Origin of the sequence: Haloarcula amylovorans, from assembly GCF_004681185.1 — an archaeon.
Lineage (GTDB): Archaea > Halobacteriota > Halobacteria > Halobacteriales > Haloarculaceae > Haloarcula > Haloarcula amylovorans.
Genome location: NZ_SRIF01000002.1, coordinates 760,723 through 814,677, shown reverse-complemented (window position 1 = coordinate 814,677; position 53,955 = coordinate 760,723). Strand labels below are relative to the sequence as shown.

At 66.0% G+C, this 53,955-nt stretch carries 56 protein-coding genes (2 of these 56 cut by a window edge); 28 read left to right on the top strand and 28 right to left on the bottom strand.

Going from position 1 to position 53,955, the window contains the following annotated elements:
- The 3 genes from E4S61_RS11330 to E4S61_RS11320 form a co-directional block, all read right to left on the bottom strand.
- Positions 1 to 115, bottom strand: the 5' portion of a protein-coding gene (locus E4S61_RS11330) for a hypothetical protein (protein ID WP_135304045.1). Its footprint begins 68 nt before the window's first position; 115 of the gene's 183 nt are visible here — the first part of the coding sequence; the start codon lies at positions 113 to 115; its stop codon lies beyond the left edge, outside the window.
- A gap of 66 nt (positions 116 to 181) precedes the next feature.
- Entirely contained in the window at positions 182 to 403 is a 222-nt protein-coding gene (locus tag E4S61_RS11325; RefSeq protein WP_135304044.1) for a hypothetical protein, read from the bottom strand.
- A gap of 102 nt (positions 404 to 505) precedes the next feature.
- Positions 506 to 1,897 carry a hypothetical protein gene (locus E4S61_RS11320; protein WP_135304043.1) on the bottom strand — a complete coding sequence of 464 codons (1,392 nt, stop codon included), beginning with the start codon at positions 1,895 to 1,897 and terminating at the stop codon, positions 506 to 508.
- Between the two features lie 93 nt (positions 1,898 to 1,990).
- On the opposite strand from E4S61_RS11320, the gene E4S61_RS11315 reads away from it, so the two are divergent.
- Positions 1,991 to 3,250, top strand: coding sequence for an outer membrane protein assembly factor BamB family protein (locus E4S61_RS11315; RefSeq protein ID WP_167768480.1), 1,260 nt, complete (start codon positions 1,991 to 1,993; stop codon positions 3,248 to 3,250).
- On the opposite strand, the gene E4S61_RS11310 is transcribed toward E4S61_RS11315, so the two are convergent.
- Positions 3,234 to 3,827, bottom strand: coding sequence for an alpha/beta hydrolase (locus E4S61_RS11310; protein ID WP_135304041.1), 594 nt, complete (start codon positions 3,825 to 3,827; stop codon positions 3,234 to 3,236). The genes E4S61_RS11315 and E4S61_RS11310 overlap by 17 nt on opposite strands.
- A gap of 115 nt (positions 3,828 to 3,942) precedes the next feature.
- Here E4S61_RS11310 and E4S61_RS11305 point away from each other — a divergent pair, with 115 nt between their 5' ends.
- On the top strand, positions 3,943 to 4,890 hold the full coding sequence (locus E4S61_RS11305; protein WP_135304040.1) for a PspA/IM30 family protein: 948 nt from the start codon (positions 3,943 to 3,945) through the stop codon (positions 4,888 to 4,890).
- A 22-nt stretch (positions 4,891 to 4,912) separates the two neighbouring features.
- Here E4S61_RS11305 and E4S61_RS11300 read toward each other — a convergent pair whose 3' ends face one another.
- The 4 genes from E4S61_RS11300 to E4S61_RS11285 form a co-directional block, all read right to left on the bottom strand.
- Positions 4,913 to 6,829: an SLC13 family permease gene (locus E4S61_RS11300; RefSeq protein WP_135304039.1), complete on the bottom strand. Its 1,917-nt coding sequence runs from the start codon at positions 6,827 to 6,829 to the stop codon at positions 4,913 to 4,915.
- Between the two features lie 70 nt (positions 6,830 to 6,899).
- Positions 6,900 to 7,946, bottom strand: a complete 1,047-nt coding sequence (locus E4S61_RS11295; protein WP_135304038.1) for a hypothetical protein — start codon at positions 7,944 to 7,946, stop codon at positions 6,900 to 6,902.
- 78 nt (positions 7,947 to 8,024) lie between these two features.
- The gene (gene thrS / locus E4S61_RS11290; protein WP_135304037.1) at positions 8,025 to 9,953 is read right to left on the bottom strand and encodes a threonine--tRNA ligase; all 1,929 of its coding nucleotides are present in this window, start codon (positions 9,951 to 9,953) and stop codon (positions 8,025 to 8,027) included.
- A 58-nt stretch (positions 9,954 to 10,011) separates the two neighbouring features.
- Entirely contained in the window at positions 10,012 to 10,572 is a 561-nt protein-coding gene (locus tag E4S61_RS11285) for an HTH domain-containing protein (protein ID WP_135304036.1), read from the bottom strand.
- Between the two features lie 179 nt (positions 10,573 to 10,751).
- Here E4S61_RS11285 and E4S61_RS11280 point away from each other — a divergent pair, with 179 nt between their 5' ends.
- From E4S61_RS11280 to E4S61_RS11265, 4 genes are all read left to right on the top strand, one after another.
- The gene (locus E4S61_RS11280; RefSeq protein WP_135304035.1) at positions 10,752 to 11,183 is read left to right on the top strand and encodes a universal stress protein; all 432 of its coding nucleotides are present in this window, start codon (positions 10,752 to 10,754) and stop codon (positions 11,181 to 11,183) included.
- 169 nt (positions 11,184 to 11,352) lie between these two features.
- Complete coding sequence (locus tag E4S61_RS11275) at positions 11,353 to 11,865, top strand: gamma carbonic anhydrase family protein (RefSeq protein WP_135304034.1); 513 nt, start codon at positions 11,353 to 11,355, stop codon at positions 11,863 to 11,865.
- A 196-nt stretch (positions 11,866 to 12,061) separates the two neighbouring features.
- Complete coding sequence (locus E4S61_RS11270; RefSeq protein WP_135304033.1) at positions 12,062 to 13,954, top strand: ICP22 family protein; 1,893 nt, start codon at positions 12,062 to 12,064, stop codon at positions 13,952 to 13,954.
- 108 nt (positions 13,955 to 14,062) lie between these two features.
- On the top strand, positions 14,063 to 14,536 hold the full coding sequence (locus E4S61_RS11265) for a redoxin domain-containing protein (protein ID WP_135304032.1): 474 nt from the start codon (positions 14,063 to 14,065) through the stop codon (positions 14,534 to 14,536).
- Between the two features lie 26 nt (positions 14,537 to 14,562).
- Here E4S61_RS11265 and E4S61_RS25400 read toward each other — a convergent pair whose 3' ends face one another.
- The 5 genes from E4S61_RS25400 to E4S61_RS11245 form a co-directional block, all read right to left on the bottom strand.
- Positions 14,563 to 14,724, bottom strand: coding sequence for a hypothetical protein (locus tag E4S61_RS25400; protein ID WP_167768479.1), 162 nt, complete (start codon positions 14,722 to 14,724; stop codon positions 14,563 to 14,565).
- 81 nt (positions 14,725 to 14,805) lie between these two features.
- Positions 14,806 to 15,855 carry a dipeptide epimerase gene (locus tag E4S61_RS11260; RefSeq protein WP_135304031.1) on the bottom strand — a complete coding sequence of 350 codons (1,050 nt, stop codon included), beginning with the start codon at positions 15,853 to 15,855 and terminating at the stop codon, positions 14,806 to 14,808.
- Positions 15,852 to 16,862 (bottom strand): DUF1611 domain-containing protein, encoded by a 1,011-nt coding sequence (locus tag E4S61_RS11255; RefSeq protein WP_135304030.1) that lies wholly within the window; start codon positions 16,860 to 16,862, stop codon positions 15,852 to 15,854. Before E4S61_RS11255 ends, E4S61_RS11260 begins: the two co-directional genes overlap by 4 nt.
- Positions 16,863 to 16,913: 51 nt before the next feature.
- Complete coding sequence (locus tag E4S61_RS11250) at positions 16,914 to 17,618, bottom strand: Bax inhibitor-1 family protein (RefSeq protein ID WP_135304029.1); 705 nt, start codon at positions 17,616 to 17,618, stop codon at positions 16,914 to 16,916.
- 111 nt (positions 17,619 to 17,729) lie between these two features.
- Positions 17,730 to 19,601 (bottom strand): ATP-binding protein, encoded by a 1,872-nt coding sequence (locus tag E4S61_RS11245; protein ID WP_135304028.1) that lies wholly within the window; start codon positions 19,599 to 19,601, stop codon positions 17,730 to 17,732.
- Positions 19,602 to 19,887: 286 nt separating this feature from the next.
- Between E4S61_RS11245 and E4S61_RS11240 the strand changes: the two genes are divergently transcribed.
- Both E4S61_RS11240 and E4S61_RS11235 read left to right on the top strand, forming a co-directional pair.
- The gene (locus E4S61_RS11240; RefSeq protein ID WP_135304027.1) at positions 19,888 to 20,679 is read left to right on the top strand and encodes an endonuclease/exonuclease/phosphatase family protein; all 792 of its coding nucleotides are present in this window, start codon (positions 19,888 to 19,890) and stop codon (positions 20,677 to 20,679) included.
- A 118-nt stretch (positions 20,680 to 20,797) separates the two neighbouring features.
- Positions 20,798 to 21,142 carry a DUF7113 family protein gene (locus E4S61_RS11235; protein ID WP_135304026.1) on the top strand — a complete coding sequence of 115 codons (345 nt, stop codon included), beginning with the start codon at positions 20,798 to 20,800 and terminating at the stop codon, positions 21,140 to 21,142.
- Between the two features lies 1 nt (position 21,143).
- Here the strand turns inward: E4S61_RS11235 and E4S61_RS11230 are convergent, their stop codons facing one another.
- The gene (locus E4S61_RS11230) at positions 21,144 to 22,394 is read right to left on the bottom strand and encodes a DNA double-strand break repair nuclease NurA (protein WP_135304025.1); all 1,251 of its coding nucleotides are present in this window, start codon (positions 22,392 to 22,394) and stop codon (positions 21,144 to 21,146) included.
- A gap of 129 nt (positions 22,395 to 22,523) precedes the next feature.
- Here E4S61_RS11230 and E4S61_RS11225 point away from each other — a divergent pair, with 129 nt between their 5' ends.
- A complete protein-coding gene (locus E4S61_RS11225; protein WP_135304024.1) occupies positions 22,524 to 23,441 on the top strand; it encodes a calcium/sodium antiporter in 918 nt (305 codons plus the stop codon).
- Here the strand turns inward: E4S61_RS11225 and E4S61_RS11220 are convergent, their stop codons facing one another.
- Positions 23,442 to 23,834, bottom strand: coding sequence for a DUF7522 family protein (locus E4S61_RS11220; RefSeq protein ID WP_135304023.1), 393 nt, complete (start codon positions 23,832 to 23,834; stop codon positions 23,442 to 23,444).
- A gap of 275 nt (positions 23,835 to 24,109) precedes the next feature.
- Between E4S61_RS11220 and gpmI the strand changes: the two genes are divergently transcribed.
- Positions 24,110 to 25,675: a 2,3-bisphosphoglycerate-independent phosphoglycerate mutase gene (gene gpmI, locus E4S61_RS11215; protein WP_135304022.1), complete on the top strand. Its 1,566-nt coding sequence runs from the start codon at positions 24,110 to 24,112 to the stop codon at positions 25,673 to 25,675.
- Here the strand turns inward: gpmI and E4S61_RS11210 are convergent, their stop codons facing one another.
- The 5 genes from E4S61_RS11210 to nadA all read right to left on the bottom strand — a co-directional run bounded on the left by E4S61_RS11210 (position 25,676) and on the right by nadA (position 31,290).
- A complete protein-coding gene (locus E4S61_RS11210; protein WP_135304021.1) occupies positions 25,676 to 26,968 on the bottom strand; it encodes a cysteine--tRNA ligase in 1,293 nt (430 codons plus the stop codon). It lies immediately after the preceding gene.
- Positions 26,969 to 27,074: 106 nt separating this feature from the next.
- Positions 27,075 to 27,764 carry an RNA 2'-phosphotransferase gene (locus tag E4S61_RS11205; protein ID WP_135304020.1) on the bottom strand — a complete coding sequence of 230 codons (690 nt, stop codon included), beginning with the start codon at positions 27,762 to 27,764 and terminating at the stop codon, positions 27,075 to 27,077.
- A gap of 39 nt (positions 27,765 to 27,803) precedes the next feature.
- On the bottom strand, positions 27,804 to 28,619 hold the full coding sequence (nadC, locus tag E4S61_RS11200; RefSeq protein ID WP_135304019.1) for a carboxylating nicotinate-nucleotide diphosphorylase: 816 nt from the start codon (positions 28,617 to 28,619) through the stop codon (positions 27,804 to 27,806).
- Entirely contained in the window at positions 28,619 to 30,166 is a 1,548-nt protein-coding gene (locus E4S61_RS11195) for an L-aspartate oxidase (RefSeq protein WP_135304018.1), read from the bottom strand. The genes nadC and E4S61_RS11195 overlap by 1 nt, the downstream gene beginning before the upstream one ends.
- Positions 30,167 to 30,168: 2 nt before the next feature.
- On the bottom strand, positions 30,169 to 31,290 hold the full coding sequence (gene nadA, locus E4S61_RS11190; protein ID WP_209309499.1) for a quinolinate synthase NadA: 1,122 nt from the start codon (positions 31,288 to 31,290) through the stop codon (positions 30,169 to 30,171).
- Between the two features lie 254 nt (positions 31,291 to 31,544).
- Between nadA and E4S61_RS11185 the strand changes: the two genes are divergently transcribed.
- The 3 genes from E4S61_RS11185 (at position 31,545) to E4S61_RS26510 (ending at position 34,772) form a co-directional block, all read left to right on the top strand.
- Positions 31,545 to 33,197 (top strand): alkaline phosphatase D family protein, encoded by a 1,653-nt coding sequence (locus E4S61_RS11185; protein WP_135304016.1) that lies wholly within the window; start codon positions 31,545 to 31,547, stop codon positions 33,195 to 33,197.
- A gap of 108 nt (positions 33,198 to 33,305) precedes the next feature.
- Positions 33,306 to 34,523 carry a hydroxymethylglutaryl-CoA reductase (NADPH) gene (gene hmgA, locus E4S61_RS11180; protein WP_135304015.1) on the top strand — a complete coding sequence of 406 codons (1,218 nt, stop codon included), beginning with the start codon at positions 33,306 to 33,308 and terminating at the stop codon, positions 34,521 to 34,523.
- Positions 34,524 to 34,643: 120 nt separating this feature from the next.
- The gene (locus E4S61_RS26510) at positions 34,644 to 34,772 is read left to right on the top strand and encodes a hypothetical protein (protein ID WP_280663803.1); all 129 of its coding nucleotides are present in this window, start codon (positions 34,644 to 34,646) and stop codon (positions 34,770 to 34,772) included.
- 29 nt (positions 34,773 to 34,801) lie between these two features.
- Here the strand turns inward: E4S61_RS26510 and E4S61_RS11175 are convergent, their stop codons facing one another.
- Positions 34,802 to 35,917 carry a YihY/virulence factor BrkB family protein gene (locus tag E4S61_RS11175; RefSeq protein ID WP_135304014.1) on the bottom strand — a complete coding sequence of 372 codons (1,116 nt, stop codon included), beginning with the start codon at positions 35,915 to 35,917 and terminating at the stop codon, positions 34,802 to 34,804.
- 56 nt (positions 35,918 to 35,973) lie between these two features.
- Complete coding sequence (locus E4S61_RS11170; RefSeq protein WP_135304013.1) at positions 35,974 to 36,498, bottom strand: DUF5817 domain-containing protein; 525 nt, start codon at positions 36,496 to 36,498, stop codon at positions 35,974 to 35,976.
- A gap of 80 nt (positions 36,499 to 36,578) precedes the next feature.
- On the opposite strand from E4S61_RS11170, the gene E4S61_RS11165 reads away from it, so the two are divergent.
- From E4S61_RS11165 to E4S61_RS11155, 3 genes are all read left to right on the top strand, one after another.
- Positions 36,579 to 36,917 (top strand): cupin domain-containing protein, encoded by a 339-nt coding sequence (locus tag E4S61_RS11165; RefSeq protein WP_135304012.1) that lies wholly within the window; start codon positions 36,579 to 36,581, stop codon positions 36,915 to 36,917.
- Between the two features lie 73 nt (positions 36,918 to 36,990).
- Positions 36,991 to 37,785, top strand: coding sequence for a hypothetical protein (locus tag E4S61_RS11160; RefSeq protein ID WP_135304011.1), 795 nt, complete (start codon positions 36,991 to 36,993; stop codon positions 37,783 to 37,785).
- 80 nt (positions 37,786 to 37,865) lie between these two features.
- Positions 37,866 to 38,663: a hypothetical protein gene (locus E4S61_RS11155; protein ID WP_135304010.1), complete on the top strand. Its 798-nt coding sequence runs from the start codon at positions 37,866 to 37,868 to the stop codon at positions 38,661 to 38,663.
- A gap of 107 nt (positions 38,664 to 38,770) precedes the next feature.
- On the opposite strand, the gene icd is transcribed toward E4S61_RS11155, so the two are convergent.
- A complete protein-coding gene (icd, locus tag E4S61_RS11150) occupies positions 38,771 to 40,033 on the bottom strand; it encodes an isocitrate dehydrogenase (NADP(+)) (RefSeq protein ID WP_135304009.1) in 1,263 nt (420 codons plus the stop codon).
- Positions 40,034 to 40,135: 102 nt separating this feature from the next.
- Complete coding sequence (locus E4S61_RS11145) at positions 40,136 to 40,825, bottom strand: hypothetical protein (RefSeq protein ID WP_135304008.1); 690 nt, start codon at positions 40,823 to 40,825, stop codon at positions 40,136 to 40,138.
- A gap of 59 nt (positions 40,826 to 40,884) precedes the next feature.
- Between E4S61_RS11145 and E4S61_RS11140 the strand changes: the two genes are divergently transcribed.
- From E4S61_RS11140 to map, 3 genes are read left to right on the top strand one after another with little or no spacing between them, the layout of a single operon-like run.
- Positions 40,885 to 41,736, top strand: a complete 852-nt coding sequence (locus E4S61_RS11140; protein ID WP_135304007.1) for an isoaspartyl peptidase/L-asparaginase — start codon at positions 40,885 to 40,887, stop codon at positions 41,734 to 41,736.
- Positions 41,737 to 41,769: 33 nt separating this feature from the next.
- On the top strand, positions 41,770 to 42,087 hold the full coding sequence (locus tag E4S61_RS11135) for a hypothetical protein (protein WP_135304006.1): 318 nt from the start codon (positions 41,770 to 41,772) through the stop codon (positions 42,085 to 42,087).
- A gap of 45 nt (positions 42,088 to 42,132) precedes the next feature.
- Positions 42,133 to 43,029 (top strand): type II methionyl aminopeptidase, encoded by an 897-nt coding sequence (map, locus tag E4S61_RS11130; protein WP_135304005.1) that lies wholly within the window; start codon positions 42,133 to 42,135, stop codon positions 43,027 to 43,029.
- Positions 43,030 to 43,258: 229 nt separating this feature from the next.
- Here map and E4S61_RS11125 read toward each other — a convergent pair whose 3' ends face one another.
- Positions 43,259 to 43,456: a DUF7835 family putative zinc beta-ribbon protein gene (locus E4S61_RS11125; protein WP_135304004.1), complete on the bottom strand. Its 198-nt coding sequence runs from the start codon at positions 43,454 to 43,456 to the stop codon at positions 43,259 to 43,261.
- A gap of 237 nt (positions 43,457 to 43,693) precedes the next feature.
- Here E4S61_RS11125 and E4S61_RS11120 point away from each other — a divergent pair, with 237 nt between their 5' ends.
- Together E4S61_RS11120 and E4S61_RS11115 are read left to right on the top strand one after the other, a co-directional pair.
- Positions 43,694 to 44,251 (top strand): HIT family protein, encoded by a 558-nt coding sequence (locus E4S61_RS11120; protein WP_135304003.1) that lies wholly within the window; start codon positions 43,694 to 43,696, stop codon positions 44,249 to 44,251.
- A gap of 24 nt (positions 44,252 to 44,275) precedes the next feature.
- Positions 44,276 to 45,190 carry a cation diffusion facilitator family transporter gene (locus E4S61_RS11115; protein ID WP_135304002.1) on the top strand — a complete coding sequence of 305 codons (915 nt, stop codon included), beginning with the start codon at positions 44,276 to 44,278 and terminating at the stop codon, positions 45,188 to 45,190.
- Positions 45,191 to 45,246: 56 nt separating this feature from the next.
- Here E4S61_RS11115 and E4S61_RS11110 read toward each other — a convergent pair whose 3' ends face one another.
- Positions 45,247 to 46,530, bottom strand: a complete 1,284-nt coding sequence (locus E4S61_RS11110; protein ID WP_135304001.1) for a tRNA (N(6)-L-threonylcarbamoyladenosine(37)-C(2))-methylthiotransferase — start codon at positions 46,528 to 46,530, stop codon at positions 45,247 to 45,249.
- Between the two features lie 205 nt (positions 46,531 to 46,735).
- Here E4S61_RS11110 and E4S61_RS11105 point away from each other — a divergent pair, with 205 nt between their 5' ends.
- The 4 genes from E4S61_RS11105 to E4S61_RS25395 all read left to right on the top strand — a co-directional run bounded on the left by E4S61_RS11105 (position 46,736) and on the right by E4S61_RS25395 (position 50,939).
- On the top strand, positions 46,736 to 49,996 hold the full coding sequence (locus E4S61_RS11105; protein WP_167768478.1) for a PAS domain S-box protein: 3,261 nt from the start codon (positions 46,736 to 46,738) through the stop codon (positions 49,994 to 49,996).
- Between the two features lie 139 nt (positions 49,997 to 50,135).
- Positions 50,136 to 50,321, top strand: a complete 186-nt coding sequence (locus E4S61_RS11100) for a DUF7576 family protein (protein ID WP_135303999.1) — start codon at positions 50,136 to 50,138, stop codon at positions 50,319 to 50,321.
- A 139-nt stretch (positions 50,322 to 50,460) separates the two neighbouring features.
- Entirely contained in the window at positions 50,461 to 50,778 is a 318-nt protein-coding gene (locus E4S61_RS11095) for a HalOD1 output domain-containing protein (protein ID WP_135303998.1), read from the top strand.
- 5 nt (positions 50,779 to 50,783) lie between these two features.
- Positions 50,784 to 50,939, top strand: a complete 156-nt coding sequence (locus E4S61_RS25395; protein WP_167768477.1) for a DUF7331 family protein — start codon at positions 50,784 to 50,786, stop codon at positions 50,937 to 50,939.
- A gap of 5 nt (positions 50,940 to 50,944) precedes the next feature.
- On the opposite strand, the gene deoC is transcribed toward E4S61_RS25395, so the two are convergent.
- Positions 50,945 to 51,583, bottom strand: coding sequence for a deoxyribose-phosphate aldolase (deoC, locus tag E4S61_RS11090; protein ID WP_135303997.1), 639 nt, complete (start codon positions 51,581 to 51,583; stop codon positions 50,945 to 50,947).
- A gap of 146 nt (positions 51,584 to 51,729) precedes the next feature.
- On the opposite strand from deoC, the gene E4S61_RS11085 reads away from it, so the two are divergent.
- Positions 51,730 to 52,566, top strand: a complete 837-nt coding sequence (locus E4S61_RS11085; protein ID WP_135303996.1) for a DUF63 family protein — start codon at positions 51,730 to 51,732, stop codon at positions 52,564 to 52,566.
- A gap of 27 nt (positions 52,567 to 52,593) precedes the next feature.
- Here E4S61_RS11085 and E4S61_RS11080 read toward each other — a convergent pair whose 3' ends face one another.
- Complete coding sequence (locus tag E4S61_RS11080) at positions 52,594 to 52,806, bottom strand: hypothetical protein (protein WP_135303995.1); 213 nt, start codon at positions 52,804 to 52,806, stop codon at positions 52,594 to 52,596.
- 80 nt (positions 52,807 to 52,886) lie between these two features.
- On the opposite strand from E4S61_RS11080, the gene E4S61_RS11075 reads away from it, so the two are divergent.
- A complete protein-coding gene (locus tag E4S61_RS11075) occupies positions 52,887 to 53,612 on the top strand; it encodes a nucleoside phosphorylase (protein ID WP_135303994.1) in 726 nt (241 codons plus the stop codon).
- A gap of 57 nt (positions 53,613 to 53,669) precedes the next feature.
- On the top strand, positions 53,670 to 53,955 hold the 5' end (the start) of the coding sequence (locus E4S61_RS11070; protein ID WP_135303993.1) for an HPP family protein. It continues 1,172 nt past the right edge of the window; only the first 286 of its 1,458 coding nucleotides appear in the window; the start codon lies at positions 53,670 to 53,672; its stop codon lies off the right edge, out of view.

Genomic DNA, 53,955 nt, shown 5'->3' with positions numbered 1-53,955 from the left:
TCGGCGCGGCCCCGATCGTGAGAAAGAGCGCGAACCCGGTGAGAAATCCCGCGACCAGCGAGACGACCCCGTGACTGGCGCGCCGCGTGACTGAGAGCGGTTCGGCCGTCGCCATGTATAACTATAGAACGTTATATAATATAAGAATACGGTCGGTCGTCGCAGGGTCAGCGATATCGGACTATCTCGCTCGGTAGCCGTCGACGAAGAGATAACCGAGCCACACCGCCGCTCCGAAGGCGACGAGGATGCCGACTGCGCCCGCGATAACGAACATCGGATCTTGGCGTTGAATCGCCGTGAGACTGTAGGTGCCGACGAAGAGTGCGACCGCGGCGAGGAACGCGCCGAGGACCGCCCGTTGGAGGGCGGCCGCCAGTCCGTCGAGACCGGTCTCTGCCATATCACTTGGATACAGCCCCGGTGGGGATGTACCTTCTGCCCGTATCAGCCACTGTAATCGACTCCCGTCCGCCGAATTCGAGCGAGTAAGCCGGCCAACGGCTCAGTTCACGACCGGTTGCGAGATGATCCACAGCGAGAGCACGGTGTAGCCGACCATGACGACCACGAGCGGGACGTGTGCGCGACGCCCTCCGCGCCGTCCGTAGGACTCGATCGCGACTGTGTGGGCAGCGACGACAGCGACGAGGTGGCCGGCGACGACGAGAAGGACCTGCGACCCCCAGAACACGGAGAGCGGTACGCCGGCGACCGGGTTCGGCGCGAGGACGCCCCCGGTCGCCAACTCCGTGAGTACGCCGAGATTCCGCAGGACGAACGGGTAGGTATGGGCCACCTCGTAGGCCGCGGCGATGGGCAACAGCGAGGCGGCGAAGACGATTGCCGTCCCGCGCGTTGCCGTATGCGTCGTCGTTTCTCCGTCGCCGAGTCGGTCGACCAGCGCGACTGCGACCCAGTAGCTCCCAAGAAACAGCGCGAACCCGACGAGATAGAGGGCGACGCCAGCCGGCGTCGGCCCGAGGTCGGTCGGCATCGAAGCCAGCACCTCACGGAATGCCCGCGTGTTCGTCAGGCCGTCGAAACTGACGGTGTACAGCACGAGAACGACGAACGCCGCCGTGGACGTGTCGGCGACCGGTCGCGTACAGGCCTGCCACGGGGCGCGGAGTGAGAGTCGATAGCCGTGGTCCTCGGCCGAGACCGACAGCGGCGCGACCCGACCGAGTAGGCGATAGAGGACCGACAGGGCGTCGGCCCGGTAGAGCCACGTCGGTCCGCACGCGAGCGCACCGACGATCATGACGAGCGCGTAGGCAGCGACCAGCGCGGCGGTGAGCCGCGGTGAGCGCGGGAGCAACGTGAGGTTCTCGGTAATACCGACCAGGAGCGCGAACCCGACGACGGCGGGCCACTCTCCGAGTCGCTCGGGATACGCACCGAAGACGGCGGGCGGTTCGCCCTCTAAGCGCGCAAGCCCCAGATAGACGGTCCGCCACGGCGAGAGGAGACGCCACGGACTCCCGGCGACGGCGGCGACGAGACCGAGTCCCTTCAGCCACACCGGCCAGAACAGCACGGTGGCGACGTTCTCGGACTGAATCTGTTGACCGACGACGCCCCAGAGGAGGACGGCGACGAATGCGCACAGACCGAGTGTCCTGCCGACGTTTCTGAGCGCCTGCGCGAACCAGAACGGGATTCGGAACGACGGCGCACCGGCCTCGGTTTTCCCCGTCCGCTCGCCGACGGCCAGCCAGCCGGCGGTGACCGCGACGGTGCCGCCGGCCCCGGCGTACAGCAACCGGAGCGGAATCGGGGCCTCAATGCCGCCGCCGACGGCTCCGTGGGCGCTGGCGACGCCCGAAAAAGCGAGCACCGTGAGGAGTGCCGCTGTCAGGGCGACGAGCGGCGAACGCCGCGAACGGCCGCGCATGTCCAGCACTCGCAGGCGGGCGGAGAAGTACGTACCGCTCTCGCCTGCCGGACGATAGCGGGGCTTATGTCCGTCGGCAGCCGAGTTCCGGCGATGCGACCGCGGACACTCCTCGCCGCGCTGCTCTGCTGTGGCGCGCTGGTCGGCGTCGTCGCCGCGGGCGTGACCGCCGACGGCGGCGCGCTCACGCAGACGTGGAGTAGCGACACCGTCCGCGACAACGAGGTGAACCACCACGCCGTCGGCGTCGGCCCGCGCGGGGACGTGATCGCCGCACCTATCGCGGCAGTCCCCAACGCCGAGACCATCGGTCCCCATTCCTGTTCGCTGGTCCGCTTACGCCCCAGTGACGGCGCGACGCGCTGGCGCTGGAGCGTCCCCGCCGAGGACTGTTTCACCCACGCACTCACCCAGCCGGCGGTCGCCGACGTGGACGGCGACGGCGGGATGGAAGTCGCCGTCGGCACGACACAGCGCGCGCTGGTCGTCCTCGACGCGGCCAGCGGCACCGAACAGTGGCGCGTCCCCCTCTCGACCTACGGCTACGGCCAGCCAGCAGTGGGGAACGTCACGGGTGACGCTGGCCCGGAACTCGTCACGAGCGACATCGAGGGAACGCTCGTCGTCGCTCGCTCGAACGGGACGGTCACGTGGCGCAGACAGACGGACATGGCCGTGTGGGCGGCCCCCAAAATAGTAGACGTCGACACAGACGGCGCGACGGAAATCGTCCTCGGCGGGGACGAAGGCGTCGTCGGCTACGAGCCTAACGGGACGCGGCGGTGGCGAAGCGACGTCCGGGCGTCGACGCTCGCTGTCGACGCCGAGGGGCGAGTGCTCGCGGGCAACACCGCCCGACTGGTCGCGCTCGACGGCGCGACGGGCGAGCGCCTGTGGACGAGGGACCTCGCGGGCGCGTCGCGGGTCCACGACACGGGTGACGCAGACGGTGACGGCGAGAGCGAGGTGTACGTCGGCATCCCCGGGAATACGATACTGGCGGTCGATACCCAAACAGGAACGACGGAGTGGCGGACCTCGCTGGGCAGCGGCGAGCGGCGCACCACGTTCGCGCCGAGACTGGCCGACGTAGACGGCGACGGCACCGACGACGTGGTGGCGGTCACGAACGGCGGCACCGTCGTCGTGCTGGACGGGACGACCGGCGAGGAACGGGCGGCCTACGAGCGGAACGTGCCCATCTGGACGTTCGCCACGCCAGCCGACCTCGACGGGGACGACGACGCGGAGGTTCTGGTCCGCTACGGCGACGGGCGCGTCGTTGCCCTTGACTGGACCACCGCCGGCGGCGGTACGCTAGTGGTCCGACCGCCCGCTACAGGCGCTCGCTGAAGAACTGCGAGACGACTTCCGCCACGCGGTCGGCCTGCCCGATGACGTGGTGGTCCGCCGGCAACGATTCGACGGCGTGACCCAGTTCGCGGGCGCGCTCGACGACCGGTCGCCACTCGACCGTTTCGTCGCGTTCGCCGTAGACGACCTGCACCGGACAGTCGATGGCAGAAATCGCCTCGACGGCGGCCCCGTCGGAGAGTTCGGCGGGCGGTGCGAGCACCGAGAGCGCCGCCGGTTCGTCTCCGTCGGCGACGGCGGCAGCCGCCCGAAGCGCCACGTCGGCCCCGAAACTGTAGCCGAACAAGCCAACGGCGTCGAACTCGCGGCGTGCCCACGCCAGTGCGTTCTCGGCGTCGGTTCGTTCGCCTCGGCCCTCGTCCCACTTCCCGTAGTCGAACCGCAGACACGCAATCTCGGGAGCGAGCGCGTCGCTCACCGCTCGAAGTCGCTGGTCCGACCGATTGCCGCCGTATCGCGGATGGGGCGGGCAGGCGACGACGGCGCGGTCGGCGTCGGGCGAATCGAGCGTGCCGACCACCTCGCGGCCGCCGGGGACGTAGACAGGGTGGCCCATGTCGGCGGAGTCGGGACGTGCGTTCCTGTATCTGTCGCCACTTTTGTCGCCGCTCGGGTCGGCAGCGTTTTTCCCTATGGAAGAAATTTAAGTCAGGAGCAATGAACTCAGAGGTATGGGAATCCTCTCGCGCGCCTCGTACATCATCCGCTCGAAGGTGAACGCGGCACTCAACCGCTCTGAAGACCCCTCCGAGACGCTCGACTACAGCTACGAGCAGTTGCGCAACGAACTGCAGGACGTCAAGCAGGGCATCGCGGATCTGACGACCCAGAAGAAGCGACTGGAGATACAGAAGCGCCGCCTCGAAGAGAACGTCGAGAAGCACAACGACCAGGCGCGACAGGCGGTCAAACAGGACCGAGAGGACCTCGCACGGCAAGCCTTAGAGAAGAAAAAACAGAAGATGTCCCAGATCGAGGAACTGGAGACGCAGGTCTCGCAACTCCAGACCCAGCAGGACCAGCTCGTCGAGCAGAAAGACGAACTTCAGCGCCAGATAGAGCAGTTCCGCACGAAGAAAGAGACGATGAAGGCCCGCCACGAGGCAGCGAAGGCCTCGACCCGGGTCAACGAGGCGATGACGGGGGCCGGCGACGAGATGGAGGACATCAACCGCGCCATCGAACGCGCTGAAGAGCAGACCGAGGACATGGAGGCACGCGCACAGGCGATGGACGAGCTCCGCGAGGACGGCGTGTTAGAGGACCAGATCTCCGATAAGAGCTCGCTGGAGAAGGAGTTAGAGGAGGTCCAACAGGACGGTGCGGTGGACGCCGAACTCGATACGCTGAAACAGGAGATGGGGAAGGCCGACGAAGAACCGGCCGAAAGTGCCGGGACCGAGACAGCGGAGGTCGAGACGGAGATGGCCGAGACAGAGACTGACGAGACCGAAAGCACCGACGCGGAGACGGCGACCGCCGAACAGACCGATGCCGAGGCGGAACTGGAACAGGAACTCGCCGAGGATACCGGGTCAGCGGACGTGGAGACGCCCGACGTCGACGACAGCGAAGTCGAATCGGAACTCGAAGAGCTCAAAGACGACGAACAGAACTAAGCGGGCGACCGACGGGTCTATTTCACGGCGGCCAGACGACGCTCACGGCGACTGTGGTGACGGCACAGAGAAGCAACTGCAATGGCGCACCGACGCGGGCGTAGTCGGTGAAGCGGTAGCCGCCGGGGCCGTACACCATCAGGTTCGTCTGGTAGCCGATGGGAGTGAGGAAGGCGGTGGCGACGGCGAAAGTGACCACCAGCAGGAACGGGAAGCCCGCGACGCCGATGTCCTGCGCCGTGGCGACGGCGATGGGGGCCATCAACACAATCGTCGCGACGGGCGTGATAATGCTGGCGACGACGGCACTCAGGAGGTAAAAGAGCGCCAGCAACGCCAACGGCGGGAGGACGACGGCGGCTCCAGAGAGCAGGTCGCCGACGAACGCCGCGCCGCCGGTCGCCTGCATCGCCGACCCGAGCGGCAAGAGCCCGACCAGCAGGAAGACGACGTTCCAACTCACCGCGTCGTAGGCCCGGGACGCGCCGAGCGAGCCACTGGCGACCATCGTGACGACGCCGCCCAGCGCGGCGATGTAGATGGGGACGGCGTCGAGCGCCGCCAGCGCGACGACGGCGACGAGGATACCGATGGGGAGGAGCGCTCGGGCGTCGAGCGACGGGGGTGCCTCGTCGTCGTGAATGACATCGAAGAGTTCGGGTGGCCCCTCGGTGAGCACGAGATATCCCTCTTCTTCGAGGTGGCCGATCTCGTCGACCGGCGTCTGGAGGAAGAGCGTATCCCCCGCCGACAGTTCGACTGCGGCAAGCCCCTCGCGGATGATGGTGTCACCGCGGCGAATCGCCAGCACGGTCACGTCGAACCGGGACCGCAGGCCCACGTCGGCGAGCGTGCGACCGAGGAGTCTGGACTCGTTGCTGATGACGGCCTCCGCCAGCACGCCAGGATGCCCGCTCTCGGCCAGCAGTTCCTCGGTCACCGACTCGCGGGAGAGTTGCCGCAAGCCGTACGTCTCGCCGAACTGGTTGACGGCCTGTGTGTTCCCCCGCACGGTCAGCACATCGCCGGGTTCGAGCGGTCTGTCCGTCGCCGTGGCGAAAAACGACTCGCCATTGTGGTCGATTTGGAGGATGTCCACGTCGATGGGTTCCTCGACAAGTGGTAGGTCGAGTAACGCGTCGCCGTCCGTGGGCGGCGTCCCCTCGACCGAGTCTGCGGTCGCTGTGTCGCCGTCGTCTAAGGCGTCCGTGACCGTCCGCCCGACCAGCGGCGAGGACTCGCGGACGACCAACTGCGCGAGGTGGCGGTCCATGTCGAACTCCTCGGTGAAATCGGCCGCCGGGTGGATTCGCTCGGGGACGAGCGCTCGGCCGACGGTGAGTAAGTAGGCGACGCCGACGAGCAAGACGACGACGCCGACGGGGGTCAGCGTGAACATCGAGAACGGTTCGTTCAGGAGAGCACGCGAGATGTCGCTGGCGAGGAGGTTCGTCGCCGTCCCGATGAGTGTCAGCGTTCCACCGAGCATCGCCGCATAGGAGAGCGGCAAGAGGAGGGTCGACGGCGAGATGCCGTAGCGCTCGGAGAGCCCGGTCACCAGCGGGATAAAGACGGCGACGACGGGCGTGTTGTTGACGAACCCGGCGCTGATACCCGTCGTGCCGACGATGGCCGCGAGCAGTCGGCCCTCGTCGCCGCCGGTGAGCGTCGCCAGCCGGCCGCCGAGCCAATCGACCACGCCAGCGTCCTCGACGCCCGCGCTCAGGATGTACATGGCGACGATGGTGACGACGGCCGGACTGGCGAACCCAGCGATGGCTTCCCGGGCCGGCACACCGGTGTAGGGTTCGAGGACGGCCAGCGAGACGAGGACGCCAATCGCGGTCATATCCGGCGGGAGCCACTCGGTGACGAACAGCGCCAGGGCGACGGCGACGAGTCCGAACACGACGAGCGCACCCGTCGAGAGCGGGGCCATACGCCCAGAGAACGGTCGAGTGTGTGATAAATGCCGGTGACGGCTCAGGTCTTCCCGCCTTCGCAGTCCCTCAGTCCCAATTGACGTCGACTGACCGCTCCGTCTCCCGGAGGATGAACGGGCCGATCGAGAGCGTCCGTTTCGTGATTGTGACGATACGGAGAATGTACGCGAGCAGGACGGTGAAGGGAAACAGCGAGATAGTGGTAGTTATCGCGACGAGCAACAGCGAGTTGGCGATGCCGTAGGTCGTCCCCGAGAAGTCCCGCGGGTCGAGGAGAATCAGCGATCCGATAGCCACCGCGAGCGCCGGGACGGCGATGTACAGCAGCGCCCGCGAGAGGTTCGAGAGTTCCCACTGGAAATACAGCGTCTTGAAGTGCTCGCGCGCGGGACCGAACAGCCTGAGCGTCTCGATGAGTTCATCGAGCTTGTCGAGGGCCTCCTCCGAGAGCTCGGCGGCGTGCTCCTCTTGGATGCGTCGCCCGGCGTACAGCTTCCAGGAGTAGTTGTAGTTCAACGCAGCCTTGACCACGTCGAACGCCCCGAAGGTCCCTCCTTCCAGCTGGTCGGTGACTTCGTCGGCGTTGCCGACGATAGAGTCGAGATACGCAGAGAGCAGTTCCAGCAGGTCGTCGTCCAGCCCGTTGTCTTCGTCGATGGCCTCCTCGACGGACTGGGCGCGTTCTTTGGTGGCCCGCACCAGCGAGCGCAGAAACGCCGACGGCTCGGCGGGGCTGACTGACGCGCCGACACTGTCGGCCACATCTTCGCGGAACTCCATCGCGCCTTCCATCCGTTCGCGCTGGTCGCCAACCGCACCGAGTTCCTGTGAGAGGATCAGCTGGCTCAGCGTCAACACCAGCGTCACGCCGGTGATGGTGCCGGTGATGAGCGCCTGATACAGCGTCTCGGCGGGGTCACCTCGGGTCAACAGCGTGTGGGGCGGCGTCGGATGGGCAATTCCGGCGACGAGGAGGAATAAAAACAGCGTCGCGGAGAAGAGTCCGGCGATGATCCACCGGTCGGCGTCGAGTAACAGCCACAGCATTCGCGCGTTCTCCGACACCCGTTCGCGCATCGTATCGCTGGGTTGGTGCCGGTCGGAGTCGGTCATGTCACCAGCCTCGCTCTCTTTGCATAAAAGCGCCCGTTTGTGGCAACGAAACAACACCGCGCGCACCCGTGTTCTGGCTTATCGTCCGGCGAGGAACGTGACTGCGGTTCGCTGTTGTTCGACTTCGGTCGCTAAGTGGTCCCGGAACTCGTCGAGTTCGATGTCTTTCTCCTCGCGCTCTTTCCGGTCTCTGACCGAGATGGTGCCAGCGTCCTCCTCGTTGTCGCCGATGATGAGCATGTAGGGGACCCGGTCGTCGTGGGCCTGCTGAATCTTCCGGCCGACGGTCCACGAGCGGTCCTCGATCTCGACGCGGAACTCGCTCAGTTCCTCCTGCAACTGCTCGCAGTAGGGGATGTTGTCGTCGGAGACCGGGAGGACGCGGACCTGTTCGGGGGCGAGCCACGGCGGGAACTTCCCGTTGTAGTGTTCGGTCAACACCATGAAGAAGCGCTCGTAGGAGCCATACAGCGCGCGGTGAATCATCACCGGGCGGTGTTCCTCGTTGTCCTCACCGGTATAGGAGAGGTCGAAGCGCTCTGGCATGTTGAAGTCCAGCTGGACGGTCGGGCCGTCCCAGTGACGGCCGAGCGCGTCCTCGAAGGCGAAGTCGATCTTCGGGCCATAAAAGGCCCCGTCGCCGTCCTCGACGACGTAGTCGATATCCTGTTCATCGAGGACCGATTCGAGTTGGGACTCCGCTTTCTCCCAGATCTCGTCGCTGCCGACGGACTTCTCGGGTCGGGTGGCGAACTGGACCGTGTAATCGAGGTTGAACGTCTCCAAGGTGTCGAGGATAATGTCGACGGTGGCGAGCACTTCCGCCTCGATCTGGTCGGGACGGACGAACAGGTGCCCGTCGTCGATGGTAAAGGCCCACGTCCGCGAGAGACCTGACAGCTCGCCGCGCTGTTCTTTGCGGTAAACTTTCCCGTCCTCGAAGTACCGGACCGGGAGGTCACGGTACGACCAGTTCTTCTGTTCGAAGATGGTCGCGTGGCCCGGGCAGTTCATCGGCTTCAGGCCATACTCCTCGTCGTTCACGTCGAGTAAGAACATGTCGTCGACGTAGTTCTCGTAGTGGCCCGACTTCTTCCACAGTTCGGTGCGGAAGACGTGGGGCGTCTCGACTTCGTCGTAGCCGGCCTCGCGGTTGAGTTCGGCGGCGTACTCGGACAGTTCGTTGAGAATCTTCTTCCCGTTGGGTTCGTACAGCGGCAGGCCCGGCCCGGTGGTGTCGTCGATGGAGAACAGGTCCATCTCCTGGCCGATCTTTCGGTGGTCTCGCTCCTGTGCTTTCCGTCGGTTTTCGAGGAACTCGTCGAGGTCGTCCTGGGTGGGGAAGGCGGTGCCATAGATGCGGGTGAGCGTCTCCTCGTCCTCCTCGCCGCGCCAGAACGCCGCCGAGATTTCGAGCAGCGCGAAGCCGCCGATCTCGCCGGTCGACTCGACGTGGGGTCCCTGACAGAGGTCGTAGAACTCCTCTTGCTCGTAGAAGGAGACCGGGTCTTCGCCGGCAGCCTCGGTCTCTAAGATATCCTGTTTGAACGGGTTGTCCTCGTAGCGTTCGAAGGCCTCTTCGCGGTCCACGAGACGGCGTTCGATGTTGTAGTCCGCCTCGATGATCTCCTGTGCCTCGGCCTGGATCGTTTCGAGGTCGTCTTCGTCTAAGTCGACACCGGTGACGTCGTAGTAGAAGCCGTCGTCGGTCCACGGTCCGATGGTGAGCGTCGCCTCGGGGAACTCCCGTTGGAGCGCCTGCGCGAAGACGTGGGCCGCCGAGTGGCGAAGCACGTCGACGTACTCGTCGCTGCTCGGCGTGACTATTTCGAGTGTAACGTCCGTCTCGATCGGCGTGTGCTTATCGACCAGTTCGCCGTCCACGACGCCGGCAACGGTGTCCTTACCGAGGCCCGGTCCGATTTCGTAGGCGACGTCCTCGACCGTGCTACCGGCGTCCATCTCGAGGGTGGACCCGTCCGGCAGCGTGACCGTGACCGTACTCATATCCGTGATACGACAGCGGCCGGGGATAAGTGTATTGAGACGCAGGCGGGCGGTCGAGTCACTCGGGAGCGAGCGGCTCCCTGTCTGGCTCGCCAAGCAGCGGCGAGTCGTCGTCGGTCTGTGTTTCCTCGGTGGCGACATGATCGATCGGTTTGAACCGCGTGTGATTCTCGGCTTCGAGCGAAGCGAGTCGATCGCCAACAGTCATCACGCCGTCCTCGCTGGCGTGGGGCGTGACACAGGTGAGCGCATCGCCACGAAACTCGGCCAGCAGCACGGACGGGAAGCGGATAGCGCGATATCGGTCGTCGGTGAACCGGTTGTCGACCTGGCGAACCTCGAAGGCCGGCGCGAGCGAACAATCGTTCACCGCGGCCCACTCTCGGAAGAGTTCGACGCGTTCGAGCGCAAACTGTCCAATGTCAGTAGTGGTCGCCTCCCGCGTGGCGGGGGCCTGTTTGCCCCAGACGTGGACGCTCCGCTCGCTGGCGTGACCGGACTCGACCAGCGCCGAGAGTCGTTCTTCGAGAGCTGTCTGTCGCTGGTGGTAGCCGTCCGGGAGCAGCGACCGAACGTACAGTTCCATCCGCCGACCGACCGGTAGGTCACTCCCTTGCATGGTTAATGCATGTATTGAGTGCCACCGACATAAGTATACTAGTTGACAGAATATGGTAGAAACTCTTCTTCATTGAACAGTGGTAACACTACCCGTCGAACGGCCCGACTTCCGTTCGCAGTGAGCGTGTGGTGTGCCAACGGGACTACTATGTACCGTCGGGACGCATCTGTCGCCAGATGTACGACAACGTACTGGTTGCGACGGACGGCAGTGCAGGAACGACGGAGACGCTCTCTCACGCCGCCGCCATCGCCCGGGACAACGACGCGGTGTTGCACGGCCTCTACGTCGTCGATAAACGTCTCTATCTGGCGGCCGAAAAAGACACTCAGGAAGACGTTCGACAGTCCCTCGAAGAGGAGGGAGAGGTCGCGCTCGACGACATCACCGTCCGCGGCGAAGAGGCTGGCGTAGAGACCCTCACCGAGATGGAGGTCGGCATTCCGCACAAAGTCATCACGGAGTACGCTGATCGTGAGGGGATCGACCTCGTCGTGATGGGTACCCACGGACGCACCGGTCGGGACCGGGTCGCCAGTCTCGGCAGCGTCACCGACCGCGTCCTCGAACGCTCGTCCGTGCCGGTGCTGGTCGTCCATATCGAGTGATACGGATTGTTGTAGCGATTGACCGGTACTCGCCGACACCAGGGTCGGCGCTATCCGGAAATACTCTACAACAATCCGTATGAGCCACTTTCGACGGCGCGGACTCGATGGGTCAATCAACCGCTCGGCTGACCGGTATCTTTTCGGGTGCCCGAGACGCTGTATCGATATGGACAGTCGCGAATACGCGTTCGAGGGGGCGACGCCGGACATCCACGGATACGCACACGTCAGCCGCGAAGCGACGGTCGTCGGCGACGTAACCATCGGACCCAACGCCAACGTCTGGCCGGGCTGTGTCCTCCGCGGCGACGTTTCGCCGGTCGAAGTCGGCCGGGAGTCGGCGATCGGCGACGGCGCAATTTTGCACGCCTCGACGGTCGGTGAGAAGGTGATGGTCGGCCACGGAGCCGTCCTCAACGACGCCGAAGTGCGTGATGGCGCGCTCGTCGGTTTCAACTCCACAGTCAGCGACGCCATCATCGGGAAAGGCTCTATCGTGGCGATGGGGACAGTCGTTCCACCGGGCTACGAAGTGCCCGCCGAGTCGTTCGTCCGCGGGAGCCCCGCGCAGGTGACGCCGCTGTCGGAGACGACCATCAACCCCGACGAGGTGTTCGAAGCGTTCTCCTCGGGCGACTACGCGAATCTCGCCGCGAGACACGAAGATCTGTTCGAATAGCGAGGGGCCGAACGCAGTGAGGGCCCTCGTTAGGGCGAGCGGGAGTGTCAGCGACACGAGAATAGCGAGAGCCCGACCGAAAGGAGTACTCTCGAAACGGAGCGGCGACCATCGGGAGCCGCGGAGTAGCGAGGGGAGCCCGAACGGTCGAGCAGACGAGTCAGGTATAAGGGGAACAACCGACACAGTTCAGGGCATGGACGACATCGTCGACCTGGTGCACCGGTCGCTGGCCGACGCGACGGACGCCGAGTTCACCGACCGGGTCGACGCACAGGCCGCACGGCTCCGCGAGGCAATCGAGAGCGGCGAGTTCGACAACGACGCCTTCTCCGTCGGTCTCGAAGTGGAACTGTACGCCATCGACAGCGTGCCCGAACCGCCGAGCGAAGACGACGAAGCGGGAGACGATACCGCCGAAGATGGGGTGGGCGAGGCCGAGCTCGACGCCGACCTCTCGGGCGGCGGTGGCGGTGCGTGGGACAGCTCGCTCGAAGCGCCCGCCGAGTCGGAATCCGGTGGCGGAGCGTCGCTGGAGCCCGAAGGCGGGGCGTCGCTCGAACCGGAAGATGGCGGGGGCGACCAGTTCGGGTCCGACGAGGGGCCGTCGCTGGACGTGGATCCCGACAGCCCGCTGGCACCCGACGAGTCCGATGTGGCGGAGGCAGAACCCGAACCGGCGGTCGAGACGGCGGCCAACGACACGGACGACGAACCGTACCTGGATCCAGAGGAGTGGGAGGGGCGGCTCACCCGCCTGCCGGCGGTGGTCTTCGACGGCGAGGCCAACAAGGAACTGGGCCGCCACAACGCCGAGGTCAACACCGACCCCAACGCGTTCGACGAGACGGGGATGGCCGTCCAGACCACGTCCGTCGAGATGCACACGAAACAGGCCCGCCAGCAGGCTAGCAACCACAACTGCGAACTCGTTTTAGACGCAATGTGGACGATTCCGCCCGAGGAGGGCAGCGAGGCGTATCTCTCCGCACACGAGACGCGCGACGGCGTCGTGCTCGCCGAGAACATGCGACAGGCCCCTCGCTACGTCGCACTGGACAACGAGGCGGTCGCGCACGCCGGCGGCGAGATTCCGTTCTCGGTACCGGGCTACGACGGCACGTTCCCGACCATCCTCTTCGAGTCGCTGGCAACCTCCATCCAGCCACATCTCCAGATTCCCGACGCCGAGTCGTTTCCCGCGTACTACAACGTCGCCATTCGGACGCTGGGGCCGCTGCTGGCGCTGTCTGTGAACTCGCCGTTCCTCCCCGCCGATATGTACGCCGACGACATCGACGGTGAGTGGCTCTGTGCGAACACGCACCACGAACTGCGCATCGCGGCCTTCGAGCAGTCGGTCAACACCAGCGAGAACCCGAAAGTCCGCGTCCCGAGGGATATCGACACGACGACGGACGTGGTCGACCGGGTCGTGGCTGACGACCTGTTCGCGCCGTTCCTGCGAGAGTGGCTCGAAGACGGCGAGCGCGAGCGCTTCGCGGAGGAGTTCTGGGAGTTCGATCACAAGCGCGGGACCTACTGGCGCTGGCTCCGCTGTGTCGTCGGCGGGACCCCGGTCAACGGCGCGAGCAGCGAGCGGTCGCTGCGCATCGAGTACCGCCCGCTCCCGACCCAACCGCACGTCAAGGACATCATCGGGATGCAGGCGCTGACCGTCGGGCTCATCCGGGGACTCGTCGTCACCGACCACCCGCTCGCGGAGCTGCCGTGGGCGGAGGCCTCTCGCAGTTTCTACGACGCCGCACAGCATGGCCTCGACGCCGACCTCTCGTGGGTCACGGGCCGCGGCGAACGCACCACCGACCAGGCGGTCATCTTCGACGAGGTGTTTCGCGTCGCCCGCCGCGGACTGGACGAACAGGGAATCCCCGAGAGCCAGAGAGACGAGTACCTCGGCCCCATCGAGCGCCGGTACGACGCCGGCGAGACGCCGAGTTCGTGGAAAATCGGCCGCGTTCGGGAGTATCTCGACGACGGGATGACTCTCGGCGACGCGATCCCCGAGATGCAGCGGGACTACTTCGAGGCGAGCAAAGCGCACCACGAGTTCGCCGAGTGGCTCTAAACCCGTCCGCGAACCGCGGTCGCTCGCGGACGTGACAGCCGGTCGGAGAAGCGGTCATCGGTACCGACGTACGACCTTTTATTCGGCTCAAACAGCTAGCTAGGGGTGATGGTATCCACAGGCGATTCCGCACCCGACATCTCGGCGACGGTAGCGAACGGAGAGGTAGAGGAGTTCGAACTCTCGGACCACCTCGGCGACGGGCCGGTCGTGCTGGCCTTCTTCCCCGGCGCGTTCACGCCGCCGTGTTCGAACGAGATGGTCGCGTTGCAGGACCACCTATCGGACTTCCACGACGCCGACGCGACGGTACTCGGCGTCAGTGCGGACTCTGCGTTCTCGCAGAACGCCTTCCGCGAGAAGGAGGACCTCGAGTTCGACCTCGTCAGCGACATGGACCGCGACGCCATCGAGGACTACGGCGTCCGCATCGACATCGATGACCTCGGACTCCTCGGCGTCGCCAACCGCTCGGTGTTCGTTCTCGATGACGATGGCGAAGTCACCTACGACTGGGTGTCCGACGATCCGACCAACGAACCCGATTACGACGAGCTGCTCGACGCGGTCCAGAGCGCCTGAGTCGGAAAAAGAGCTACCTCCGGTTTTTACTCCGCGTCCAGCCAATCCTCGAACTCGTAGAAGCAGACCGAACAGAGCGCGCCTTCGAGCGTGGCGACGTCTTCGTCGTCGTGTTCGACCATGTACCGCTGATGGCGGGCCTGTTCAGGGTCTAGTTCCGTCCCGCACTTGTCGCAGTGTTCTGTCATACCTCCGGATTGTCGACGAAGCCTTCTAAACCTGAAGCAACCGGCCGTATTGAACGGTTCCGGAGGGCGGTTCGTCGGCGGTTAGCCGGGGCGTTCGAACGCTGCGGTCGGTCGGACGCCAGTCCCTGATTCGACCGCCCGGAGGTCGAATCGGTCACCGTCGATCGGGACGCCCTCGTACGGGTCCGCATCGAGGAGAAGCGCGCCGTCCAAGTCGGCGTAGTCGAACAACGGCGCGAGGTGGACGGCCGCGGCGATGGAGGCGTTCGATTCGACCATACAGCCGAGCATCGTCGAGAGACGATGAGCGTCGGCGGCATGGACGAGTCGCTTGGCGGCTCGTACCCCGCCACACTTGACGAGTTTCGCGTTGACGACGTTACAGGCGTCTGCGACGCGCGGGACGTCCGCCGCGGTGACGCAGGACTCGTCGGCACAGACCGGCATCGTCGTCGAATCGGTGACTCGGGCCAGCCCCTCGATATCGTCGGCGGCCACGGGTTGTTCGAGCATCGTCACGCCGGCGTCCTCTAGCCATCCGGCGGCGACGATAGCCGACTCGGCGTCCCACGCCGCGTTGGCATCCACTCGAATAGCAGCGCCGGGCGCGGCCTCCCGCACCGCCTCGAAGCGCGCCCGGTCGTCGTCGGTACCGAGTTTTACCTTCAGCTGTGAGAAGCCCGCATCGACGGCTGCTTCGGCTTTCTCGGCCATCCGCTCGGGCGAGTCGATGCCAACGGTGTACGTCGTCTGCGGCATCCGGTCTGGGTCCAGTCCCCACTGGCGATACAGCGGCGTGTCGAGATGGCGGGCGGCGAGGTCGGCGAGGGCGATAGAGACGGCGCTCCGAGCGGCCGGTTCGTCCGGCCACTGTTCGTGAAGCCGCCGCTCGATTCGCTGCCCGGCGTGGGGGTCGCCGATTCGCTCGACCACGGCGAGCATCTCGGGGAGCGATTCGGCCACGCTAGTGGCCGTCTCGTCGTAGTACGCCGACGGCGTGACGCCGCCGTAGCCGGTGGTCCCCTCGTGGGTCAGTTCCACGACGACGGTGGCGCTGGTCTCGCTCGTTCCCCGAGCGATACCGAACGGCGTCGAGATCGGCAAGTCGTATCGTTCGACGCGCCCGTTCATAGGATCGCGTCGAGTACCTCGTCGGGGACGCCGTGGCGGACCGGGTCCGTCGCCGGTGCATCGAGGGCCTCAGCGTACTCGGTCACGGCGTCGTCGGCCGCGTCGTCGTCCAGTTTACTCGTATTCAGGGTGCCCACGACGACCGACGCGTCCGAGATGGGCGCGGCCAGTCGCTCGTAGATATCGACGTACTCGTCGAGCGGCGGGAGGGTGAAGGACTCGTAGCCGTGAATGCTCTCCAGTCCGGCCTCGTGGCACATCACCAGCGCGTCCGGCGCGGAGCCGTGGAGAATGCTCGTCGTCACGCCGGAGTACGCCGGATGCGCGAGCGCGCCCTGCCCTTCGACTATCAGGAGATCCTGCTCCTCGGGCGTCTCGACGAGTCGCTCGACGGCCCCGGCAGCGTAGTCGGCGATGACCCGGTCCACGACGATACCCCACCCCGTGATGGCGACGCCGGTCTGGCCCGTCGGGACGACCTCGGCCGCCAGCCCCCGTTCGCGTGCGGCGTCGCGCAACTCGAAAGAGGCCGTCATCTTCCCCGTCGAGCAGTCGGTACCGACGGTGGTAACGACGGTGGCGTCTACGTCGCCCGCGGTCCCCTCGGCGACAGTCAGGTCCTCGGGCGGCTTGCGTAAGTCCTGTAGTTCGCCGCCGTGTTCGGCGGCGAGTCCGACGAACTCCGCGTCGTCTTCGAGGAAGTCGTGCAGTCCCGAGAGGACGTCACAGCCGCGTTCGAGCGCCGCTCGCACGTCGGCGCGCCACGACTCGTCGAACGCACCGCCGATGGGGGAGATACCGATGACCAGCGCATCCACTTCGGGCACCTCGTCCATCGACGCGACGATTGGGGCGTCCTGCACGTCGGGGAGGTAATCGCGGACTCGCTGTCCCGCGTGTTCCCTGTCGACGACGGCGCGTACCTCGTGGTCACCGTAGCGGAGCAACCCGACGGCTGTCTTGGATCGGTCGGGGAACGATTCGTGTGTGAGAACGGCGACCTGCATACGAGAATCGTCGCGGCCGCCCGGCCTAAAGGTATGGTTGGAAGCGTCGCCTTACCGGTCTAGCGCCGAGAGAATCCGTAATACCCACTGGAGGACGTGGACGAACACGCCCATGACGGCGACGTAGATGCCGATAGCGTTGCGGAAGTCGCTGGCGTAGCGGTTCTCCCGAACGGCCCAGATCTCGTAGGTCAGGTCGACGATGAACCCGAGAAAGAAGATGAGACTGGCGACGACGACCAAGAGGGGATTGAGGAACACGCCCGCCGCGCCGACCACCAGTCCGAGGATGAAACAGCCGAAGGCGTAGCGCTGCCACCCCGAGAAGTCGTGGTTGGTCTTGAATACGACGGTGGCGATAACGGCGGTGATGAGACCGGTGACGACAGTGGCGATGCCGATTGCCGGGACGCGAATCCCGCCGCCGCCGTAGATGTAGAGAATGGCCGCTCCGAACAGCCCGTAGCCGCTCTGTATCAACGCGACGCCAGCTCCGGTCAGCCCCATACTCCCGCGCTGGAGGCCCTTGTTCGCTATCCAGAAGCCGCCCCCGACGGAGACGGCGAAGACGGCGATGCCGAGGAAGAAACTCGAAAACAGCGCCGCGCCGAGGGGCGCGATCGGCGTGTACGACAGCGCCAGCATCAGGAGGATGTTGGCCGCGACCAGCGCGGAGCCCATCCCGATTATCTTGGTGATGTTCCGGTCTACCGTCCCAGTCGCGTTCGCCCGTGACCGCTCGAACGTCCCACTCATGTGGTCGATACCACTCGCCTGCCGCACATGTGTCTTGTCCTCGGCGCTTGAGTTGTCGATACTCTTTCGAGACACTCTAAAAGACAGCGACGACGATCACGTCCCAGTCAGTTAGTCCCGACCATGCCGAGTCACGCAGGTCGAGAGCCCGATGAGTTCGACGGGTTCGGAGTTATCGGGCGAGTAGACGACGCGCTGGCCCTTCTCCATGTAGGGCACCTTCGACTCCAGATTCTTCGGGATGTTCACCGCAGAGATGGCGTCCTCGTCGCCCAGGTTCAGGACCATCGTCGTGTTGATCTGCTTGAACACCGGGTCGGCGATGTCTTGCGGGTCCTGCGTGATGAGGTAGAGGCCCAGTCGCTCCTTGCGGCCCTGTTTGGCGGCTTCGGTGAACTTGCCGATGACCTTCCCAGCCTGGACGCTGTCGGCGTCGGTGAGGAAGTTGTGGGCCTCGTCCATCCCGAGGACGAGCGGCATCTCCTTGATGCGGTCGTAGCGGGGGTCGTTCGAGAGCTTCTGGTCGATGAGCAGGCTGGAGACGGCGAGAACGACGGTCGAGGCGGTTCGAGAGTCAGTGATGTGGTAGGTCGGGATGACCGTCAGGCCGCCCGCCCGCACGAGTTGGGAAATCTGCTCGGTGATGGGCAGCGCGTCCTGGTCGAAGACGGCCCCGAACCCGCGCACGCGGCGCTTGACCGCGTCGAAGGTGGCCTCGTGGACGTCGCCAGCCTCGTGGAGTTCCTCCTTGAGCGCCGGGTCGTCAAGGAACGAGAGGAACTGGTCGTAGGTGGCCTCCCGTCCGTACTGGCGCTTGAACCGGGGCAGGAACGTGTTGACCAGCGCGCCGTACTGATTGTCGTTGAGGCTCGACCCGGCGATGAGCCACGGGTTCTGATGCACCAGTGAGAACGGAATCGTGAACTCGACCTGCTCGGCGCGGTGGTGGCTGACGTTGTAGTCCGTCCCCGCGACTTTCGGGACGAACGCGATGGTGTCGTCGTAGCCGCCACAGGCGACGCCCTCCCGTTCACAGCGGCGGGCGAACTCGTCGGTCATTTCCGGGTTGTCGTCGTGCATCTGGGCGTACTCGTCCTGCGGGTCGAACTGGACGACGGCGAGTTCCGGTGAGCGACCGTCGCTCATCTCGTAGGTGCGCCCCAGATACTGCCGGAGGACGTTCTTCGAGCTGTGGGTCTTCCCCGACCCGGTACCACCCGCCACGAGGGTGTGCCGAAAGACCAGCGGGTCGCCCTCGCTGTAGTCGTCCTTCAGGCGGTAGTCGATGGTCGGCGGCTCGGCACTCGTCTGGACTTTCTCGCCGCCGACCGAGAGGTGACCGAGAAAGACGCCGTCCTCCGGGATCTTCAGCCCGGTCTTGATCTCGGACTTGTCGGTCGCCGCGCGGACGACGGTCTCGGGTTTCGGGACGCGGTCGGTCATCCGCCGCTTCAGTTCGCCACCGGTTTCACCGGCTTCCCGCGACCCCTCCGGCGTCGCGCCGCCGTCCTGATAGAGCACCGCCACTGGCTCCAGTTCCGCGATGAACTTGAAGTCCTGTTCGTCGATGCCCTCCTGACGCATCGCGCGGCGGGCGTGAATCTCGGTGGCGTCGTCGGCGCGGAACTCCTGTGCGTACTCCAGCGAGCAGATACGGCAGAAGAGGCGCTCGCCGTCGGGGTAGGGGACAAGGAGGTACTTCCCGATGCGGACCGCCGAACGGTTCTGTGCCGTGACGTAGGCTCGGAGGACGCACTCGTCGGCCCGCTCGCTGATGCGCAGGCCGTCGGCCGCCGAGAGGACGCCCAGACCGGTGTCCGTACCGGCGGGTTCGACGTCGAGCGATTCGAAGTCGTCTCCGTCGTCCGTGGCACTCTCGTCGGCGGTCTGGTCGGTTCGGGTGGGCAGCGTCTCGTCGTCGGCGTCACCGGCATCGGTGGCGTCGCCGTCATCGAAATCGGTGAAGTCCCCCAAATCGGACATATCAGCCTCCACGGTAGCCTCCGATTAACACCTTTCCCCCGCGCGGTGGCGGTGTCTACGCTTCAAACGTGCTGGCGAAAGCGGATTCAGGACAGCCTGACGGCCCGAGACGGCGCTTCGCGTCTTTCGATCCACTCTCGGCTCGGTCGGTTCCAGCCGATGCCATCGGCCGAACAGCCGACGCGGTGGGACCGAGCGGAACGAGCGCTGGTTACACGATCTCCATGACTGAGACGACCGTCGGCGGAAGCGAACCCTTACCCGGGTGGCCGGCGGAGCGAGGTGTATGGACCCGGTGCGGGTGATGTCGTTCAACGTCCGATACGACACCGCCGAAGACGGGCTGGACAACTGGACGTATCGGCGACGACTCGTCGCCGGGACCGTCCGCTATCACGGCCCCGACGTGATCGGCATACAGGAGGCACAGAGCCATCAGATGCGGGAATTGGAATCCCTCCTCGACGGCTACGAGTGGGTCGGCGACCCCCGTGATACGGTCGAAGCGGGCGGGGAGCACACTGCAATCGGCTATCGGACCGACCGCTTCGACTGCGAAGCGACCGCCACGTTCTGGCTCTCGGAGACGCCCAAGACGGTCGGAAGCGTCGGCTGGGACGCGAAGTACCCCCGCGTGGCGACGTGGGTGCGTCTTCGGGACCGGACGACCGGCGAGACGATACTGTCAGTGAATACGCACTTAGACCACGAGAGCGAGCGCGCTCGAACGGAGGGTATCGACCTCGTGCTGTCCTACATCGACGACCTCGCCGCCGAGGACCCGGTCGTCCTCAACGGCGACTTCAACTGCGTCGTCGGCGACTCGGCCCACCGGCGGGCCGATGGCCACGAACTCCGCGACGGCCGGCTGCTTCGGGACGCCCGCGACCTGACCGCACACCGCCACGGGCCGACGACGACCCGGACTGACTTTCAGAATCTCATCCCCGACATGGGCATCGACCACGTCTTCGTCAGCGAGGATGTCGGCGTCGAGAGCTGGGCGGCTGTCGCCGACCGAGACGACGACCACTACGCCTCCGACCACTTGCCCGTCGTCGTCGACTGCACGTTCTAGCGGACGACAGCTCGGTGCTAGGTGACGCAGAATGCTGTATGATAGCGTGCCACATGAACCGAGCGATAAAAAGCCTTTCGAGGGGAGGTTTTTGCCGTCAGGATCCCTATATAGCAGTATGTTGCTCGTTCGCGGGACTGCAGGGGGGACCGGACTGACCGGGACGCTGTACGAACCGGGGGAAGACCCGCCGTCGTTCAAGGGCGCGCCCGACGAAGGCGCGCCGTACGTCTGGGTCTGTGATGCCTTCTACGAAGTCGAGAGCGGCGGCCAAGCCCAGACTATCGGCGACCGAGAGCTACGTGTGGCCTTCGAATCGCCGATGCCCCGCGGGTTCGAGACGCGCGAGGCGGCTATCGAGGCGGCCAAAGAACACGTCCGTACCCAGTTTGCCCGCCTCGGCGTCGAGGAAGCTGACGTCGAGGTGACGGTGTTACAGCAGGCTGAAGAAGCCGAAGCGTAGGTCAGAACGCCTCGTCGACGGCTCCCCAGCGGGTGTCGTCGAAGTCCTTCTCCCGGCCGGTGTCGAACTCCCGTTCGATGCGCCGGGTGAGTTCCTCGCTCCCCTGCCTGTCGATGCTGGCGAGTTCGTCGGCCTTCGAAATCGCCAGCGGCGGCCCGCGTTCGGCGGCCACGTCGTGGAGAATCTGCCGTGTGAGCCGGTCTCGACGCCCCTCGTCTCTCGTGAATGCGTAGGGCGCTTCGACGCGGAAGACGAGGTCGGTCCGCGGGTCGTACAGCGAGAAGAAGGTGACCTCGTATGCCTCCGAATCGAGCGATCGCTCGATGCCCAGCGCGTTCCCGTCGGCGGCCATCACACCGTCGGTACCGCCGCGTGAGCGGAACCAGTTGGTGAACGTCAGGCAGTCCTTTTGCAGTTCGCCGTCGTCGTCACGGCGTTCCAGTATCCGGCGGAAAAAGGCCGTATCGTTGACCCACGGTGCGTTGGTCTTCTGTCTGACCACGCGAGTCAAGCCCTTCGACGCGGAGTTCTTGATGAAGCCCACCAGTGGGATGTCCCGCTCGACGAAGTGCTCGACGAGTTCGACGTAGTTGCCCACGACAGACTTCGGCCGGTCGTCCTCGGCCAGTAAGTCAGCCAGTTCTGTATCGCGTTCGGCCCAGCGGAGCAGCCCAGTCGGGTAGAGCGGCCCGTCGAGGATAAAGAGGTCGTCGACCACCTCCGCGTTGGTCAGGGCGTGTTGACTCTCGGCGAGATACAGCGCCAGCGCGTGGACGACTCGCTGTTCGTAGCGGTCGACTTTCGGCGCGTCGAGCACGCGGCGTTGTGCGTACCCGCGGTCGTCGAGCGTCCAGTCGTCGCCGAGATCGACGGTTACGTCGTTGGAGTGGACCGCCATGAGTATCGTTCGACCGCGGTGGAGTTCCACGTCGGAGGGAACCGCGCTCATCGCGGCCTGGGCCACGTCGAGGACGAGCCCGTTCTTGAACGTCGTCGGGTTGATCGTCCCCGAGTCCAGCCCGTGCTGAGTCGGGAAGGGCGGGTCTTCGAGCGCCACGTCCGCGATGGGAACTTTCCGCCGGCGCTGTTCGTCCATCGGGGCGAGTATCTCGCGGCCGTCCTGATACAGCGGGTCCAGAAAGTTCGCCCACACCTCCTCGGCGGCGGCCCCCTGGTCACTCGTCTCGACGGTCTGGCGCACCTGCCCGGCGAGGCGGGCGATGCCGTCGACGTGTACCGGGTCCAGCGTCATGCCTCTTGGTTTGGGGGCGCGGACATAACTCTTGCACACAACAGTTAGGAACCCAGTGGCGGTATCCCGGAAGTATGTCTGATGTCTCGCATCCGTCGACAGAGACCTACACCGCCATACTCCGCTAAGATGGTCCTGCTCGATATCCTCCTCGTCTGCGTCGCTGTCGTCGCGCTCTGGGTCGGAGCCGAGCAGTTCGTCCTCGGCGCGAGTCGCATCGCTCGCGGGCTCGGCGTCTCAGGACTGGTCGTCGGCCTCACCGTCGTCGCCTTCGGCACCTCCGCACCGGAGTTCGCGGTGACGCTCGACGCCGCACTCACCGGCCAGACGACCATCTCCGTCGCCAACGTCGTCGGGTCGAACGTCCTCAACCTCGGGTTCATCCTCGGCGGCGTCGCGCTCGTCGGCGCAATCGCGGCCACACGGGACCTCGTCCGCCGCGACGCCGTCTTGCTCGTCGTGACGACGGGATTACTGTTAGCGCTCGTCCGCGATGGTCGACTGAACCGACCGGAGGGCGCGGCGCTGTTCGCGCTGCTCGTCGCTTACCTCTGGTACCTCGCTCGGCAGGGGAGAGCGGAGGCGAACGGCGCTCCGAGTCAGACCGTCGAGTGGCTCGATGGCGGCCGTCTCCTCGTCGGCCTCGGAATGGTCGTCGGCGGCGGTCACCTCCTCGTCCTCGCAGCGACGGACATCGCACTCGCCGTAGGCGTCTCCGAGTGGACGATCGGGATTACCATCGTCGCCGGCGGTACCTCTCTCCCCGAGTTCGCCACCTCGCTGGCGGCGGCCAGACGGGGACGGACTGGCATCTCGGCGGGTAACCTCGTCGGGAGCTGCATCTTCAACGTCCTCGGCGTGTTGGGACTGGCAGCGACGATTCGTCCCCTGCCCGTCGCTCCCGTCGGCGTCCAGACCACCGCGTGGCTCCTCGGGACCGTCGTGCTGGTAGCGGTGCTGTTCTACACGGAAGAGATGATCTCGCGGCTAGAAGGTGGGCTGCTCGTCGTCCTCAACGCGGTCAACTGGGCGCTGAACCTGGGGTAGTTACTCCTTGCCGGACTCCTCGCGGAGGAGTCGCTCGATGGCTTCAGCGATCTCCTCGTAGGAACTCATCGAGAGGCCGTCGGTAGTGATGAGCACGCCCTGTCGGTCCGTGGTCGCTCGAAGCAGGTAGCCGTTCTCGAAGGCCCGCACCGTGAACCGGTACTCCCCGAGTTCTGACTCCTGATACGCGTTCTTCGTCTGTTTGTACCCCTGCCACTCGTGGCCGACGAAGTCGTTCAGGTCGGCATCCTGTTCTAAGTCTTCCCGCAGATACAACTGCTCGAAGTTCGCTCGCGTGAAGTAGGTCACAGAACGTAGCGAGTCGCCAGTGGCTGTCCGCGCCGTCGTGACGATGCTGTCGGCCAGATCGTCCGAGAGGATGTTCCGTGTCATGCCCGTAGGGTGACCGCCCACCCTCTTAATCTCCGGGTTCCCGGCTATCAGTTGTGACAGCTAGTTACAAGTCGGACCGGGAAGACCACGGCCCTACCAGCAACCGAGACGACAGCACCGACTCGTCCTCGATGTCGAACTCTCCCTCGCATCGGTATCGTCTACGGCGTCGAATTTGTGCCGCTGCCCGGGGTCGTCGGCGTCTACGACGCGCGACGGGACTCGGCTGTTGAGGGACCGAAGGGCTATTAGGCCGGTCACGCCACCCCTCTCGTATGCAAGTCGGGCTGATTATCCTCGACGGCTGGGGCCTGAATCCGGACGACGACGTTCGGGACGCCGTGGCCGCCGCCGAGACGCCGAACTTCGACCAGTACTGGGAGGAAGGTGCACACTCGACGCTGGAGACCCACGGCCGCCGGGTCGGCCTCCCGGAAGGACAGATGGGCAACTCCGAGGTCGGCCACCTCAACATCGGGAGCGGTCGCGTCGTCAAGCAGGACTCGACGCGCATCAGTGACAGCATCGCCCGCTCGCGCGGGGAGCTGTCCCCGGAGGAGTATGGCGACGCGCAGGACCCGCCTTTCTTCGAGAACGAGACCATCCTCTCGGCCTTTAAATACGCCGAAGAACACGACGGCCGCGTTCACTTCATGGGGCTCGTTTCGGACGGCGGCGTCCACTCCTATCAGGACCACCTCCACGCGCTCATCGAACTGGCGAGCCAGCGCGGAACCGACACCGTGACCCACGCATTCACCGACGGCCGGGACACCTCACCGACCGGTGGTGAGGACTATCTGGCAGAACTGGAGGCCCACGCGAACGAACACGGCACCGGAAACGTCGCCACCGTCACCGGACGCTACTACGCGATGGACCGCGACCAGAACTGGGACCGGACCCGGCGGGCCTACGACGCGCTCGTCGACGGCGAGGGCGACCACTACACGTCCGACCCCGTCTCGGCGGTCACCGAATCGTACGCGCGGGATACCACCGACGAGTTCGTCGAGCCGACCATCGTCGGCGACTACGAGGGGATGGCCGACGGCGACGCCGCCGTCCTCTTCAACTTCCGCGCCGACCGCGCCCGCCAACTCACGCGGATGCTCGCAGACATCGGCTCCGAGGACTGGGGTAATGACACCACACCGCCGGACATCCACCTCGTGACGATGACCCAGTACGACGCGATGTTCGGGGTCCCGATGGCGTTCCCGCCGAACCAGCCCGAGGACGTGCTCGGTGAAGTGCTGGCCGAAGCCGGCAAAACGCAACTCCGTCTGGCCGAGTCCGAGAAGTACCCCCACGTCACCTACTTCCTGAACGGGGGCCGCGAGGTCGAGTTCGACGGCGAAGTCCGGAAAATCATCGAGAGTCCCGACGTGCCGACCTACGACCAGCAACCCGAGATGAGCGCCCCCGAAGTGACTGATACCGCCGTCGAACTCATCGAGTCGGACGACCCCGACGCGCTCGTGCTCAACTACGCTAACCCCGACATGGTGGGCCACACCGGCGACTTCGAGGCGGCCATCGAGGCGGTCGAAGCTGTCGATGCGCAGTTGGGCCGCCTCGTCGGCGCGATTCAGGCCGCGGGCGGCCACGTCCTCGTCTGTGCCGACCACGGCAACGCAGACGACCTGGGTACCGAAGACGACCCGTACACGGCCCACACGACCAACCCCGTGCCGTTCATTTACCTCGCGCCCGACGGCACCGCGGGCGGGAAGAAGGCCCGCGACGGTGGCACGCTTGCCGACCTCGCGCCGACGATGCTCACGCTGATGGGCATCGACCAGCCACCGACGATGACGGGCACGTCGCTGGTGGAGTAATCACTCGCTTAGTTCGGCGTTGGCCTTCGTGAGTTCGTAGCGAATCTTCAGCGGGTCGAAGTTCTCCACGAGCGCGTCGCGTTCCCGTTCGATTGCGAGGGCGTCGCCGGGCGGGAACTGCTCGGCGAGGGAAAGCGCTCGGTCGAAGTCTTCACGGGCCGACGAGAGCAGGTCGTACGCCGCTTCTTCGTTGTCGGCCTGCCACTCCCAGTTGCCCGCCGCGCGGCGTTCGCGGGCGAGCGCCAGTCGAGCAGTCACGAGGTCGTCGATGACCGCTTCGGTCTCCGCTCGAACCGTCTTCTCGTCGCCGTCGAAGGGCGTGTCCCCGCCGGTAACGATCCGCGCGACCGTCCGATACGTGTCGAGCGCGTCTTCCAGCGCGGCCACTCGGTTAGCACTATCCTGTAGTGAGACCACTTCGTCGTGTATGCCTCGGGCGCTTTCGAGGGGGCGCGCGGCGAGCGTCGCGGCGAACTCGTCGGCCGCCGCGAGGCCTTCCTGTGCTGGTTTGTCGTCCACACCGTGGGCAGTGGCGGCGTCGGTCGCGTCCTGAAACCGCTCGCGGGCCGTCTCGACGCGGTCGTGACTCGCCTCGAAGCGCTCCTCCCCGAGCAGTCGCTCGGCCGCCGAGAGCAACTCCTCGCCACGGCGGACATAGCGGTCCCGGACGAGGCGATAGCAGTCGGTCTCCAGCCGTTCGGTTCGCTCGACGACGCCGTCGATGGGGACGTCGTCGACTCCCTCGCGGGCGGTTTCGAGGGCCGCGTCGGCGGCCGGCCGACGCTCGTCGAAGGTTGTCCAGTCCGCCGCGTCGAGGGCCTCGGCCAGCACTCGGCAGTGCTCGTCGAGTTCGTCGAGCGCCTTCGTCACGTCGCCCCATCCCTCACAGGCGTCGGTGAGGAAATTTTCGACATCATCGACATCGGCCTCACGAGCAGTAAACGACCACGTCGCACCGGCGACCGTCTCGAAGCGGAGGCTGGCGGTCAGCATCTCCGTGGCGGCCGTGGCGTCGCGCACATCGGCGTAGGGAAGCGACGCCACGAAGTCGCCGTCGTAGCCGTCCGGGTCCCCGACCAGAAGGAGGATACGTCGGTCGGTCAGGCCCGCGACGGCTCCACAGTCCTCGGCGGGGCGAATCTGTGTCGTCGTCTCGTCGGTCCGTTCGACCCCGACGCGGCGGTTCGTCAGGACGTGAAAGAGCCGTTCCTCGCCGCCGAGATATGCGGCTAGCGGTTGCTCGGCGAGCAACTCGTCTACCGGTTTCTCGTCGTCTGCGTCTCCCGATACCATCCTGTAGCCGAATCCGTTCGTGGACCCGAGTTCGTCTGCTACTGAGACGGAATCTCACAAGAAACGTGGGGATATGATACCATCCCTGCCGGTATCTGCTCCCCCATCAGTCACCGTCCCGGCGAGAGAGATACCGGGGGGAGACGCGGTCGGTGGTGTACGTCGCCCGGCCGCGACGAGTAATGCTGTGGCCGTCGGCCTGCATCGCGGCGGCGTCGACAGCCAACACGACCGGGTCGTCGGCGTGACGGCGGCCGACTTCGAGCGCGTCCTCGATGCTCTCCGAGAGGTGAACCTGCTGGCGGTTCATCGGCTTCAGCCCCTCGTCGAGGATCGCGTCGAGGTTCCGCGGTGCCGTCCCGTGGTACAGGGTCGCCGGCACCGGGTCGTCCGTCGCGTCGAGGGCCACGGCGACGGAGTGGCCGTACGCCGCGCGAATCCGGTCGGAACCGTCGCCACCTGCCTGTGCGTCTTCGTCTCCCTGTGCGCCCTCGCCGCCGGTGCGCTCGAACCGGCCTTTCGGGTCGGTCGCAACCACCGCTGCGAGCGTCTCTCGATTGGCCCACCCATACTTACCTTCGACGGCAGTAGTGAGTTCAGCGAACGAGGTCCATCCCGCCGCGTCCAGTTCGAGGCCCGCGTCTTCGGGAAAGTGTCGAAGCGCACCGGAGACAAATTTCGAGAGGCGGCGGCGTCGCTCACCGTCGAGGACGTGCCGTCCCTCAGATCCGCAGGCCGGGCACCTCTTTCCTTCGAAGAAACCGTGGTCGTCGCAGGTTCGCACGTCGTCGGACATCAACAGTGGATGAGAGCGTGCGGCGGAAAAGCGGCTCGCTCACCCGGTTCGAAAGGAGAGGTCGAGCGTCGGCGCGGAGTGCGTCAACGCTCCCATCGAGATCACGTCGACGCCCGTCACAGCGTAATCGGGCACGTCGGCGACAGTGATGCCGCCGCTGGCCTCGGTGAGCGCCTCACCGTCGGCAGCTGTCACGAGTTCGACCGCACGCTCAGTCTCCGTGGGCGTCATATTGTCCAGTAGGACGATATCCGCGCCAGCCTCGGCCGCTCTCGGGGCGTCCTCGGGTGATTCGACCTCCACGTCGAGTTGCGTGGCGAACGACGCTCGTTCGCGAAAGTGCGAGATGGCACCTTCGAGCCCCATCTCCGCGACGTGATTGTCCTTGACCATCACCATGTGTGAGAGGTCCAGCCGGTGGGTATCCCCGCCGGCCGCGGCGACGGCGCGCTTCTCGATACCGCGCAGGCCGGGCGTCGTCTTGCGGGTAGCGGCGATACGGACGCCGTCGGCGATTGTCCGGGCGGCCTCAACTGCTCTCCGGGCCTTCGTGGCGATGCCCGACGCGTGGCCAGCGAGGTTGACCGCAACCCGTTCGCCGCGCAGTATCTCGCGGGCCGGTCCCTCAACGCGGAGGACCATGTCTCCCGACTCGATTCGGTCGCCGTCTTCGCTCGGAAGACGCACCTCGCAATCGAGATATTCGAACACCGCTCGTGCGGCGTCCAGTCCCGCGACCACGCCGTCTTCCTTGGCGACGAGACGGCCCTCTGTGTCACCCGGTACCTGATTCGTCACGTCGTGGTGACCCACGTCTTCGCGGAGCCACCGCTCTACGTCGCCGTTGGTGAGCATCAGTCGTCGGCCGGCGGTTCCGCCGGCTCTGTGACGAGGTTGTGTGTACCGACGCTCCGGTCGTTCTCGGCGGCGTGGCGCGCGACCAGCAGCGCGGTCACGCTGGCGTGGCGCAGTTCGTACAGCGACCGGGACGTTCGAGTGCGGACGTACGCGTCCACCTCGCCCTTGAGACGACGAAGGACCGCCATCGCGCGGCCGAGGTCGTCGAGGTCCCGCTCGACGCCCAACTGCTCGTCCATCACGCGACGGAGGCGGTGGAACTTATCGCGAGCGAACTTCTCGGGGAGGTCCGGGTCCCGATCCAATAGGTCCGGCGCGTCGATTCGCCCGACGTCGCGGCCAGCGGCGTCCTCACCGGCGCGCAGACCCCAGACAAGCCCTTCGAGCAGCGAGGTCGAGGCGAGGCGGTTCGCGCCGTGGACGCCGGTTCGGGAACACTCCCCGACAGCGTACAACCGATCGAGCGTCGTCCGGCCGTACTCGTCGACCGCGACGCCGCCACAGAGGAAGTGCTCGGCGGGCGCGACCGGAATCCCACTTTCCCAGTCGACGCCGTGGTCCGCACAGCGTTCTGCGAGGCCGGGGAACTCGGCGGCGAAGTCGAGCGGCGAGACGTCGAGTGTGACCTCGCCAGTGGCTTCGCGTTCGGCCTTCACGGCGCGGGCGACCACGTCGCGGGGCGCGAGTTCCGCGTCGGCGTGATAGTCGGGCATGAACCGCTCGCCGCCACCGTTGCGGAGTAAGCCCCCCTCACCGCGAACGGCCTCGCTGACGAGGAAGACGTCACCGTCCGCGTCGGCGGTTACACCGCCTGCCGTCGAGTCGCCACGCGACTCGTCCGGAATACAAACCGTCGGGTGGAACTGCACGTACTCCATGTCTTCGACGTCGGCCCCGGCGAGTGCGGCCATCGCGATGCCGTCGCCGGTGGCGTCGTCGGGGTTCGTCGTCCGGCCGTACAGTTCGCCGATACCACCCGTAGCGAGGACGACGCTCCCGGCGTAGTGCGGCGCGACCTCGCCGTCGGATTCGAGCATCGCGCCGTGGATGCGACCCTCGTGACGAATCAGTTCCAGCGCGGCGGTGTCGTCCAGAATCTCGACACTTTCGTGAGCGTCCAGATAGTTCAGGAACGGGACGTGGATGTGTTTCCCCGTCGCCGCGTCGACGTGGAGGATGCGGTCCTCGCTGTGAGCGGCCTCGCGAGTGTAGTCCGGGCCGTCGCCATTCTGATCGAATTCGACTGCGAGTGTATCGAACAGCACGTCCTCGACGGCCTCGTTGGCGTTCTCCACGAGGACGTCGACGGCGGCGGGGTCTGCGGTACCGTCGCTGGCCGCGAGGATGTCCGCTTTGAACTGTTCCGGGTCGTCCCGCGAGACGGCGATGCCGCCCTGCGCCCACCACGAAGACGCCCCCTCGGGGCGGGTGGCTTTCGTGGCGAGGGTGACGTTGCTTCCCTCCCGAGCAGCCCCTAGCGCCGCCGCGAGCCCGGCGATGCCGGAGCCCACGACGAGCACGTCCGACATTTCCTGTGCGGGCATGGTTATATCTCCAGCATCCGGTCGAGTGCGACCTGTGCCAGTTCCTTCTCCTCGGGGGCGACTTCGATGACGTTGCGCTCGCGGCCCGCGACGAGTTCTTCGAGCACCCAGGTGAGGTAGTTCGGGTCGATCTGGCGCATCGCGTTGCAGTCCATGCAGGCGTCGCCACAGAGGGGAATCACGTCGACCTCGGGGTGCCAGCGCTTCAGGTGCTGGGTGAGGTGAATTTCGGTGCCGATGGCCCACGTCTCGCCGGGGTCGGCTTCGGCGACTGTCTCGCAGATGGTCGCCGTCGAACCCACCACGTCGGCGGCCTCGACGACCTCGCGGCGACACTCGGGGTGGACGATGATGTTCGCGTCGGGGTCGTCGGCCCGAACTTGCGCGATGTGGTCCGCGCTGAAGCGTTCGTGGACCTGACAGTACCCCTCCCAGAGGATGACGTCGTTCTCGACCGCTGCGGCGGCGTCGGTCCCCGCTGGGTCCCACGGGTCCCACTCGACCGTCTCGTCTTCGATGCCGAGTCGGTGGGCGGTGTTCTCCCCGAGGTGTTTATCCGGCAGGAAGAGGACTTTATCGCCCTTCTCGAAGGCGTACTCGAAGGCCTCGTGCGCGTTCGAGGACGTACAGACCAGCCCGCCCTGTTCGGCACAGAACGCCTTCAGGTCGGCGTAGCTGTTCATGTACGTGATGGGGATGATGGTCTCGTCCGTCTCGGCGGTGAGTTCCGCCCACGCGGCGTCGACCTGCAGGGCTTCGGCCATCCCCGCCATCGGACAGGACGCCTCCATCGAGGGCAGAATCACGCTCTGGTCGTCGTCGGTAATGATGTCGGCGGACTCGGCCATGAACGTCACGCCGCCGAAAATGACGTAGTCCGCGTCGCTCTCTGCGGCCTCGACGGAGAGTTGGTAGGAGTCGCCGATGAAGTCGGCGTGTTCGACGATTTCTCGCCGCTGGTAGTTGTGGCCGAGGATGACCACGTCGTCGCCGAGTGTTTCGAGCGCCCCCTCGATGCGCTCGGTCCGTTCGTCCGCCTCTAGCTCCCGGTACGCCGGGGGCAACTGTTCGAGGTTGTCGTACTTGAAGAGACTGAGGTCGGTTTCGAACTCAGCTGTTTCCATTTGGGGCACAGTGAACCGTCCTTTCGGTACTTCGAGTTCGCTCCCCCATATTGAAAAAATTTTGCCTTCAACAATGTCTGGTGTCGAGTATATAGCAACGAAGCTCCGACTTGTCGAAATATGAGCGGTGTCAATAGGCACAGAACCCTCTGAATTCCAGAACCGGTCGAAACGGAGTCGATAAGCCAATCTTAGCGCGATTCGGTCCCCGCTATTCTTCGGATTACTTAGTGACTCTCGGCCGTTCGGCGGGTATGGCTGATCCAAACGCGACCGGCACGAGTCGGCGGGCGGTCCTCGCAGCGGCGCTCGCGGCCGCACTTCCCGGTTCGACGGTCGCCCGCGCACACAGCGTCGCGGACCTGAACGCGACGGATCTACCCGCCGTCGAGTCGTCCGACGACGACGTCTTCCCACAGGGAGTCGCCAGCGGCGACCCGACGCCGACGGGAGCCGTCCTCTGGACGCGCATCGCTCCAGATGCCTACCGCGAGGGGACAGCGCTCACCGTGACCGTCGCTCGCGACGAGGGACTCACCGATCACGTCGGGTCGTGGCGCGTCCCCGCAGCCCGCGTCGCCGGACACGACAACACGGTGAAAGTCGATCTGGACGGCGAACTCGACGCCGACCGGAGCTACTACTATCGCTTCGCCTACGGTGGCGCGAGCAGCCCCGTCGGTCGGTGTTGCACGCTCCCCGCGCCCGACGCCAGCCCCGACCGGGTCGCGTTCGCGCTGGTAACCTGTCAGGACTACCGCAACGGCTACTACGGGGCGTACCACCATATCGCACAGACCGACGTGGACTACATCGTCCACCTCGGCGACTTCATCTACGAACACGGCGGCGGCAGCGCCTACGACGGGCGCTCGCTCTCCCTGCCCAGCGGCGAGGGCGTCGTGATGGGGCTCGACGATTTCCGCTACCTCCACCGGACCTACCGCACCGACCGATTCCTGCGGGAAGCGCTCGCCGCCCACCCCATCCTCCAGACGTGGGACGACCACGAGATAGTGAACAACCGCTACTGGGACTACGAGGAAGGCCGGCCCTACGCCGGCGACGGCGACCACCCGCGAAACGACGACCCCGAGTTCATGACCCGACTGTTCGCCGACGGTATCCGGGCGTGGTGGGAGTACACGCCGACGCGCGTCCTCTACGACGCCGACGCCGACTCGCTGCTGGACCAGCTCGAACTGTGGCGTGGCTTCCGGTTCGGCGATCTCCTGGAGTTGCTAGTGACCGACGAGCGACTCTACCGCACCGCCCCGGCCGACGGCGCGCAGTTCGATGCGAAGATCGGGTCGGCCGGCGACAAGATTACCGAGACGATGCTCGGCGAGACACAGCGAGAGTGGTTCACCGGTAGGCTGACCGAAAGCGACGCGACGTGGACCGCGTGGGCCAACGAGGTGCTGGCGATGGAGTTCGACCTCGATTTGGGCGGGGCGGCGCTGCAAAACGCCGACGCGTGGGATGCCTTCGCGGCCGAACGCGACCTGATTCTCCGGCGAGCGGCTGCGGGCGACAGTTCGTTCGTGGCGCTCACCGGCGATATGCACACCGCGCTCGCGGGGTACATCGAGGGAGAGGACCGCCGCTACGGCGTCGAGTTCATGACCCCCGCCGTGACCAGCCAGAATCTGAAGGAATTGCTGGAATTGCCCGACGAGAATGGGATTCGGGAGTTGCTGCAGGCCTACGTCCAGCAGTTCAATCCTCACGTCGACTTTTTCGACAGCCACGACTGGGGATACGCCACGGTCGAGTTCACCCCCGAAGACTGCACGTACAGCGCCTACGCCGTCGACAAGACCGACGACTCGGCGGACGCCGACCGCCGTCTGCTCGCCCGCTATCGCTGTCCCGCCGACGAGTACGCGCTCCAGCGACAGGAGTAGCGGTATCAGCCGTATTTGTTCATCTTATCGAACTCGATACGTCGAACAGCCCATCCACAGACAGCGTTCAAGAGCAACTGTTAGGACCCCGGCCCGCTATCGCCCTGTATGACCGACACCGACGCCGAGACGCTCGCCGAGCGGGTCCGCGACGGCGAGTTGCGCCTCTACGAACTCGAAGAGCACACCGACGCCGAAACCGCTGCCGCTGCCCGCCGACACCTCTTGGCCGAGGAAACCGGCGTGGGTTTGGACGTGGTCGGCGAGTACGCCTTCGACGCCGCCGACGCCGAACCCAATATAGAAAATATGGTCGGGGCGGCCCAGATTCCGATGGGCGTCGTCGGCCCACTCCCCATCGACGGTGGAGCCGCCGAGGGCGAACACTACCTGCCGATGGCGACGACGGAGGGCGCGCTGCTGGCCTCGGTGAACCGCGGCGTCTCGACCATTCGCAAGACCGGCGGCGCGACGGCTCGCGTCCTGAAGTCGGGGATGACCCGCGCGCCCGTCTTCCGCGTTGAGGACGTGGCCGCAGCCGGCGAAGTGTCGGCATGGGTCCGCGAACATGTCGACGACCTCGCCGAGGCCGCCGAATCGACGACCAGTCACGGCGAACTGCAGGACGTGACGCCCTACGTCGTCGGCGACAACGTCTTTCTCAGATTCAACTACGACACGAAAGACGCGATGGGGATGAACATGGCGACCATCGCCACCGAGGCCGCTTGTGACGTCGTCGAGAGCGAGACGCCCGCGGACCTCGTCGCCCTCTCGGGCAACCTCTGTTCCGATAAGAAACCTGCCGCCATCAACGCCATCGAGGGTCGGGGCCGCACCGTCGCCGCCGACGTGCTCGTCCCCCACGAACAGGTCGAGGAGCGACTCGATACGACCACGGAGGCCATCGTCGAGGCCAACACGCGCAAGAACCTCGTCGGGTCGGCCAAGGCCGGCGCGCTGGGGTTCAACGCCCACGCCGCCAACGTCGTCGCCGCGGCGTTCCTCGCGCTGGGACAGGACGCCGCGCAGGTCGTCGAAGGGAGCAATGCCATCACGACCGTCGACGCCCGTGAGGACGGCCTCTACGCCTCGGTCACCATCGCGTCGCTGGAGGTCGGCACCGTCGGCGGTGGGACAGGCCTTCCCACGCAGGCCGAAGCGCTCGACGTGTTGGGATATGCAGGCGGCGGCGACCCCGCCGGCAGTAACGCTGACGCCCTCGCCGAGGTCATCGCCACGGGCGCGCTGGCGGGCGAACTCTCGCTTTTGGCGGCGCTCTCTTCGCGGCATCTCTCTTCTGCACACGCCGAACTCGGCCGGTGACACGCTCGGCTCCTCGCATCACTTTCACTTCCGCCGCGGGGGTGGCTGCGATTTATCCCCAACTACGCGCAATATTCTTGTAGCGCCCGACGGGCGGCCCCCGCGGGCGCTGCCACCACCATGTTCCCCGAACAGCACGACACCGAGTCGACGGTATCGCACGCACATCGACTCCTGCACCTCCTGAAGTTGGCGGTGACGACGCTTGCGGCGCTGGTCGGCGTCGGAACGACCCTCGGGTGGGTGTGAGATCGGCGTCGATTCCCGGTCGTTGTCAGTCAGTCACTCGTCGTCGGCGTCGACGTTCGGTCGGCGGAATCCATGTCGTCCGTCTCGTATCCGTCACCCTCGTCGTCGCCGGGGTGCCAGCGCAATACGACGGTTCGCGTCTCCTCGCCTCCCTCGACGGAGGAGTACTCCTTCAGTTCGACGTCATTGCGCGGCCACGGATGGGAGGGTGACGTGTCGGTCCCGGGACCGTCGCGGCTCGGTTCGTACTCGCCAGCGAGTTCGGTCTGGAAGTCGGCCAGATACTGGCGGAGTTCGCCGCGGCTCAGGGTCGTCTCGCGCTCGGTCGTGTACTTCGATGCGCCCGCGCCGACGCCGCCGGGCTTGCCCGTCGAATGGCCACTGATGACCGAGTTGATGACCGTTCCCGCCAGCAGGACGATACTGGAGAAATAGAGCCACGTCACGATTAGCAGGACGCCACCGAAGAGGCTGGTCGTGCCGCCACCCTTGACGCTCAGGTAGACCTGAAACAGCGACTGGAAGACCGCCCACCCGACCGCCGCGACGACGGTGCCCGGAAGGACCTGTCGCCAGGAGAGGTCCGCGTCCGGGAAGACGTAGTACATCGGGAAGAACGCGACGACGAGGCCTCCGAGGAGGACCAGCGGCATCACGTAGCCACCGAACGGCAGGCTATCGGCGAGTCCGGCGAAGACGGCGCTCGCTGCGACGGTCCCGACGACGGCGACGACCAGCGAGACGAAGACGACCAGCCCGTCCCGCAGGCTATCGGCGAGCGAACTGTCGGCGGTACTCTCGTAGATCTCCGAGAACGCGGTATCGAGACCGCGGAACACCTTCAGCGACCCCCACAGCAGGACGGTAAGACTGATGAGCGAGGTTCCCGCCGACGACGCCTCGCCGCTGAACACCTGCTCGACGAGGTCGGCGATCGGCGCGGGCAGCGAGGACTGTGCGACGCTGACGATGCGGTCTTCTAGTCCGGTCCCGAACGTCGTGGTCACGATAAGAAGCAAGACCAACAGCGGGGCCAGCGAGACGAAGGCGTTGTAGGCGATGCCGGCGGCCATGAACGGCACGTTCTTCTCCGTGAACTCGCTCACGACCTGTTTGCCGGTCGCCGCGACGCCGGATAGTTGCATTCGTCGCTGCGTTCGGTCTCCGGACGGAAGGTGTGTCTGCTTGCACTTCCCGCCGCTCAGAGCAGTCGATACGTGCCGCGGGACTCGCTGACCGCACCGGCTCGGACGAGCTTCGCCAGCGCGTCGCGGGTGTAGTCGGCTGGAACCTCGCGTTCCTCGGCATAGGCCACCACTGCGTCCTCGGTCGGCGAGTCCAGTTCGCGCAGCGCCGACAGCACCGTCTCCTTGCGGCTGGACCCGTTCGTGGCCCCTTGTTCGGCTCGTTCGCCCGCCGCCGCGACGCGCTCGCTGTCGAGACCCGACGCTTCGAGATACGTCTCGTCGTCGATGCCCGACTCGTCGGCCTGCCGTTCCATCTCGGCGTAGGAGTCCAGTTCCGCGAAGTCGTCGCCGTGGCCCTGTCGGTTGGCGAGCATCGAGGCACGCACCTCGCGGGCGTGGGCCTCGTCGTCCGTCTCGACGAACTTCCGGCGTTTCGCGTGTTGGCGTCGTTTCCCACAGCGGGGACACTGAGTCGTCTCCGGGCGGCCCTCGACGACCCAGAGCGCGCTACACTCGCTACACCCGACGACCGCGTACATGGGTTCGGGTTGGCCCGCTTCGGGGTTGAACGTTCGGATTGGCCCGGGGCTTTAGGCCGCCCGGCGTCGATAGCCCGCGCATGCAGGAAGTCCCGCAAGCCGGAAGCGAGACGATCGAAGCCGTCGACGGCGTCCACCTCACACAGTTGGCCGTCGGCGAGGCCATGAGCGTCCAGCACTTCCACATCGAAGGTGGCGCGGTCGTCCCCGAACACAGCCACCCCCACGAACAGGTCGGGTTCGTGGTCCGCGGGACCGCCACCTTCGAGATTGACGAGGAGGAGTACGTCATCGGGTCCGGCGATTCCTATGTCATCCCCGGCGACGAACCCCATCGAGTCGAGAACCGCACTGACGAGCCGGTCAGCGGCATCGACGTGTTCAGCCCACCGCGAACCGACGCTGACTGGCGGGACTGAGCAGAATCTGTGATTCCGCGAGGGTCGGAGGCGTGGCCCAAGACACTTCTTCGCAGCCTACTGAATCGCAGGTGTGTCCCGCCCGCTCACCGCCCTCCTCGTCGTCCTCCTCACCGTGACCGCCGGGTGTCAGGGACTCACTGGTGAAGAGCGTACCCCGGAGTCGGTGACGCCCGCACCAGTTCCTTCGGCGACGGCGACCGCACCGACCGGCCCGTTCGATGCCGAGCGACTCGCCGACCGCCACAGGGCGGCCCTCTCGAATCGCTCGTACACGATACTGGTCCGTTTCACCATCCAGTACGAGAACGGCACGGTCGGCGCGATGCGTGACCGCATCGCCGTCGCCAGCGACGGGACGTACCGCTGGGAGCGACGGACGACACCGACCTATCCCGGTCGAACCCGCAATCGGTCGGTCTGGTACGACGGGACCGGGAGCGCCGTCCGGCGAACGACCGACGACGGCAACCTGACCGTCTCGACGAACGACGGGAGCTATCTCGGTGACCCGACGCTGTCGGGCTTCCTCGGACGCCTCCTCAGCGGATTCAACGTCTCGGTCGAGCGGACGCCGTCCGGGCAGCGATTGTCGAGTACGCACGGCGACACGGGCACGGTCCCCCACCCACCGAACGTGAGAGCGGTCGACGAGAGTACCCTGCGGGCCAACGTCGACGACGGCGTAGTCAGTGCGCTTCGCATTCGAGGCGAGGGGACGAACAGACGGACCGGCGAGCCCGTGACCGTCTGGTTCGAACTCAGTGCCGCGGCCGTCGGAAAGACGGATCCGACGGAACCGGCGTGGGCGAAGGAGGCCCTCGCGAACGAGACGGGAACTGTCGTCCCTTCAGGCGATGAAGGCTGATTCTCACGTGGGCAGTAGTCGTCGCCTTCGTCGGCGGTAGCCGCAATATTCGTTTGAGGGGCGGGTGCGTTGGGTGAGTGATGGACGCTCGAACGCTCGTCGTCACGTGTGCGATCCTCGTCGCGGGTTGTGGCGGGTTCCCCGTCAGCGACGGCCCGGAAGTGATAACGCCTGCTCCCGTGCCCACCGACGGCGTCCAGTACCCGCCCGGCGTGACCGCCGACGAGGTCGTCCCGCGGGTCCTCGCCAACGCCCACGCCGGGTCGCTCTCGACGACCAGTTACACGCTTTCTACCACACAAGAGATCAGCGACGCCGACGGCGACGTCGTCCGTCGGACCGAGCGAACACACTGGGTCGCGCCGAACGCCTCGACCTACCGCGGTCGATTCGAGCAGAACGTGAGCGAGTACCGCACCGGTCCGGCGACGACGCAGGTGGATTACTGGGCCAACCGCTCCATCGTCGCGACCCGGTACGTGAACGAACGCGACGAGGTGACGCTCCTCCGGTGGCCCGCCGGCAACGGCAACTTACTCGCCGACCTCTCGGACGAACAGCAACTGGCTGGCGAACTCGCGGCCGTCGAAACGCGGGTCGCCCGCCGGACCGACGACGGTAGCGTCGTCCTCGTCGGCAGTCGAGCCCGGGAGATGGAGCAACTCGTCACACCATTGTTCATCAGCGACGTGGAGAACGTCAGGGTCCGGATGCGGGTCCATCACGACGGTACCGTCGTCGCCCGCCGCTTGGAGTACGACGCGACCCTCGGCAGTCGCTCCGTCCACGTCGTCCGCGTGGTTCGGGTCACAGATCTGGGCGTGACGACCGTCGATCGACCGGTCTGGGTCGAGGAGACGACGATGTCGGAGCGATAGCCGCGTGGCTGTGGATGACGGCAAGAAAATGCGAGGTAGCGCGAGCGTCCGCTTACGCGAGTTCTTCTATATTCTGACGGTGAAGCCGTCAGAGCACGAGCGATTTTCTACGAGAGTTGCTCGATGTTTTCGACGACCTTGTCGGCGAACTCGCTGGTGGCGAGCTTGTTGCCGCCCTCGATCTGGCGTTCGAGGTCGTAGGTGACGTCGCCGCTGGAGATGGTCTCCTCGACGGCGTCGCGGACGAGTTGGCCGGCGTCGTCCCAGCCCATGTATTCGAGCATGAGGCGGCCAGAGAGGATCATCGCGGTCGGGTTGACCTTGTCCTCGCCGGCGTATTTGGGTGCGGAGCCGTGGACGGGCTCGGCGAGACAGCGCGCCTCACCGAAGTTCGCGCCGGGCGCGATGCCGAGGCCGCCGATCTGCGCGCCGGCGGCGTCGGACATGTAGTCACCGTTGAGGTTCATCGTCGCGATGACGCTGTACTCGTCGGTGCGGGTCAGGAGCTGCTGGAGCATGTTGTCGGCGATGCGGTCGTTGACGACCAGCGAGTCCTCGGGCTGTTCGCCGTCGTACTCGTCCCACAGCTCGTCCTCCGTGATGACGTCCTCGCCGTACTCCTCTTCTGCGACCTCGTAGCCCCAGTCGCGGAAGGCACCCTCGGTGAACTTCATGATGTTGCCCTTGTGGACGAGGGTGACGGAGTCGCGGTCGTTCTCGATGGCGTAGTCGATGGCCTCGCGGACGAGGCGCTTGGTGCCGTACTCGGTAATCGGCTTGACGCCGATGCCGACCGGGCCGTCGTGGATGGTGCTGTCGAAGCCCATTTCGTCTTCGACGAACTCCTTGACTTCCTGAACCTCGTCGGTGCCGGCCTCCCACTCGATGCCGGCGTAGACGTCCTCGGTGTTCTCCCGGAACGTGACCATGTCCATCTCCTCGGGGTCCTTCACGGGGGAGGGGACGCCGTCAAGGTGGTAGGTCGGGCGCACGTTCGCGTAGAGGTCGAGCGTCTTGCGCAGCGCGACGTTCAGCGAGCGAAAGCCAGCGCCGACGGGCGTCGTCAGCGGACCTTTGATGGCGACGTTGAACTCCTTGATGGCCTCAACTGTGTCGTCGGGTAGGTTCTCGTCGTAGCGCTCGCGGGCGGACTCACCGGCGTAGACGCGCATCCACGAGATGTCGCGACCGGTGGCGTTGGCAGCGGCCTCAAGCACCTTCTGGGCGGCCGGGCCGACGTCCGTCCCGATGCCGTCCCCGTGGATGATGGGGATGATCGGGTTCTCGGGGACTTCGAGTTCGTTGTCGTCAGTAACCTGAATCTGCTCGCCCTCGCTGGGCACCTCCACTTGCTCGTAATCGTAGCCCATACTCGGCGCATCGATAGTCGCGCCTAAAGGACTGCCGCTTTGCCATAGGCGTGGTAACGGGGCACACGCACACGAGCCGAGACGTGACACGGCCGAGTTCAGTCACCGCAGCGCGTCGAGCATCGCTTTCAATTCCGTCGGCCCGTTCGTGAGCAGCGCGCGGGGGAACCGACGACGAGCGCCCGCGATCGCGTCGTCGAGCGCCGCCCCGGCGTCAGTGAAGATTCCCTCCCCATGACCCAGTAGAATCCGGTCGGGAGTGAGGTCGGCGAAGGTCTCGCGCGGTGGGGAGAGGCGGCTGAACACCCGCATCGAGAGCCGTTCGTCGCCGACGGCATAGGTCCCTCCGGCCAGGAAATCGGGGACGTACAGCGTCCCGTCGCGTTCGCGGTAGGCAACGGTTTCGTGCCACGCGCGTAGGGGGTTGAGGCGACGGAGTTCGAAGCCCGCGAGCGAGTCTGCACGCTCGACTGGCGCGTCGATCACGTCAGCAGCCCTGTCGACGCCCGTCGGGACAGTCACCGGCACGTCGTGACGTACCGCGAACGCCGCGGCGTCCCGCGCGTGGTAGTCCGAGAAGACGGCGACGCCCGCAACTGGCCCGAGGTCGGCGTACAGGTCCGAGACACCCGGTGCGTCCAGCGGGTCGAACAGCCACACGCCGCCGTCGGCCCGGACTGCATGGCTGGTGCGGTGGCCGCCTTCCTCCGGGAACGCCTGCCAGCCGACGCCGCCGTCCCAGCGGTCGACGACGCGGAAGTCCTCTGCGTCCTCGCGCGTGTACATCGGCATACGTGCGTAGCCGACCGATGGGGGCGAGACGTTTTCGGTCTGGCGGACAGTGCATCGGTATGCACGTCGTCGTCCACGGCGGAGCGGGGAGCCCACCGAACGAACCGGCCGAGCGGCAGACGACTCTCGCAGACGCGACCGAGCGCGCGAGCGAGGCGGAGACGCCCCTCGAAGCCGTCAGGGAGGCCATCAGGCCGCTAGAACGCCACTCGGCGTTCAACGCCGGCATCGGCGGGGCTGTCCAGAGCGACGGTGTCGTCCGAACCGACGCGGGGCTGATGACCGACGACGGGACGACCGGCGCGGTGTGTGCGATGGCCGGGGTCTGCCACGCTGTTGACGTCGCGCACGCCGTCGCCACCGAGACGCCCCACGTCCTCCTCGCCGGCGACCCCGCCGTCGAACTGGCCGCAGCGAGCGGTGTCGAGACTGACGAAGACCTCACGACTGAGGAGACGCGGGACCGCTTCGAGCGGGCGGACCCGCCCGGCGACGACATCGGTGACCATCTCGGATGGGTGCGCGAGCACTTCGCCGGCACCGACACTATCGGAGCCGTCGCCACCGACGGGGACCGACTCGCGGTGGCTACTTCGACGGCCGGGCGCTGGTTCGCGCTGGCCGGTCGGGTCGGCGACGTACCACAGGTCGGGTCGGGCTTTTTCGCCGACGACCGCGGCGGCGCGAGTGCCACCGGCGAGGGCGAGGCCATCGCTCGCTTCGGTCTCGCTCGGCGGGCCGTCGAGTTACTGGAGACGTTCGGTCCGCGACAGGCCGCCGAGGAGGCCATCGCGGAGTTCGAGGACTCCACCGGGGGTCGCGCGGGTCTTGTCGTCCTCGACCACGCGGGTCACGTCGGCAGTGAGTACAACACTGACTCGATGCAGACCGCGCGGACGCCCCGCGAGTGAACACTTTTCGCGGCGGCCGTCGAACGCTCAATTATGGAGCCCCTCTCGTTGGTTCTCGCCGTCGCGTTCGCACTCCTCGCCGCCATCGTCGCCGGGTTCGACGCTGCCCGACGCAGGCAGTCGTGGGCTAGAGCCGCCCTCGCGGTCGGCGGTGTGACGCTCTTGGCGTGCGTCGGCGTCGCAGCCGCGGACGACACGCTTCTCTCGATGTACGCCGCCGTGGTCGGTCGCCCCGTCGTCGTGACGACGCCGCGTGCGTATCTCGGTCTTCTCGTGACTGTCGCCGCCGCCGTCGCTGTGGCCGTCCTCTCGGGCTACGGCGTCCTCACCCGGTTTCGCTCGGCTGCCTGAGCCACAACGACAAACGCTTTCACGCACAGCACCGAACGCCGGGACATGAGCGACGTGGACTTCGAGTCCGAGCAGTACGAGAAGTGTCGCGAGGCCGGCGAAATCCTCGCACAGGTGCGCGACGAGGCCGCCGAACGAGTCGAAGTGGGCGCGTCCCACCTCGAAGTCGCCGAGTGGGCCGAGGAGAAGATTCGGGAACTGGGCGGCGAACCGGCCTTCCCGGTCAACATCTCCATCAACGAGGAGGCCGCCCACGCGACCCCCGAACGCGACGACGAGACCACCTTCGGCGAGGAGATGGTCAACCTCGACATCGGCGTTCACGTCGACGGCTGGCTGGCCGACACCGCAATCACGGTCGACCTCTCGGGCCACGACGAACTGGCCGCGGCCTCCGAGGAAGCGCTGGACGCCGCCCTCGACGTGGCCGGCCCGGGCGTCGACGTCGGCGACATCGGCGCGGCCGTCGAGGAGGTCATCGAAGGGTACGGCTTCAACCCCGTCGTCAACCTCACCGGCCACGGACTCGGTCACTGGGAGCAACACACCGCGCCGAACATCCCAAACCGCGCGGTGTCGCAGGGAGCGGTCCTGCAACCCGGTGACGTGGTCGCCGTCGAACCGTTCGCCACGGATGGCCGCGGGAAAGTCCAAGAGGGGAGTTCAGAGGAAATTTTCGCGCTCGAACGCGAGGGATCCGTCCGCGACCGGAACGCTCGACAGGTATTAGAACAGATCGCCGAGGAGTTCAAGACGCTGCCCTTCGCCGCCCGGTGGCTGGACTCCCCGCGGGCGAAGATGGCACTCCGTCGCCTGAAACAGCAGAACATCGTCCACGGCTACCCCGTCCTCAAAGAGGAGGAAGGGACGTTCGTCAGCCAGAAAGAGCACACCATCATCGTGACCGACGACGGCATCGAAGTGACGACACGTTCTCGATAGGACGGCCACGAACGAACCGTGTGGTGAAGTGAGGGGTTCGGTTTCGTTTTAGGCGTCCGCTTAGACAGCACATGTCCGCGGAAGCGCGGCTACGAATGGAACGGTCGGGAGAGTAAGTAGCGGCTACGAGCCGAAAACGGCCGTTCGCAAGCGCATTCTGCCCGGTGAGGTGCCGGACGCCACACGGCCCGCACCGTGGGCGTCTGTGTCAGTTCTCGTGGAGGGATGGCTACGCGTTGTTCATTCGGGTGTGCGTGGTGGTGCCACAGACCTGGCACTCGCTGACTCGATAGGGTTCGCGGGAGAACTCCGCGTTCTCGCGTTTGGAGCTCTCGGTCTGTATCTGGACACGCACGTCGTGTGGTGTCTCGCGGTCGCATGACGAGCATGCCTCTGACATATCGACGGTGTCGTTTGTAGCTGCCATCCCACTCGTTCGTATCGGCGATAGGTGCATAAAAACCCCCCTCCGTTGAGTCAGTTCAGCACCGTTTTTCGCCAGACGGCAACGGAATCTGACGAATACCGTCGCAGATGGTTGTAGAAGGTTTAAGACTGTCCCTGGAACGGTCTCTGGTGGTTTGGAACAGAAACGGCCGAAATGTTTAAGTATATCATCAGCGGGTCGAAGTCGTTTTAGGCGAATCGGCCACACGATGGCTGTATGGACCAAGTGTTCGCGCCGTGGCGCATCGAGTGGGTCGAGCGAGAGGAGGGGGCGGGGGGCGACGAGTGTGTCTTCTGTGCGTTCCGCGACAGCGACGCCGACCGCGAACACAACGTGGTCGCCCGGAGCGACCACGCGTTCGTCCTGCTGAACAACTACCCCTACAATCCCGGTCACATCATGGTCATCCCGCACGACCACACCGGGGAGTACGGCGCGTTGGACGACGAGACGTTGTTGGACCACGCACACCTGAAACAGCGGGCGTTCGCCGCGCTGGAGTCGGCGCTCGACCCCGACGCGTTCAACGCCGGACTGAACCTCGGCGGGTCGGCGGCCGGCGGATCCATCGACGACCACCTCCACACCCACGTCGTCCCGCGCTGGGACGGTGACACCAACTTCATGCCGGTCGTCAGCGACACGAAAGTCATCGTCGAGGCGGTCGAAGACACGTACAACCGGCTGCACGAAGCCTTCGCCGAGCAAAACGGGACCAGCGCCAAGGATCCCGACGCCGCGGTCCGCGTCGAAGCGCCTCCGAAGGGGCTTTAGTCGCCCCTCTCTACATCCGGGCAGATGTCGCGTCGCGCTACCCTCAGGCGGGTCGGGTTGCTCGTCCTCGGGGTCAACGTCGTACTGGCCCTCCTGAAGGGAGGTGTCTGGCTCACGACGGGAAGCCTAGCGGTCCAATCGGAGGCGGTCAACAGCGTCGCTGACACCGCCTACTCGCTCGTCGTCGTCGCCGGTCTCTATCTGACGACGCGACCGCCGGACTTCGAACACCCGCACGGCCACGAGCGCATCGAACCGTTCGTCTCGCTGTTCGTCGCCGCCGGAATCTTCGCCGCCGGCGGCGTCGTCCTCTGGCAAGCCGCGAGCGCCCTTCTAAGCGGGGATGTCACCGTCACGCGCGGCCCGACGGCCGTGGGCGTCCTCGCGCTCACGGCGCTCGTCAAGTACGCTCTCTATCGGTACTGTCTGCGGACCGGCCGGGAGAGCAACTCCCCGGCGCTGGTGGCCACCGCGAAGGACAACCGCAACGACATTCTGACCGCGGGGGCGGCGCTCGTCGGCGTCGCGGGAGCCACCGCCGGCTACCCGATGGCCGACCCGCTTGCGGCCATCGTCGTCTCCGTCGGCATCGTCTACACCGGCATCGAAGTGGTCCGGGACAACGTCGCCTACCTGGTCGGGGCCGCGCCGCCCGAGGACCTCCGCCGGGAGATTCTCGAACGAGCACTCGACCACCCGCAGGTGCAGGGCGCACACGACGTCATCGCTCACTACGTCGGCCCGGAGATCGACGTGAGCCTCCACATCGAAGTCGAGGGCGACCTGACGCTCAGGCAGGCCCACGACATCGAGACGGCAGTCATCCACACCGTCCAAGAACTGCCCGAGGTGGACGACGTCTTCGTCCACGTCGACCCGAAGGAACTCGGCGAGTGGAAAGACGACGACGAAGTCGAGCGGCTGGCGGATTTGGAGTGAGGTCGTCTGCTAACGAGTGGACAGTGAACCCCTAAGCTGACCATTAGGCAGCCGTTTCAGTCCGCCAACTGCCGGCGTTCGACTGGCACGCCGAAAGCGTACACTGTGTTGTGGCTCGTGATCTCCACGTCCACGGTGTCACCGATCTCCAGCCCTCGCTCCTCGGCGTCGGCGATGACGACTTGTCGATAGGCCTCGTCGTATCCAACCAGCGACTCGTCGGTGCCGTCCTCGACCAACAGTACCTCGGACTCCCGACCGACCATGTTCTCGTAGGCCCCGCCCGTGACCTCCATCTTCAGTTCGGTCATGGCCTTCGAGCGGTCCTTCTTGGTTTGCCCGCCGAGTCCCTTCATGTCGGCGGCGTCGGTACCGGGCCGCTTCGAGAAGCGCGTGACGTTGATCTTCTCGGGGCGGGTCTCCCGAAGCAAGTCCATCGACTGCTCGTGGTCCTCGGGGTCTTCGGTCGGGAATCCGACGATGAAGTCCGTCGAGAGCGTCCAGTACTCCAGCGCGTCGTCGAACGCCTCGACGACTTCGAGGTACTCCTCCACTGCGTGCTGACGGCGCATATCGGCCAGCACGTCGTCGCTCCCGGACTGGACCGGCGCGTGGATGAAGTTGTAGAGTTCGTCGTGTTCGGCGAAGACGCGGGCCAGTTCCTCGCGCACGCCGTGCAGTCCCTTCGGGTTCGCCATCCCCACGCGAACCCGAAACTCGCCGTCTATCTCGGTGCAGATGCGGTCTAAGAGTTCGGGAAGCAGGCTCGTCCCCTGATTCCGGTCCCAGCCGTAGACGCCGGTGTCCTGTCCGGTGATACGTATCTCCTTCGCGCCCGCGTGGACGAGCGCCCGGGCCTTCTCGACGTTCTCGGAGACGGGGGGCGACTCGATTTGTCCGGTCGCCTGCTTGGTGATACAGTACGAACAGTCGGACATACAGCCCCGAGCGATGGGGAGGATACCGACGACGCCGTTCAGGACGGTCTCGGTGTCGGGCGTCACGGTGGGACACTCGCCGTTGAGGACGTGTTGGGGCACGTCGTCCCAGTGGAGGACTTCGGCGTCGACGTCGGCGTCGCGGAACTGCTCGCCCTGTGCGAGCGCCATACAGCCCGTGACGACGAGGTCCGCGGGCGTCTCAGCGTCCAGTTCTTTGGCCCGTGCGAGCATGTTGCGCTCAGTCTTCTCCAGTACCGTGCAGGTGTTGAGGATGGCTACGTCCGCCGACTCGGGGCCGTCGGCGGGGTGGTGGCCGCCCTCGCGGAGCGCCTGCTCGATCTGTTGGGTCTCACCCCTGTTGGAGGTGCACCCGTACGTCTCGATGTGATAGCGGGCCATTCGTCCGAAAGATACGCCCTCGGCGGCAAAAGGGCGACGGATTTGACCGACTGGTGTGGTGGCCATCAGACACCTGTTACTATGTGTGAGTATCCACATTGGTAACACGTGTATGCGAGTCCGGCATCTCAGAAACGGGAGGTCGCCAAGTGCTGCGTCCGGCTGTGTGGCCGCTCCGTACACAGTCGGGGACCGAGCAGCATCGATGTGGACGGGCAGGGATAGTGCCGACCGATTCCGGACCACGTCTGGTGCCGTCCGCACCGACGGCGGGGGGAGTTTCAGTGAAGGTCTCGACCGCTACCGGCTGCTCTGTGAACAGGTCCGTCGCTACGGCGTGTTCGTCCTCGACAGCGACGGGCGGGTCGCCGAGTGGGGTGACGGTGCCCAGCGATTGCTTGGCTACGACGCTGACGCGGTAGTCGGCGAACCACTCGCGTCGTTCTACGACGAGGTAGACGTCGGTAACGGACTTCCACAGAGCATCCTCGAACGGGCCAAGACGGACGGCGAAGTCGTCGACGAGGGGTGGCGGGTCCGGGCCGACGGGTCTCGCTTCTGGGGACGGTTCGTCGTCACGCCGCTCCGGACGGCCGAGACGCTGACGGGCTACGGCGTCGTCGCGACGGACTTCACGGAGGCACCGGACAAACTCCGGTCGTACGACACGCTGGCCGAAGCACCGGTCCAGCTGGTCGGACTGGCCGAACCGGACGGCACGCTCGTCGAGGCGAACAAGACGGCGCTCGAATTCGCCGGCGTCGACCGGGCCGACGTCGTCGGCACGCCACTCTGGGAGACGCCCTGGTGGTCTCACTCCGATACCGACCGCGAGCGGCTCCGTGACGCCGTCGAGACGGCGGCGACAGGCGAGTTCGTCCGCTACGAGGCGACGGTCGTCGGGGCCGACGACGAGGAGATCACCGTCGACTTCTCGTTGATACCGGTCACGGACGAGGGCGGCCGGGTGGTGGCGCTCGTCCCCGAGGGCCGGGACGTGACCGAACGGAAGCGGACCGAGGCGGAACTGCGCGAGCGCAACCGGATGTTCTCGACACTTGTCGACAACCTGCCGGGCATCGCCTACCGCTGTGAGAACGAGCGCGGCTGGCCGATGTCGTTCGTCAGCGCGGGATGTTCGGACCTCACGGGGTACGACCCGGCCGAGATAGAGTCCGGTCACGTGAGCTGGGGAGAGGACATCATCCACCCCGACGACCGAGAACAGGTCTGGGAGGACGTGCAAGCGGCCATCGACGACCGCGAGCCGTTCACGCTCACCTACCAGATACGCTGTGCCGACGGCACCGAACGGTGGGTCTGGGAGCAGGGCGAGGGAATCTTCGAGGGGGACGAACTGGTCGCCATCGAGGGATTCATCACCGACGTCACCGAGCGCAAGGAGCGCCAGCGCCGCCTCGAAGCCGTCTTCGACCAGACGTACCAGTTTACCGGCCTGCTGGAGCCGGACGGGACCGTCCTCGAAGCCAACGAGACGGCGCTGGCGTTCGGCGGGCTGGACCGGGCGGACGTCGTCGGCGAGTCGCTCTGGGAGACGGCGTGGTTCCGAACGGGTCCCGAGGTCAGAGAGCGGGTCAGAGAAGACGTTCGGCGGGCGGCCGACGGGGAGTTCGTCCGCCACGAACTGGACGTACAGGGGAGCGAGCGCGTCGCGATGATCGATTTCTCCATCCGCCCGATCACCGACGAACGGGGGGAGGTGGAACTGCTCGTCCCGGAGGGGCGTGACATCACCGAACGCACCCGTCGGGAGGCCCAACTGGAGACGCTCAACGAGGTGTCGCGGGAGTTGACCGAAGCCGAGTCGGCACAGGCCGTCTGTGACCTCGCTGTCTCGGCCGCCGGAGAGACGCTCGGACTCACGCTGGCGGCCGTCGAACTGTACGACTCCGAGCGGAACCGCCTCGTACCCCGCGCTCGGAGCGATGCCGTCACCGAACTGGTCGGCGACGAGTCGCTGTTCGCCCCGGAGAACGGCGAGTCCTGGCAGGTGTTCGTCGAGAGCGAGGGGACCGTCTACGAGGACATCGAGTTCCGGGCCGACGTCTCGGACCCGGGGACGCCGCTGGACAGCGCCATCGTCCTCCCGCTCGGCCAGCACGGGGTGTTCATCGCCGGCGAGACGACCGCCGAATCGTTCTCCGAGACGGACGTCGACCTCGCGCGGGTGCTCGCGGCCCACGTCGAGACCGCGCTGGACCGAGTCGACCGTGAGGCGTCGCTCCGGGAGCGCACGACGACGCTCGAAGCGAAGACCGAGCGCCTGATGCAGCTGGACAGGGTCAACGAGGTGATTCGCGACGTCACGACGGCGCTCGTCAGCGCCGACTCTCGGGAAGAGATCGAGTCCGCCGTCTGCGAGCGGCTCGCAGCGACCGGCCCCTATCAGTTCGCGTGGTTCGGGACCCGTGACCCCGTCAGCGACGAGGTGCGGCCGACAGTGTGGGCGGGTGACGAAGCGGGATACCTGGACGCCGTCACGGTCGTCGTCGGGGGACGGGAACCGACTGGTGCCGCCGCCGCCGACGAACACGCGATGCAGGTCGCGTCGCCCGCCCGTGCCGACCCGCCGTTCGACCAGTGGGAACAGGCAGCGCTGGAGCGAGACTACCGCACCGTCGTCTCGGTGCCGGTACGGTACGAGGAGGCCATGTACGGCGTACTGACCGTCTACGGGGGTGAGCCGGACCACCTCGGCGAGGTCGAGCAAGCGGTCCTCGCGGACCTGGGCGAGATGGTGGGCTACGCGATAACCGCCGTCGAGCGCAAGACGGCGCTGACGAGCGACCGACGGGTAGAACTGGAGTTCGGAATCGAGGGCCCCGACACGCCGCTGTTCCGGTGCGTGCGGGCCGTCGGCGGCGAATTCGAACTAGAGGGCGTCGTCTCGGAGGGAAGCGACCCGCTCCGGGTGTTCTTCACCCTTCGGGACGCGGACCCGGACGCAGTCCGCGAGTTCGCGGCCGAGTCGCCGGGCCTCGGCGAGGTCAGACACGTCGCCGGCGACGAGTCCGAGAGCCTCTATGAGTGTCCGGTCGTCGGCGAGAGCATCGTCGGAACCGTCTTCGACCACGGCGGCGTCCCACAGTCGCTCACCAGCGACGGGACGACCGTGCGCCTCGTCGTCGAACTGTCCGCCGACCGCGACGTCAGAGAGTTCACCAAGCTGTTCGAGTCGGCCTTCGAGGGGGCGACGCTGCGCGCTCGGCGCGAACGTGACTGGCCGATACAGACGGCGACAGCGTTCCGCTCCGAACTCCTCGACCGCTTCACCGACAAACAGCGAGAAGCGGTCGAGACGGCCTATCTGAGCGGGTTCTTCGAGTGGCCCCGCGAGAACACCGGCGAGGAGGTAGCGGAGGCTCTCGGCGTCTCACAGCCGACGTTCAACCGCCACCTTCGAGCGAGTCAGCGGAAGTTGCTGGCCCTGTTGCTCGATGAGTGAACGCTGTTTCAGTGTATAGTGGGTGCTGCCGGGACAGCACTAGCCACGTAGCAACGCTGGTTTTCCCCCTGAGGGACAGAGTGTGTGCACCATCGACGGTCGAATCGTGCGGCCGTTTCGACCTAGGTGTCACCGACGTATGGCTAATGAATGCGCGGAGGACACGACGCCGCCGGGCTCGCCTCGAATCTGTACCAGTTGTAGTGCCACGATAGACCGGACGGAATGGTTTCCGGTGGTCGCCGTTCCGGAGGAGGGATACCGCATCTACGCGTTCTGTGACGAGACCTGTCGCGAGCGTTGGCAACGGGAGACCGATACCTGACGGTACCTCCCGCTTATCGTCGACATCGCGGCCGAGAGGACGGGGACGCTGTGAGTCTAAATGTATAGTGGTGCCTGCTCCGCGACGTGTCGCCATGTAGCGGCTACCACTATCCTCGTACGACGCGTACGTCGACTTGATGAGCGACCGCGAGACAGAACAACGACACGTCGAGCGCACCGTCGGCGACGTCTCGTCGACCGAGAAAGTGACACATGCCATCGTCGCGGCCGTCGCCGATGCGACTAACACACCCATCTCGGCCCTCGAAACGTCGCTGTACGACGTGGTGGAACCCGACGCGCTCGCAGACATCCTCGCGTCGTCTGCGAGCAATCGGGTGTCGTTCGCGTATGAGGACTGCATGATCTCGATAGCCAGTGACGGCACGGTCCTCGTGGACCCGAACCCAGCGCTCGGCGGGTACGCCAGTTCGGCGTCTCACAGCATCACGTAACAGCTATGACCAGTGAATTCGACTCGAAGCGAAAGCGCGCTAGTGCCCCGGTCGACGACCGGTACGCTGCACTCAGAGTCGACGACGACCTTCTCGTCTACGACCGCGAAGCGGACGGTGCGTGGATACAGTCGTCGACGACCTGTGAACTGCAGGCGTAAGCGCCCTACTCGGCGCGCTGTTCGCGCCACTCGCGAACGACGACGTCGCCGCTTGACGCACCGATGCGCTCGGCTCCGGCGTCGAACATCGCCTTCGCTTCGTCCCACGACCCGATGCCACCGCTGGCTTTCACGGGGAGGTACTGGCTCAGAATCTCCACGTCGTGGACGGTCGCGCCGCCCTCCGAGAACCCCGTCGCGGTCTTGAGGTAGGCGGCATCGGCGTCAGCGACGAGGCGACCGATTCGGTGGAGTTCCGCGTCGCTCAACAGCGGTGCCTCGACGATGACCTTCACCGGAATCGGGACGGCGGCGACGACTTCGGTGAGATGCTCACCCAGTGCGTCGTCTTCGCCGGCTTTCAGCAGGCCGACGTTCGAGACGAGATCGAGTTCGTCGGCCCCGCGATCCCACGCATCTCTGGCGGCCGCACACACCGCGTCGGTACTCCCCTGTCCGTGGGGGAAGTCGACGACCGTCGCCAGTTCCACGTCGGCGTAGTCGGCCGCCAACGGAAGGTAACACGGTGGGATACACGCTCGCATTCCGTACTCCAGCGCGTCGTCCAGACACGAGCGTACGTCGTCCGGGGTCGTCGTCGGCCCGAGAACGGTGTGCTCGACCCGGTCGGGAACGTCGTCCATGCCCGGGCCAACAGCGGGCGAGTACCTAAACGTCCCGGCACGGAAATGTGGGTAGCTGATATTCGACCGGAAATCAGTCGAACGAACCGGCGTACCACCCGAGACGAGGTCGGAAGCTTTTCGGCGTCCGACGTTGGCGTGGGGATATGGTACTGCCTTCGGGGTTCGCGCTGCCACCGCTGCCGTATCTGGTGGCGCTGACGGCCGGGACGCTGCTGGTGACGGCCCTGCTGGTGGCGTTCGAACCGCCAATCGACCAGCGGACCGTCGTCGCGCTGGCCCCGTGGATGGTCATCGGCGGCACGCTTCACGCGCTGAATCAACCGCCCATCGAACTGTACGACGCCGCGATTCGCCCGCTCTTTGGCACGCCCGCAGTCTACTTTACGACGTACGTCACGCTCGGCACCGTCTGGGTCGTCCTCTCGCTGTTCGGCGTTCGCCGGGGTCACGACGAGAACGTCTCTCGCAATCTCGGTCTCGTCGGAACGGGCGTCATGACGGTACTGCTCGTCCTGGCGGCAATCACGGCGCTCCGGTCGGGGCTACTCGAACTCGTCTGGCCCACTGTCGCCGTCGTCGGCGCGCTCGTCGTCGCCGGTCTCACGCTCCTCGTGGCCGCGCTCTGGCGGACACCGGTCATCGTCCGCACCCGCTACGCCGCGCCCATCGTTATCTTCGCTCACGCGCTCGACGGCGTCTCGACGGCCATCGGCGCGGACGTCATCGGCATCGGCGAACGGTCCCCGATTCCGCGTGCGATCATGGAGTTCGCCGGGACGTTGCCCACGGCTTCGATCATCGGCGTCGGCTGGCTGTTCGTCCTCGTGAAGCTCCTCGTGGCGGTGGCCGTCGTCTTCCTCATGCACGAGTATCTGGAGGACGAGCCCGTCGAGGGGAGTCTCCTGCTCGCGTTCGTCGCCGCGGTCGGTCTCGGTCCAGCGGTGAACAACGTGGTGCTGTTCCTCTTCATTCCGGTCTGACCGCCCGCTGTCGGGCAGTTAGCGTCGTCACTCCGCCCGCGCCGAGAGGTTGCGGTACATCACCCCGTAGAGGAACAGCGCCGCGACGCCGCCGAAGGGGAGCGCGACCACCCACGGTAGCGTCACGTCGCTGATGGTTCGGGGAACGAGGACGGCGAGGACGCCCAAACCGAAGCCGACGACGATCGCGGCGACCGTCGGCCAGCGCATCCGCCTGTCGAACGGCGAGAGGTCGCTCATATCAGTCAGTCGTCGGCCGGCACCCTGACTATTGGGGCGAACCCCCGCCGTTATTGTGCGGACCCGTCGAACGCTCGCTCATGGCGAAACAGCCCCACCTGCTGGTCGAATCGGGGGACGTAAACGACGTGGCGCTGCTGCCGGGCGACCCCGGGCGGGTCGATCGCATCGCCGGCCACTGCGAGGAGAGCGAGACGGTCGCCGAGAACCGCGAGTACAAGGTCGTCAACGCCACCTACGAGGGGACCGACCTGACCATCTGCTCGACGGGCATCGGGTCGCCGTCGGCGGCCATCGCCGTCGAGGAACTGGCCGCGGTGGGCGTCGAGACGTTCGTCCGCGTCGGCACCACGGGCGCGCTCCAGTCGGAGATCGAGATCGGCGATATGGTCGTCGCCACCGGCGCGGCCAAGGACGAGGGCACCAGCGAGCGCTACGAAGACACGACGGTCCCCGCGGTACCGACGTACGAGACGCTCTCGGCGCTGGTCGATGCCGCCGAAGCCAACGACGAAGAGGTACACGTCGGCGCGATTGCGACGGACGACGCCTTCTACGCCGAGACCGAGGAGTACGTCGAGAACTGGGAGGCCGCCGGGTTGCTGGCCGTCGAGATGGAGGCCGCCGCTATCTTCATGCTGGCCCGCCGGAAGGGTCTCTCCGCGGGTGCGATTTGCACCGTCGACGGCAACCTCGTCGAAGGGACGCAAAAGGGCGAGACGGACGACGAGGAACTCCCCGAAAAGGCCAAGAACAACGTCGAACGGGCGATCGACATCGCGCTGACCGCCGCGACCACGCTCTGAGAGCGCCGGACGGCCGCGCCCGGTGGGCTTACGGGCCTGACAGCCGTCAGTACGGACATGCTCGAACAGTTGACCCGGCGGTTCCGCGCGGCGGCCGCGCGAGCGCGGCGGGTCGAACGGCGTGAACTACGCGAGTTCCGGCGCTGGGCGGAGACGACGGACCGCATCGTCCACCTCTCCGTGCTGGTGTTCGTCCCGTTGCTCATCGGGCTGGTGACGGCCGTCTCGAACGTCGTCCCGACGCTTTCCTTTCTGCTCTTTCCACCGCTGGCGTCGGGCACCTACACGCTGTTTGCCGACCCGCGGGGGAAGTACTCCGAGCCAGGGCGATTCGTCGGTGGGT

Excerpts from the sequence above, each read along its gene's own strand:
- E4S61_RS11325 (WP_135304044.1), bottom strand. The coding sequence starts at position 403 with ATGGCAGAGACCGGTCTCGACGGACTGGCGGCCGCCCTCCAACGGGCG.
- E4S61_RS11320 (WP_135304043.1), bottom strand. The coding sequence starts at position 1,897 with ATGCGCGGCCGTTCGCGGCGTTCGCCGCTCGTCGCCCTGACAGCGGCA.
- E4S61_RS11315 (WP_167768480.1), top strand. The coding sequence starts at position 1,991 with ATGCGACCGCGGACACTCCTCGCCGCGCTGCTCTGCTGTGGCGCGCTG.
- E4S61_RS11310 (WP_135304041.1), bottom strand. The coding sequence starts at position 3,827 with ATGGGCCACCCTGTCTACGTCCCCGGCGGCCGCGAGGTGGTCGGCACG.
- E4S61_RS11305 (WP_135304040.1), top strand. The coding sequence starts at position 3,943 with ATGGGAATCCTCTCGCGCGCCTCGTACATCATCCGCTCGAAGGTGAAC.
- E4S61_RS11300 (WP_135304039.1), bottom strand. The coding sequence starts at position 6,829 with ATGGCCCCGCTCTCGACGGGTGCGCTCGTCGTGTTCGGACTCGTCGCC.
- E4S61_RS11295 (WP_135304038.1), bottom strand. The coding sequence starts at position 7,946 with ATGACCGACTCCGACCGGCACCAACCCAGCGATACGATGCGCGAACGG.
- thrS (WP_135304037.1), bottom strand. The coding sequence starts at position 9,953 with ATGAGTACGGTCACGGTCACGCTGCCGGACGGGTCCACCCTCGAGATG.
- E4S61_RS11285 (WP_135304036.1), bottom strand. The coding sequence starts at position 10,572 with ATGCAAGGGAGTGACCTACCGGTCGGTCGGCGGATGGAACTGTACGTT.
- E4S61_RS11280 (WP_135304035.1), top strand. The coding sequence starts at position 10,752 with ATGTACGACAACGTACTGGTTGCGACGGACGGCAGTGCAGGAACGACG.
- E4S61_RS11275 (WP_135304034.1), top strand. The coding sequence starts at position 11,353 with ATGGACAGTCGCGAATACGCGTTCGAGGGGGCGACGCCGGACATCCAC.
- E4S61_RS11270 (WP_135304033.1), top strand. The coding sequence starts at position 12,062 with ATGGACGACATCGTCGACCTGGTGCACCGGTCGCTGGCCGACGCGACG.
- E4S61_RS11265 (WP_135304032.1), top strand. The coding sequence starts at position 14,063 with ATGGTATCCACAGGCGATTCCGCACCCGACATCTCGGCGACGGTAGCG.
- E4S61_RS25400 (WP_167768479.1), bottom strand. The coding sequence starts at position 14,724 with ATGACAGAACACTGCGACAAGTGCGGGACGGAACTAGACCCTGAACAG.
- E4S61_RS11260 (WP_135304031.1), bottom strand. The coding sequence starts at position 15,855 with ATGAACGGGCGCGTCGAACGATACGACTTGCCGATCTCGACGCCGTTC.
- E4S61_RS11255 (WP_135304030.1), bottom strand. The coding sequence starts at position 16,862 with ATGCAGGTCGCCGTTCTCACACACGAATCGTTCCCCGACCGATCCAAG.
- E4S61_RS11250 (WP_135304029.1), bottom strand. The coding sequence starts at position 17,618 with ATGAGTGGGACGTTCGAGCGGTCACGGGCGAACGCGACTGGGACGGTA.
- E4S61_RS11245 (WP_135304028.1), bottom strand. The coding sequence starts at position 19,601 with ATGTCCGATTTGGGGGACTTCACCGATTTCGATGACGGCGACGCCACC.
- E4S61_RS11240 (WP_135304027.1), top strand. The coding sequence starts at position 19,888 with ATGGACCCGGTGCGGGTGATGTCGTTCAACGTCCGATACGACACCGCC.
- E4S61_RS11235 (WP_135304026.1), top strand. The coding sequence starts at position 20,798 with ATGTTGCTCGTTCGCGGGACTGCAGGGGGGACCGGACTGACCGGGACG.
- E4S61_RS11230 (WP_135304025.1), bottom strand. The coding sequence starts at position 22,394 with ATGACGCTGGACCCGGTACACGTCGACGGCATCGCCCGCCTCGCCGGG.
- E4S61_RS11225 (WP_135304024.1), top strand. The coding sequence starts at position 22,524 with ATGGTCCTGCTCGATATCCTCCTCGTCTGCGTCGCTGTCGTCGCGCTC.
- E4S61_RS11220 (WP_135304023.1), bottom strand. The coding sequence starts at position 23,834 with ATGACACGGAACATCCTCTCGGACGATCTGGCCGACAGCATCGTCACG.
- gpmI (WP_135304022.1), top strand. The coding sequence starts at position 24,110 with ATGCAAGTCGGGCTGATTATCCTCGACGGCTGGGGCCTGAATCCGGAC.
- E4S61_RS11210 (WP_135304021.1), bottom strand. The coding sequence starts at position 26,968 with ATGGTATCGGGAGACGCAGACGACGAGAAACCGGTAGACGAGTTGCTC.
- E4S61_RS11205 (WP_135304020.1), bottom strand. The coding sequence starts at position 27,764 with ATGTCCGACGACGTGCGAACCTGCGACGACCACGGTTTCTTCGAAGGA.
- nadC (WP_135304019.1), bottom strand. The coding sequence starts at position 28,619 with ATGCTCACCAACGGCGACGTAGAGCGGTGGCTCCGCGAAGACGTGGGT.
- E4S61_RS11195 (WP_135304018.1), bottom strand. The coding sequence starts at position 30,166 with ATGCCCGCACAGGAAATGTCGGACGTGCTCGTCGTGGGCTCCGGCATC.
- nadA (WP_209309499.1), bottom strand. The coding sequence starts at position 31,290 with ATGGAAACAGCTGAGTTCGAAACCGACCTCAGTCTCTTCAAGTACGAC.
- E4S61_RS11185 (WP_135304016.1), top strand. The coding sequence starts at position 31,545 with ATGGCTGATCCAAACGCGACCGGCACGAGTCGGCGGGCGGTCCTCGCA.
- hmgA (WP_135304015.1), top strand. The coding sequence starts at position 33,306 with ATGACCGACACCGACGCCGAGACGCTCGCCGAGCGGGTCCGCGACGGC.
- E4S61_RS26510 (WP_280663803.1), top strand. The coding sequence starts at position 34,644 with ATGTTCCCCGAACAGCACGACACCGAGTCGACGGTATCGCACGCACAT.
- E4S61_RS11175 (WP_135304014.1), bottom strand. The coding sequence starts at position 35,917 with ATGCAACTATCCGGCGTCGCGGCGACCGGCAAACAGGTCGTGAGCGAG.
- E4S61_RS11170 (WP_135304013.1), bottom strand. The coding sequence starts at position 36,498 with ATGTACGCGGTCGTCGGGTGTAGCGAGTGTAGCGCGCTCTGGGTCGTC.
- E4S61_RS11165 (WP_135304012.1), top strand. The coding sequence starts at position 36,579 with ATGCAGGAAGTCCCGCAAGCCGGAAGCGAGACGATCGAAGCCGTCGAC.
- E4S61_RS11155 (WP_135304010.1), top strand. The coding sequence starts at position 37,866 with ATGGACGCTCGAACGCTCGTCGTCACGTGTGCGATCCTCGTCGCGGGT.
- icd (WP_135304009.1), bottom strand. The coding sequence starts at position 40,033 with ATGGGCTACGATTACGAGCAAGTGGAGGTGCCCAGCGAGGGCGAGCAG.
- E4S61_RS11145 (WP_135304008.1), bottom strand. The coding sequence starts at position 40,825 with ATGCCGATGTACACGCGCGAGGACGCAGAGGACTTCCGCGTCGTCGAC.
- E4S61_RS11140 (WP_135304007.1), top strand. The coding sequence starts at position 40,885 with ATGCACGTCGTCGTCCACGGCGGAGCGGGGAGCCCACCGAACGAACCG.
- E4S61_RS11135 (WP_135304006.1), top strand. The coding sequence starts at position 41,770 with ATGGAGCCCCTCTCGTTGGTTCTCGCCGTCGCGTTCGCACTCCTCGCC.
- map (WP_135304005.1), top strand. The coding sequence starts at position 42,133 with ATGAGCGACGTGGACTTCGAGTCCGAGCAGTACGAGAAGTGTCGCGAG.
- E4S61_RS11125 (WP_135304004.1), bottom strand. The coding sequence starts at position 43,456 with ATGGCAGCTACAAACGACACCGTCGATATGTCAGAGGCATGCTCGTCA.
- E4S61_RS11120 (WP_135304003.1), top strand. The coding sequence starts at position 43,694 with ATGGACCAAGTGTTCGCGCCGTGGCGCATCGAGTGGGTCGAGCGAGAG.
- E4S61_RS11115 (WP_135304002.1), top strand. The coding sequence starts at position 44,276 with ATGTCGCGTCGCGCTACCCTCAGGCGGGTCGGGTTGCTCGTCCTCGGG.
- E4S61_RS11110 (WP_135304001.1), bottom strand. The coding sequence starts at position 46,530 with ATGGCCCGCTATCACATCGAGACGTACGGGTGCACCTCCAACAGGGGT.
- E4S61_RS11105 (WP_167768478.1), top strand. The coding sequence starts at position 46,736 with ATGTGGACGGGCAGGGATAGTGCCGACCGATTCCGGACCACGTCTGGT.
- E4S61_RS11100 (WP_135303999.1), top strand. The coding sequence starts at position 50,136 with ATGGCTAATGAATGCGCGGAGGACACGACGCCGCCGGGCTCGCCTCGA.
- E4S61_RS11095 (WP_135303998.1), top strand. The coding sequence starts at position 50,461 with ATGAGCGACCGCGAGACAGAACAACGACACGTCGAGCGCACCGTCGGC.
- E4S61_RS25395 (WP_167768477.1), top strand. The coding sequence starts at position 50,784 with ATGACCAGTGAATTCGACTCGAAGCGAAAGCGCGCTAGTGCCCCGGTC.
- deoC (WP_135303997.1), bottom strand. The coding sequence starts at position 51,583 with ATGGACGACGTTCCCGACCGGGTCGAGCACACCGTTCTCGGGCCGACG.
- E4S61_RS11085 (WP_135303996.1), top strand. The coding sequence starts at position 51,730 with ATGGTACTGCCTTCGGGGTTCGCGCTGCCACCGCTGCCGTATCTGGTG.
- E4S61_RS11080 (WP_135303995.1), bottom strand. The coding sequence starts at position 52,806 with ATGAGCGACCTCTCGCCGTTCGACAGGCGGATGCGCTGGCCGACGGTC.
- E4S61_RS11075 (WP_135303994.1), top strand. The coding sequence starts at position 52,887 with ATGGCGAAACAGCCCCACCTGCTGGTCGAATCGGGGGACGTAAACGAC.